43 protein-coding genes and 1 pseudogene are annotated in these 44,819 nt (G+C 75.1%); 28 read left to right on the top strand and 16 right to left on the bottom strand.

The window, feature by feature from the left end:
* The first annotated feature begins 362 nt into the window (after positions 1-362).
* The 5 genes from ACWEO5_RS20545 to ACWEO5_RS20525 all read left to right on the top strand — a co-directional run bounded on the left by ACWEO5_RS20545 (position 363) and on the right by ACWEO5_RS20525 (position 5,185).
* Positions 363-1,769: a family 2B encapsulin nanocompartment shell protein gene (locus tag ACWEO5_RS20545; protein WP_452163732.1), complete on the top strand. Its 1,407-nt coding sequence runs from the start codon at positions 363-365 to the stop codon at positions 1,767-1,769.
* A gap of 261 nt (positions 1,770-2,030) precedes the next feature.
* On the top strand, positions 2,031-2,873 hold the full coding sequence (locus ACWEO5_RS20540) for a hypothetical protein (RefSeq protein WP_452163731.1): 843 nt from the start codon (positions 2,031-2,033) through the stop codon (positions 2,871-2,873).
* Between the two features lie 131 nt (positions 2,874-3,004).
* The gene (locus ACWEO5_RS20535; protein WP_344553459.1) at positions 3,005-3,769 is read left to right on the top strand and encodes a bestrophin-like domain; all 765 of its coding nucleotides are present in this window, start codon (positions 3,005-3,007) and stop codon (positions 3,767-3,769) included.
* 393 nt (positions 3,770-4,162) lie between these two features.
* Positions 4,163-4,675, top strand: coding sequence for a hypothetical protein (locus ACWEO5_RS20530; protein WP_452163730.1), 513 nt, complete (start codon positions 4,163-4,165; stop codon positions 4,673-4,675).
* Positions 4,676-4,741: 66 nt separating this feature from the next.
* Positions 4,742-5,185, top strand: coding sequence for a hypothetical protein (locus tag ACWEO5_RS20525; protein WP_452163729.1), 444 nt, complete (start codon positions 4,742-4,744; stop codon positions 5,183-5,185).
* 113 nt (positions 5,186-5,298) lie between these two features.
* Here the strand turns inward: ACWEO5_RS20525 and ACWEO5_RS20520 are convergent, their stop codons facing one another.
* Positions 5,299-6,051 carry a dienelactone hydrolase family protein gene (locus ACWEO5_RS20520; protein ID WP_452163734.1) on the bottom strand — a complete coding sequence of 251 codons (753 nt, stop codon included), beginning with the start codon at positions 6,049-6,051 and terminating at the stop codon, positions 5,299-5,301.
* A 275-nt stretch (positions 6,052-6,326) separates the two neighbouring features.
* Here ACWEO5_RS20520 and ACWEO5_RS20515 point away from each other — a divergent pair, with 275 nt between their 5' ends.
* Both ACWEO5_RS20515 and ACWEO5_RS20510 read left to right on the top strand, forming a co-directional pair.
* Positions 6,327-6,776 carry a MarR family winged helix-turn-helix transcriptional regulator gene (locus ACWEO5_RS20515; RefSeq protein ID WP_452163728.1) on the top strand — a complete coding sequence of 150 codons (450 nt, stop codon included), beginning with the start codon at positions 6,327-6,329 and terminating at the stop codon, positions 6,774-6,776.
* A gap of 58 nt (positions 6,777-6,834) precedes the next feature.
* Positions 6,835-8,268, top strand: a complete 1,434-nt coding sequence (locus ACWEO5_RS20510) for an MFS transporter (RefSeq protein ID WP_452163727.1) — start codon at positions 6,835-6,837, stop codon at positions 8,266-8,268.
* Between the two features lie 7 nt (positions 8,269-8,275).
* On the opposite strand, the gene ACWEO5_RS20505 is transcribed toward ACWEO5_RS20510, so the two are convergent.
* Entirely contained in the window at positions 8,276-8,707 is a 432-nt protein-coding gene (locus ACWEO5_RS20505; RefSeq protein ID WP_452163726.1) for a nuclear transport factor 2 family protein, read from the bottom strand.
* A gap of 444 nt (positions 8,708-9,151) precedes the next feature.
* Between ACWEO5_RS20505 and ACWEO5_RS20500 the strand changes: the two genes are divergently transcribed.
* The 5 genes from ACWEO5_RS20500 (at position 9,152) to ACWEO5_RS20480 (ending at position 13,011) form a co-directional block, all read left to right on the top strand.
* On the top strand, positions 9,152-9,634 hold the full coding sequence (locus ACWEO5_RS20500) for a hypothetical protein (protein ID WP_452163725.1): 483 nt from the start codon (positions 9,152-9,154) through the stop codon (positions 9,632-9,634).
* Positions 9,635-9,754: 120 nt separating this feature from the next.
* A complete protein-coding gene (locus ACWEO5_RS20495; protein WP_452163724.1) occupies positions 9,755-9,946 on the top strand; it encodes a hypothetical protein in 192 nt (63 codons plus the stop codon).
* Between the two features lie 18 nt (positions 9,947-9,964).
* Positions 9,965-11,212, top strand: coding sequence for a helix-turn-helix domain-containing protein (locus ACWEO5_RS20490; RefSeq protein WP_452163723.1), 1,248 nt, complete (start codon positions 9,965-9,967; stop codon positions 11,210-11,212).
* A 50-nt stretch (positions 11,213-11,262) separates the two neighbouring features.
* A complete protein-coding gene (locus ACWEO5_RS20485) occupies positions 11,263-12,018 on the top strand; it encodes an HAD family hydrolase (protein ID WP_452163722.1) in 756 nt (251 codons plus the stop codon).
* Positions 12,019-12,069: 51 nt separating this feature from the next.
* Positions 12,070-13,011 carry an N-acetyltransferase family protein gene (locus tag ACWEO5_RS20480; protein WP_452163721.1) on the top strand — a complete coding sequence of 314 codons (942 nt, stop codon included), beginning with the start codon at positions 12,070-12,072 and terminating at the stop codon, positions 13,009-13,011.
* Between the two features lie 9 nt (positions 13,012-13,020).
* On the opposite strand, the gene ACWEO5_RS20475 is transcribed toward ACWEO5_RS20480, so the two are convergent.
* From ACWEO5_RS20475 to ACWEO5_RS20465, 3 genes are read right to left on the bottom strand one after another with little or no spacing between them, the layout of a single operon-like run.
* Positions 13,021-13,167, bottom strand: coding sequence for a hypothetical protein (locus ACWEO5_RS20475; protein ID WP_452163720.1), 147 nt, complete (start codon positions 13,165-13,167; stop codon positions 13,021-13,023).
* A gap of 40 nt (positions 13,168-13,207) precedes the next feature.
* The gene (locus ACWEO5_RS20470; RefSeq protein WP_452163719.1) at positions 13,208-13,990 is read right to left on the bottom strand and encodes a phosphotransferase; all 783 of its coding nucleotides are present in this window, start codon (positions 13,988-13,990) and stop codon (positions 13,208-13,210) included.
* A gap of 34 nt (positions 13,991-14,024) precedes the next feature.
* Positions 14,025-15,050 (bottom strand): 2-dehydropantoate 2-reductase, encoded by a 1,026-nt coding sequence (locus ACWEO5_RS20465; RefSeq protein WP_452163718.1) that lies wholly within the window; start codon positions 15,048-15,050, stop codon positions 14,025-14,027.
* Between the two features lie 213 nt (positions 15,051-15,263).
* On the opposite strand from ACWEO5_RS20465, the gene ACWEO5_RS20460 reads away from it, so the two are divergent.
* On the top strand, positions 15,264-15,695 hold the full coding sequence (locus tag ACWEO5_RS20460; RefSeq protein WP_452163717.1) for a hypothetical protein: 432 nt from the start codon (positions 15,264-15,266) through the stop codon (positions 15,693-15,695).
* Between the two features lie 21 nt (positions 15,696-15,716).
* On the opposite strand, the gene ACWEO5_RS20455 is transcribed toward ACWEO5_RS20460, so the two are convergent.
* A complete protein-coding gene (locus tag ACWEO5_RS20455) occupies positions 15,717-16,877 on the bottom strand; it encodes a PP2C family protein-serine/threonine phosphatase (protein ID WP_452163716.1) in 1,161 nt (386 codons plus the stop codon).
* Positions 16,878-17,117: 240 nt separating this feature from the next.
* Between ACWEO5_RS20455 and ACWEO5_RS20450 the strand changes: the two genes are divergently transcribed.
* From ACWEO5_RS20450 to ACWEO5_RS20435, 4 genes are all read left to right on the top strand, one after another.
* On the top strand, positions 17,118-18,668 hold the full coding sequence (locus tag ACWEO5_RS20450; protein ID WP_452163715.1) for an APC family permease: 1,551 nt from the start codon (positions 17,118-17,120) through the stop codon (positions 18,666-18,668).
* Entirely contained in the window at positions 18,665-19,039 is a 375-nt protein-coding gene (locus ACWEO5_RS20445) for a cupin domain-containing protein (RefSeq protein ID WP_452163714.1), read from the top strand. Before ACWEO5_RS20450 ends, ACWEO5_RS20445 begins: the two co-directional genes overlap by 4 nt.
* A 75-nt stretch (positions 19,040-19,114) precedes the next feature.
* The gene (locus ACWEO5_RS20440) at positions 19,115-20,506 is read left to right on the top strand and encodes an NAD(P)/FAD-dependent oxidoreductase (RefSeq protein WP_452163713.1); all 1,392 of its coding nucleotides are present in this window, start codon (positions 19,115-19,117) and stop codon (positions 20,504-20,506) included.
* 129 nt (positions 20,507-20,635) lie between these two features.
* Positions 20,636-21,100 (top strand): hypothetical protein, encoded by a 465-nt coding sequence (locus ACWEO5_RS20435; RefSeq protein WP_452163712.1) that lies wholly within the window; start codon positions 20,636-20,638, stop codon positions 21,098-21,100.
* 190 nt (positions 21,101-21,290) lie between these two features.
* Here the strand turns inward: ACWEO5_RS20435 and ACWEO5_RS20430 are convergent, their stop codons facing one another.
* The gene (locus ACWEO5_RS20430; RefSeq protein ID WP_452163711.1) at positions 21,291-21,914 is read right to left on the bottom strand and encodes a DinB family protein; all 624 of its coding nucleotides are present in this window, start codon (positions 21,912-21,914) and stop codon (positions 21,291-21,293) included.
* Positions 21,915-21,982: 68 nt separating this feature from the next.
* Positions 21,983-22,252, bottom strand: a complete 270-nt coding sequence (locus ACWEO5_RS20425; protein WP_452163710.1) for an acylphosphatase — start codon at positions 22,250-22,252, stop codon at positions 21,983-21,985.
* 367 nt (positions 22,253-22,619) lie between these two features.
* Here ACWEO5_RS20425 and ACWEO5_RS20420 point away from each other — a divergent pair, with 367 nt between their 5' ends.
* A complete protein-coding gene (locus ACWEO5_RS20420) occupies positions 22,620-24,488 on the top strand; it encodes an FUSC family protein (protein ID WP_452163709.1) in 1,869 nt (622 codons plus the stop codon).
* A gap of 19 nt (positions 24,489-24,507) precedes the next feature.
* A pseudogene (locus ACWEO5_RS20415) lies at positions 24,508-24,648 on the top strand (carbohydrate-binding protein); the annotation flags it as partial.
* 84 nt (positions 24,649-24,732) lie between these two features.
* Here the strand turns inward: ACWEO5_RS20415 and ACWEO5_RS20410 are convergent.
* Entirely contained in the window at positions 24,733-25,050 is a 318-nt protein-coding gene (locus ACWEO5_RS20410; protein WP_452163735.1) for an aminotransferase class IV, read from the bottom strand.
* 87 nt (positions 25,051-25,137) lie between these two features.
* Here ACWEO5_RS20410 and ACWEO5_RS20405 point away from each other — a divergent pair, with 87 nt between their 5' ends.
* From ACWEO5_RS20405 to ACWEO5_RS20385, 5 genes are all read left to right on the top strand, one after another.
* Entirely contained in the window at positions 25,138-26,163 is a 1,026-nt protein-coding gene (locus tag ACWEO5_RS20405; RefSeq protein ID WP_452163733.1) for a hypothetical protein, read from the top strand.
* Positions 26,164-26,255: 92 nt separating this feature from the next.
* Positions 26,256-27,470, top strand: coding sequence for a hypothetical protein (locus ACWEO5_RS20400; protein WP_452163708.1), 1,215 nt, complete (start codon positions 26,256-26,258; stop codon positions 27,468-27,470).
* Positions 27,454-28,221: a hypothetical protein gene (locus tag ACWEO5_RS20395; protein WP_452163707.1), complete on the top strand. Its 768-nt coding sequence runs from the start codon at positions 27,454-27,456 to the stop codon at positions 28,219-28,221. Before ACWEO5_RS20400 ends, ACWEO5_RS20395 begins: the two co-directional genes overlap by 17 nt.
* 209 nt (positions 28,222-28,430) lie before the next feature.
* Positions 28,431-29,639: an MFS transporter gene (locus ACWEO5_RS20390; protein WP_452163706.1), complete on the top strand. Its 1,209-nt coding sequence runs from the start codon at positions 28,431-28,433 to the stop codon at positions 29,637-29,639.
* A gap of 108 nt (positions 29,640-29,747) precedes the next feature.
* Positions 29,748-30,731: an LLM class flavin-dependent oxidoreductase gene (locus ACWEO5_RS20385; RefSeq protein WP_452163705.1), complete on the top strand. Its 984-nt coding sequence runs from the start codon at positions 29,748-29,750 to the stop codon at positions 30,729-30,731.
* Between the two features lie 36 nt (positions 30,732-30,767).
* On the opposite strand, the gene ACWEO5_RS20380 is transcribed toward ACWEO5_RS20385, so the two are convergent.
* Positions 30,768-31,850 (bottom strand): phytanoyl-CoA dioxygenase family protein, encoded by a 1,083-nt coding sequence (locus ACWEO5_RS20380; protein WP_452163704.1) that lies wholly within the window; start codon positions 31,848-31,850, stop codon positions 30,768-30,770.
* 417 nt (positions 31,851-32,267) lie between these two features.
* Entirely contained in the window at positions 32,268-34,682 is a 2,415-nt protein-coding gene (locus ACWEO5_RS20375; protein WP_452163703.1) for an ATP-binding protein, read from the bottom strand.
* Positions 34,683-34,958: 276 nt separating this feature from the next.
* Here ACWEO5_RS20375 and ACWEO5_RS20370 point away from each other — a divergent pair, with 276 nt between their 5' ends.
* Complete coding sequence (locus ACWEO5_RS20370) at positions 34,959-35,096, top strand: hypothetical protein (protein ID WP_452163702.1); 138 nt, start codon at positions 34,959-34,961, stop codon at positions 35,094-35,096.
* Here ACWEO5_RS20370 and ACWEO5_RS20365 read toward each other — a convergent pair.
* The gene (locus ACWEO5_RS20365; RefSeq protein ID WP_452163701.1) at positions 35,062-37,365 is read right to left on the bottom strand and encodes an FdhF/YdeP family oxidoreductase; all 2,304 of its coding nucleotides are present in this window, start codon (positions 37,363-37,365) and stop codon (positions 35,062-35,064) included. The two genes, ACWEO5_RS20370 and ACWEO5_RS20365, sit on opposite strands and share 35 nt — an antisense overlap.
* Before the next feature lie 253 nt (positions 37,366-37,618).
* Positions 37,619-38,197 (bottom strand): TetR/AcrR family transcriptional regulator, encoded by a 579-nt coding sequence (locus ACWEO5_RS20360; protein WP_452163700.1) that lies wholly within the window; start codon positions 38,195-38,197, stop codon positions 37,619-37,621.
* Positions 38,198-38,294: 97 nt separating this feature from the next.
* Here ACWEO5_RS20360 and ACWEO5_RS20355 point away from each other — a divergent pair, with 97 nt between their 5' ends.
* The 3 genes from ACWEO5_RS20355 to ACWEO5_RS20345 all read left to right on the top strand — a co-directional run bounded on the left by ACWEO5_RS20355 (position 38,295) and on the right by ACWEO5_RS20345 (position 40,370).
* The gene (locus ACWEO5_RS20355) at positions 38,295-38,681 is read left to right on the top strand and encodes a nuclear transport factor 2 family protein (protein ID WP_452163698.1); all 387 of its coding nucleotides are present in this window, start codon (positions 38,295-38,297) and stop codon (positions 38,679-38,681) included.
* On the top strand, positions 38,678-39,712 hold the full coding sequence (locus ACWEO5_RS20350) for a zinc-dependent alcohol dehydrogenase family protein (RefSeq protein WP_452163697.1): 1,035 nt from the start codon (positions 38,678-38,680) through the stop codon (positions 39,710-39,712). The genes ACWEO5_RS20355 and ACWEO5_RS20350 overlap by 4 nt, the downstream gene beginning before the upstream one ends.
* Positions 39,713-39,869: 157 nt before the next feature.
* Entirely contained in the window at positions 39,870-40,370 is a 501-nt protein-coding gene (locus ACWEO5_RS20345; RefSeq protein ID WP_452163696.1) for a peptidylprolyl isomerase, read from the top strand.
* 75 nt (positions 40,371-40,445) lie between these two features.
* On the opposite strand, the gene ACWEO5_RS20340 is transcribed toward ACWEO5_RS20345, so the two are convergent.
* The 3 genes from ACWEO5_RS20340 to ACWEO5_RS20330 are packed head-to-tail and all read right to left on the bottom strand — an operon-like array spanning position 40,446 to position 44,748.
* Positions 40,446-42,926: a glycoside hydrolase family 3 C-terminal domain-containing protein gene (locus tag ACWEO5_RS20340; RefSeq protein WP_452163695.1), complete on the bottom strand. Its 2,481-nt coding sequence runs from the start codon at positions 42,924-42,926 to the stop codon at positions 40,446-40,448.
* Positions 42,923-43,789 carry a carbohydrate ABC transporter permease gene (locus ACWEO5_RS20335; RefSeq protein ID WP_452163694.1) on the bottom strand — a complete coding sequence of 289 codons (867 nt, stop codon included), beginning with the start codon at positions 43,787-43,789 and terminating at the stop codon, positions 42,923-42,925. Before ACWEO5_RS20335 ends, ACWEO5_RS20340 begins: the two co-directional genes overlap by 4 nt.
* Complete coding sequence (locus ACWEO5_RS20330) at positions 43,786-44,748, bottom strand: carbohydrate ABC transporter permease (RefSeq protein ID WP_344558415.1); 963 nt, start codon at positions 44,746-44,748, stop codon at positions 43,786-43,788. The genes ACWEO5_RS20335 and ACWEO5_RS20330 overlap by 4 nt, the downstream gene beginning before the upstream one ends.
* Positions 44,749-44,819 lie beyond the last annotated feature (71 nt).

Genomic DNA, 44,819 nt, shown 5'->3' with positions numbered 1-44,819 from the left:
TCCCGAACGCCCCCGCCCGCCGGGGGCGTTCGGGAGCTCGGGCCCCGGAGCGGCGGCGGCGCAGGCCACCATGGGTCCGGGGGCGGAAACGGCGTCTGACACGGTGTCAGCGCCGCCAATCCTCCACGGGCCAAGGTTCACCTAATCGGGTGCACGCGGGGGCGCACGGGCGATCCGGGGGCCGGAACGATCTAGTGTTCCGGAGGCGGCGGGCGAGCGCGGCGACCAGTGCCTTCCGGCTCCCGTCGACGCTTTCCCCTTCCTTTACCAATTGCCCCACCGGTACCCCAGCAACACCCCCATAAGCTCACGGATCTGACGGACCGTCAGGTTTCGTGCGAGACGAAGGAGAGCCCGGCCCGATGTCCGTGGACAGCAGCCCGGAGACTCAGCAGGCGCAGCGCCAGCAGACCAGCCTCACCACCGCAGCGGCCCGCAACCTGGCCACCACGACCAAGTCCGCGCCGCAGATGCAGGAGATCACCTCCCGCTGGCTGCTGCGGATGCTCCCGTGGACCCAGACCTCCGGCGGCACCTACCGGGTCAACCGCCGACTGACCTACACGGTCGGCGACGGCCGGATCGAGTTCATCCAGACCGGCGGCGACGTCCGGGTCATCCCGCAGGAGCTCGGCGAACTCGCCCTGCTGCGCGGCTACGAGGACGAGGAGGTGCTGACCGCCCTCGCCGGCCGCTGCCAGCAGCGCGACTTCCGGGCCGGCGAGGTGCTGGTCGAGCGCGGCACCGCGTCCGACAAGATCCACCTGGTCGCGCACGGCAAGATCAACCAGGTCTCCACCGGCAAGTACGGCGACGACGCCGTGGTCGGCGTCCTCGGCGACGGCGACCGCTTCGGCGAGAACGCCCTGCTGGACGCCGACGCCACCTGGGACTACACCGCCACCGCCAAGACCGCCGGCACCCTGCTGACCCTCAGCCGGGCCGACTTCGAGGCCGTGCTCGCCCAGTCCGACAGCCTGCAGGCCCACATCCGGGACTTCGCCAGCCTCCCGCTGCAGCGCCAGAACGAGCTCGGCGAGGCCGAGATCGCGATGTCGGCCGGCCACGAGGGCGAGCACCTGCTGCCCACCGCGTTCGTCGACTACGAGCTCAAGCCGCGCGAGTACGAGCTCTCCATCGCGCAGACCGTGCTCCGGGTCCACTCCCGGGTCGCGGACCTGTACAACCAGCCGATGAACCAGATCGAGCAGCAGCTCAAGCTCACCGTGGAGGCGCTGCGCGAGCGCCAGGAGTACGAGCTGATCAACAACCGCGAGTTCGGCCTGCTCGCCAACTGCGCCTTCAACCAGCGCATCCAGACCCACTCCGGCCCGGCCACCCCCGACGACCTGGACGAACTGCTCAGCCGCCGCCGCGACTCCGAGTTCTTCCTCGCCCACCCGAAGGCGATCGCCGCCCTCGGCCGGGAGTTCAACGCCCGCGGCCTGTACCCCGACACCGTCGACCTCCAGGGCCACAAGGTCCCGGCCTGGCGCGGCGTCCCGATCCTGCCCTGCAGCAAGATCCCGATCACCCCGGAGAACACCAGCTCCATCCTGGTGCTGCGCACCGGCGAGGACAACCAGGGCGTCATCGGCCTGCACCAGACCGGCATCCCGGACGAGTACCAGCCCAGCCTGTCGGTCCGCTTCATGGGCATCGACGAGAAGGCCGTGATCAACTACCTGGTCACCGCGTACTACTCGGCGGCCATCCTGGTCCCGGACGCGCTCGGCGTGCTGGAGAACGTGGAGATCGCGCACCGCTGACCGGCGGCCGCCGGCTCCTGATCGACACCGCGCAGTGACGGCCCGCCGCCGGCCGTAACCAAACGGCGGCGCACCACGTTGAGGGTGCGTCGGATTGATCATGCCGATCCGTTTCTGCAGCTCGCCCACGGCACTGCGGGCGGAACGGCCCGATCCTCTGACGCGCCCTCGACTGCGCTCCGGCCACCTCGGCCGTGCCCGAAGCGGGGCGCGCACCAGCTCGACGACCGCCCACAGCCACCGGAAGGTAGGACCACGCCCATGCAGCGCAACGGCCGTCCGTCGGCGGACGGCAGAACGGGAGCCCCGGCCTTACCCGCCCGCGCCCTGCCCCCGCAGTGGAGGCGCGGCGCCCGCACCGCCACCGCCCTGACGGGCGTCGCCGTGGTCTGCGCGGTGCTCACCGGCGCCACCCAGGCCGCGTCCGCCGTGCGCGGCGCCGGCGGCGGCCACCGGCTCGACATCTGCGTCAAGGTGCACACCTCGGTCGACGCCCCCGGCGTGCACATCGAGGTGGACGCGGGCGGCGGGGCGAACGTCCCGCTCCGCCCGCAGAGCGGGGCCGGGGGCGGGAGCGACGGCAAGCCGGGCAACGGGCACGAGAGCCACGGGAACGGGAACGGGTACGGGCACGAGCACCACTGCGACCCCAAGCCCAGCCCCAAGCCCAGCCCCACGCCCAAGCCCAGCCCCACGCCGACCCCCGCCCCCACCCCGACGCCGAAGCCGACCCCGACGCCCACCCCCGTCCCGAAGCCGGCGCCCACCCCCACGCCGACCCCGGTGCCCGCACCCCCGGCACCCCCGGCCCCCGCGAAACCCGCGCCCGGCCCGGCCCGGCCCACCCCCAGCGCGGTGCCGCCGCCCGCGCCGGTCCCCAGCCCCGCACCGACGACGCCCGCGCCGAGCCCCCCACCCGCCCGGCCCGCGCCCGCCCCCACCGTCCACCTGCCGCCGCCCCCGGTGCACGTCGAGCCGCCCAAGCGGCACAGCACCCCGACCACCACCCGGATGCTGGTGGTCACCGTCCCCGCCGTGCTCGCCGCCGCCGCGCTGCGCCCGCGCGGGAAGTCCGGAAGCGCCGGGCGCCGCGGCCGTTCCTGATCCCGCCGTTACCGCCCCCGCGGCCGCGATCGCCCCCGCGGGCGTTCCCGAGCCCGCACCGAGGTGGGAGCGGACCGGCGGAGAACCGACAACACCCTTCACCCAACCGACAGTTCAGGAGAGGACCCGTCATGTCCGAATGGCTGGCACTAGCCCTCGCGATGGCCGGGGCGTGCCTGGTCGTCGTCGCGGTCGTGCTGGTGAGGAACCGCAGGGTCGACGAGCACGAGGACACCTCGGAGACGCCCGACGTCATCGAGTACATCACCATGATGATCGGCGTGGTCTACGCGATCGTGCTGGGCCTGGCGATCGCGGGCGTCTGGGAGTCGCGCTCCGCCGCGCAGGACGACGTGCAGCGCGAAGCCCAGGCGCTGCACGAGGTCAGCGCCCGCGCCGAGGTGTTCCCCGCCGATTACCGCGCCGTGGTCGACAAGGACGTCGAGGCGTACGTCTCGTTCGTGGTGGACACCGAGTGGCACTACATGCGCACCGAGGGGGAGATCAGCCCCGAGGGCACCGACCTGCTCGCCAAGCTGCGCACCGACGTCGCCGCGCGGGCGCCGCAGAACGACATCGAGGCGCAGGCGTACCAGGCGATGATGGACAAGATCGCCAGCGCCGACGAGGCCCGCAACTCCCGTGGCGGCAACGTCGGTCCGACCATGCCCGGGGTGGTCTGGTTCGGTCTCGGCGTCGGTGCGGTGATCACCATCGGCATGCTGTTCGCCCTGCAGATCCGCCGCTCGCCGCGCGAACTCGTCCTGGCGGGCACCTTCAGCGCCCTGTTCGGGTTCCTGCTGTTCCTGATCTGGGACTTCGACGACCCCTTCGGGCGCGGCATGTCGGTCACCACCGAGCCGTTCCTCAACCTGTTCCCCTTCCTCGGCGGCTGACCGGTGGTCGATCGGTGGTCGAACCGTGACCGGGTAGGTGCACCAACTGTCCGCTCGGTGAACGGAACTGAGCGGACATGAGGAACATTCGGCGGCGCGCACCGTACCGAAGCGGTTCGCGCACTACTCTGGTGGGAGCCGCCCGCCGCACCGACCGGGGGCCTGGTGCGGGCGGCTGACGGGGAGCCCGCGCGGGCCGCCGCCCCGGGCGGCGGTGGCGCGGGCACGACGGGGGAGAGCACGAAGGGGAAGCACCGCATGGGGGAACACACGGGGGAGGGCACCCGCCGGGGCGCCACCGCACCGCACGCACCACAGACACCGCATGCACCACAGGCACCGCATGCACCGCATGCACCGCATGCACCGCAGACACCGCACGCACCGCACCCGGTGGGGGACGAGTCCGACCCGGCCGAGCGGGGGCGCCGCTTCCTGCTCGCCCGGGTGCCCGCCCCCGGCAGCGTCACCGCCGCCCGCCGGATCACCGACCGGTACGTGGACGGCACCCGGCTGCGGCTGCGCCGGGTCGAGCGGCTCGACACCGGCGAGTGCAGCTACCGGCTCGGCCGGGAGCAGCCCGCCTGCCCGGGCGCACCCGCCGACCTGCAGCTCTCCGAGCAGGAGTACGCCCGCCTGCTGGCCGCGCTGCCCGGCCCCGAGCTGACCAGGACCCGGCTCGGCGTCCCCCCGCTCGGGGTGGACGTCTTCGAGGGTCCGCTGCTCGGACTGGTGCTGGCCGAGGCCGAGTTCGAGAACCCCGAGGATGAAGAAACGTTCGTCCCTCCTCCCGGCTGCGTCGCTGAGCTCACCACGGACGACCAATTCACCGGCGGCCACCTGGCCCGCACCGACCGCGAACACCTCCGCGCCGGCCTCGCCGAGTACGGTGTGGCCCTGCCGTGAGCGCCGCGGCCGAGGCTCGGCACCGAGGCCCGGCACCGAGGCCCGATACCCAGGAGGGCGGACCGGATGGACACCGAGGCACGGGAAGCCTGCGTCAGCGCCCTGGCCACCCTGGCCGACAGCGCCGCCTACCAGGACCGCGCCGACGCCGGACGGGCACTCGCGTCGTTCGCCGAACTCCCGGCGGCGGCGAGGGTGCTGGCCGACCTGCTGGCCGACCCGCAGGACACCTACGTGACCCTGGAGACCGCCCGGGCCCTGCTGCGGCGCGGTGACCGGGCGGCGGTCGCGGTCCTCGTGGAGGCCCTGGCCGACCTGGACGTCCAGCACGAGCAGTACGTCGACGACGCCGTCCGCGAGGTGCTCGGCGTCTTCGAGGAGGACCGCACCCGGGTGTCGCTGCTGGCCGAGGAGGCGGCCGGGGGTCCGGACGCCCGGCCGGCGAAGGGCGCGGCCGTGCTGCGCGGCATGCTGGGCGCGGTGGAAGCGGTCTTCGGGCCCGCCCGCTGACCGCTTCCCGACCGGCGGCCGACCGCTCGGGGCACCTTCCGGCGGGCACTTTCCGGCGGGCACTTTCCGGCGGTCCGGGAACCCGAAGGCCCCGGACCACCGGAAGGGCGGGGCTACTCCGCGGAGTTCTTCAGGTGGCGGGCGAAGAACCCGGCCGCGGCCTCGCCCGCGTACTCGGGAACGCCGGTGTGGCCGCCCATGTTGGCGCTCAGCGACTTCTCCGCCGAGCCGAAGGCGTCGAACAGGTCGAGCGAGGCCCGCCGGTCGTTGCCCTCGTCGTCCCACTGCAGCAGGACGTGCAGCGGGACGGTGACCCGGCGGGCGTCCTCGAAGGTGGCGCGGGGGAGCAGGCTGCCGGCGAACAGGCCGGCGGCCGCGATCCGCGGCTCGACCGCGGCGAGGCGGACGCCGATCGAGATCACCCCGCCCGAGTAGCCGACCGGGCCGCCGATGCCGGGCACCTCCAGCAGGGCGTCCAGCGCGGCCCGCCACTCCGGGACGGCCAGTTCGACCAGCGGGAGGACCAGGGCGTCGATGGTCTCCGGGCCGACCTGCTCGCCCGCCGCCATCGCCCGGCGCAGTTCGGCGCGGCCCTGCTCCAGGGCGGGGACGCGGGGTCGCTCGCCGCTGCCGGGGAGTTCGATGGTGGCCGAGGCGAAGCCGTCCGCGGCGGCCCGGCGGGCCCGGTCCACCAGCCGGGGGCGCATCCGGGCCAGGCCCAGCGGCGGCATGCCGAGCAGGATCAGCGGCACGGGCGCGGACGGGTCGGCGGACGCGGGCGTCCACAGGACGCCGGGGACCTCGCCGAGGGTGAAGTCGCGTTCCAGGACGTCGCCGTCGAGGTGGGACGCGGAGGTGAAGTGCACAGTCATGGCTGTGTGCCTTTCGGGAGTGCTCAGGAACGGCGCTCCCGGACGGATCACTACCGTCCGACCGTGGCCCCAGCGGGGAGCACCCATGTCGTTGCTGCGTTCACGGGTACCACCTCCAAGGTCTCTCGCACGGCCTCCGGAAAAGTAGCAGCGGGCGCGGCGGAACGCCAAACGGCGGGCCCGCCCGGGGCGGTGCGGCGGCTGCGGAGATCGGCCGAAATCTACAGGGAAACTGTACATTCGGCGGTCGGAAACCTAGGGTGGGGAGCATGAGCGAAGACTCCGACCCCGCGCCGTCCGCCCTGCGCGCCTCGCAGCAGGTGCGCTCGGTGATCGGCAAGCTGCGCCGCCGGATCCGGTCCGCCACCGGGACCGGAGACTTCACCCTCACCCAGGCCTCCACCGTGGGGCGGCTGCTGGACAGCGAAGTCGGCCTGACCACCAGCGACCTCGCCGTCGCCGAGAAGATGCGCCACCAGTCGATGGCCACCACCATCGCCGCCCTGGCCGCACAGGGCCTGGTCGAACGCAGCCGCGACCCCGAGGACGGCCGCCGGGTCCTGATCGGGCTCACCCCCGAAGGCCGGCGCCGCGGCGAGGAGGGCCGCCGGGCCCGCGGCGAGTGGCTGGCCGCCGAACTCCAGGCGAAGTGCACCGAGGAGGAGCGGCAGACCGTCATCGCCGCGATGGCCGTCCTCGAACGGATCGTCCAGGAGTGACGGCCCGCCCCCGCCCCGGGGAACCCCCGTACCACGACCACCGAGCGGCAGAAGCGCCATGACCGACCGTACGACCACGACCGCCCCCGGCGAGCAGCTGGACCGGGCACCGGCGCTCGACCGCCGACTCGTCCCCCCGATGGTGCTCGGCTCCGTCCTCAACCCGATCAACTCCACCATCATCGCCGTCGCGCTGGTCCCGATCGGCGCCGCGCTCGGCGCCTCGCCCGCGCAGACCGCCTGGCTGGTCTCCGCGCTGTACCTGGCCACCGCGCTCGGACAGCCCGTGGTGGGACGGCTGATCGACCTGTTCGGCCCGCGCCGGCTCTTCCTCGCCAGCACCAGCCTGGTCGGCGTCGCCGGGATCGTCGGCACCCTCGCGCCCAACCTCGGCACGCTGATCGCCGCCCGGGTCGTCCTCGGCTTCGGCACCTGCGCGGGCTACCCCGCCGCGATGGCCCTGCTGCGCGCCGAGTCCCGGCGCACCGGACAGGACAGCCCCGCCGGGGTGCTCACCCTGCTCGCCGTCGCCAACCAGACCGTCGCCGTGATCGGCCCGCTGCTCGGCGGTCTGCTCACCAGCGCCGGCGGCTGGCGCAGCACCTTCGCGCTGAACATCCCGCTGTCGGTGCTCGCCGTCACCCTCGGCGCGCTGCGCCTGCCCAGGCAGGAACCGCAGGAACGCCCCTCCGAGAGCCCCGACGGCCCCGGCACGCTGCGGCGGATCGACCTGCCCGGCATGGCCCTGTTCGCCGTCCTGCTGCTCTCGCTGCTGCTGTTCCTGATGCACCCGCACGCCGACCGCTGGTACCTGCCGCTGCTCACGCTGGCCGCCGCCGTCGCCTTCACCGTCCGCGAGCGCCGCGCCGAACAGCCGTTCATCGACGTCAAGGTGCTCGGCGGCAACACCCCGCTGCTCCTCACCTACAGCCGCGCGCTGGCCGCGTACGTCGTCTCCTACGCCTTCCTGTACGGCTTCGCCCAGTGGACCGAGGAGGGCTTCGGCCTGTCGCCGCTGCAGGCCGGGCTGGTGCAGGCCCCGACCTTCCTGGTCGGCATCGGCGTCTCGCTGCTGGCCGGGCGGCGCGGCGGCATCCGGGCCACCCTGCTGGTCGGCGGCCTCGGCCAGGTCGCCGCCTGCCTGCTGATGCTCGCGCTCGGCGCGCACAGCCCGCTGTGGGCGCTGGCGGCGCTGGCCGTGGTGTTCGGCGTCCCGCAGGGCGCCAACGGGCTCGCCCTGCAGAACTCCGTCTTCCAGCAGTCCGACCCGGCCCGCACCGGATCCTCCGCCGGGCTGCTGCGCACCTTCGCCTACCTCGGGTCGATGGTCGCCTCCGCGGCGACCGCCGCCGCCTACGGGCCGCACGCGGGCACCGCCGGAATGCACCAACTGGCCTGGATCATGATGGGCGCGGCCGTGCTGTTCCTGCTGCTCACCGCCTTCGACCGGACGCTGCCCGCGCTGCGCACCCCCGCGGCGGCCCGGTCCTGAGCCGGTCTCAGCTGCTGCGGGCGCCGGAGACGGCCGAGCCGTCCATGTAGTCGCGGACGTGCACGATCAGCCCGTCCCGGACCCGCAGCACCAGCAGGCCCGGCACCGCGAAGGCGCCCCGGCCGCCCGCGATCTCGCCGCGCACCACCTGCTCGACCACCAACACCTCCGGGTCGGTCGACACGTGCAGCGCGCTCTCCTCGACCTCGACGGGCCGGACCGGGCTGGCCCCCCACGCCGCCCCGTACCCGGCGCGCACCGCCTCCCGGCCCTCGTAGCGCTCCGGGAAGCCCGGGAAGCGGAACGGGAACTCGTGCACGGCGTCCGGCGCGTACAGGTCGGCGAGGGCGTCCGCGTCCAGGTCGAGCATCGCCCGCCGGTAGCGCGCCAGCACGTCCTGCGGAGTGCGGTCGGACGGGGACGGGACGGCAGCGGACATGGTGAACTCCCGTGACTGGTGGGAAAGTCGGTGTGCCCACGAGCCTACTGCGGTCCGGCGCCGCACCGGACGGGATTCCGGATCCCCGCTGCGGCAGGACGGCGGGCGTGCGACTGCCCGGGACGGCACCACCGCCCAGAACGACACGACTGCCCAGGACGGTGCCGGCCCGCCGACCGCCCATCGACATCCCCCGGGGCCGCCGCCCGGAACGGGGGTCTGTGCCAGGATCGGTGCCCATGGGAAACAGGACGGCGGGGGGCGCTGCGGCTGGCAGCGGTGCGGCGGAGAGCGGGCCCGCCGGGGAGTGGGCCGAACTGATCCTCGCCGAACAGGTGCTGGTGCGCCGCGCGGTGATCGGCCTCCAGTTGGCGAACACCCCGCAGCACCTCAACTCGGTGCTGCGCTGGACGGGTTCGCCCGGCGTCCCGGCCCGGCGCGAGTGTGCCCGAACAGCTGGCCCTGGTACCGGAGTTGGCGGCGGCGACGCTCCGGCTGGTCGGCGCCGGGTGGCTGACGGTGCGCACCGGCCGGACGATGACCGACGCCGCCCCGGTGCTGTCCGGCCCGGAACTGGAACGGGCCGTCGCCGACCCGGCGGTGTGGCGCTCCGGCGGGCCGATGCTCACCGTCCGGGCCACCCCCGGGGGCCTGGCCCGCTGGGAGGCCGTGGCGTACCCGGAGGGCCGACCGGGCCGCCCGCCCCGGGCGGGGTTCACCGAGCCGGAGAAGGCCGTCTGGATCTGCGCCCAGGAGCCCGGCAGCTGGCTGACCGGCCCGTACGGCATCTTTGCCGCCCTCCCCGCCGACCTGGCCGGCCAGGCGCTCCGGGCCCACGTGACGGCCGAGACCGCGCCGCTGCTCCGCTTCGTCCGCGCCGGCCTCACCTGCGTACTGACCCAGTCGCCGGCCACCGGGCTGCGTTGAGGCTCCCTCCGGTGCCGGGGCGTTCGGCACCGGAGGATCCGTCATAGTGCTGCTACGGGAAGCTAAGTGATGCTAAGTTCCGTGCCCAAGGACAGCATCCGGGACGAAGGGTTCGCAGCCGTGCCTCGCCTTGACCTCAACCGTCTGACCGCCACCGCGGCCCAGAACATCCAGACCGCCAACGACGTCCGCCGCGATCCGGCCGTCATCAAGGCGTTCAAGCAGTTCGCGGAGGACGGCACCCAGGCGGTCCGCTCCGGCAACGCGCTGGTGCGCGAGGTCAAGTCGTCCTGGTACCGCCACAGCCGCTGATCCGAAGGACCTGGACGGATGAACGACTTCAGCGCGCAGGCGATGGGCCAGGTGATCCGCGAACACCGCCAGGCCCGGCAGCCTCTGATGACCCAGGTGGAGCTGGCCAGGAAGGCCGAGTACGGGAAGGGCGGCGAGGTCTCGGTCTCCCGGATCGAGAGCGGGTTGATCAGCCCCGGGGCGCACCGTCTGGCCGCCATCGCCCTCGCACTCCGACTGACCCCCGAGCAGCTCCGGCAGGAGGCGGAGGACCGGACCAGGCTCCTGGCCGAGCAGCAGGGCCCGCCGCCGGAGAAGTTCCGCGAGCGGGTCGCGGAGACGAAGCGGCGCTACGCCGAGGTCACCGAGAAGGTGGCCCAGCGGACGAAGATCACCGAGGAGCACGGGGAAGCCTTCAACCGTGCCTACGACGACATCCACGCGGGGTTCTTCCTGAGGTTCGTGGAGCTGGCCGCGAGTATCGGCGGAGCACCCGAACCGGATGGGACGGACGCGGACGAGCCGGGCGAGGGGGAAGTCGCGACCACCCGAGAGGGGCCTGCGGCGATCCGGGTCAGGGCGATCTCCGCCGGGATCGCCGGCGCGGTCCGGGATGCCGCCGGGGGCGCGGTCGGGGCGGCGGCCGGGGCGGCAGTCGGCACTGCCGCGGCCTACACCACCTTCGCCGCCGCCGCGGCCTTCGGGACGGCCTCCACGGGGACGGCGATCACGGCGCTGTACGGGGCCGCCGCGACCAACGCGACACTCGCCGTCCTGGGCGGCGGCACGCTGGCCGCCGGCGGCGCGGGCATGGCGGGCGGGGTCCTCCTGCTGGCGGGCATCGTCGCGGCCCCGGCGGTGGCACTGGCGGCCACCGGCTTCTACGTTCTGAAGAAGCGCCGGACCAAGAAGGAGGAGGAACGGCTGCGCACGGAGATCGAAGCGGCGGAAGCGGTCCTGGGGCAGTCGCAGCGGAACTTCGACACCACGATCGAGGTGCTGGGGCGTGCCACGGCTGTCATGGAGTACATCCAGGTCCACGGCACCCACGCCCTCGAACGGTGGGCGGCGAGCCTGCCCCCGGAGCCCCGGAACTGGGAGTCGCTCGGAGCCCACGGCCAGGAGCGCTACCAGGAGTTCCTGACCGTGGCGGGTTCCTTCCTCGCGGTGAGCACCATCAACGTTCCCGCTCTCCTCACCGCGGAGCCCGCCGCGCTGCGCGAGATGGACCAGGACATCGACCAGATGCTGCGGTACGCGGACCGGACCGTCAGGGCGGTTGTCTGACCGCCGGAAAATCACGCCCGGCGCCGCCGCAGCGGCACTAGGCTGCCGCAATGGTCACCGTGAACGCCGCGAGCACGCCCGGGAAACCCGTTGAACTGGTGGTGTTCGACTGCGACGGGGTGCTGGTCGACATCGAGTGGATCGCCGCGCGGGTCCAGGTCGAGGTCGGCGCGGAACTCGGCTGGCCGCTGGGGGTGGACGAGGTGGTGGAACGGTTCATCGGCCGCACCCCCGCCGCGATCCGGCAGCAGATCGCCGAGCGCCTCGGACCGGTCGCGGCGGCCGAGTGGGAGCGGCGCTTCGAGCAGCGCCACCGCGAGCTGGTGGACGCCGGACTGACGCCCGTGGACGGCATCGTGACGGCGCTGGACGGCCTGGACGCGCTCGGCCTGCCGTACTGCGTCGCCTCCAGCGGCAGCCAGGCCAAGATGCGGCACACCCTGGGCCGCACCGGGCTGTACCGGCGCTTCGCCGGACGGATCTTCAGCGCCGACGAGGTCGCCCGCGGCAAGCCCTTCCCCGACGTCTTCCTGCACGCCGCCGCCGGAACCGGGTACGACCCCGGGGTCTGCGCGGTCGTCGAGGACAGCCCCGCCGGGATGCGCGCCGCCCGGGCCGCCGGGATGCGCCGCCTCGGCTACACCGGCGGCCCCACCGGACGGGCGCTCGCCGGCGGGGAGTTCGGGCACCGCCACTTCGGGAAGGACGGGTACCGGGAAGGAGGCGGGGACGGCGCGCCGGACACCGTGCTGTTCTCCGAGATGCGGCACCTGCCCGCGCTGCTGCGCACGCTCACCGCGGGCTGACCGGACGGCGGCTCCCGCGCCCCGTCCCCACCGTGAGGAAGGACCCCCGCCATGGCCAAGCCCCAGCTGCCCGCCGGGTACACCGCCCGGCCGTTCGACCCGTCCGCCGACCTGCCCGCCGTGCTCGACCTGCTGACCGCCTGCGAGCGGCACCTGCACGGCGACGCGGCGGTGGAGGCGGACGCCGGGGAGTTCGCCGCGGTGCTGGCCCGCCCCGGCTTCGACCCGGCCGCGGACACCCTGCTGGTGCACGGCCCGGACGGCGGCCCGGTCGCCTGGGCGTGGAGCGACCGGCGCTGCGAGTGCCGGGTGCACCCCGCGCACCGGGGGCGCCGGATCGGCACCGCCCTGCTGGGGTGGATGGAGAGCCGGGCCGTCGAACAGGGCGTCGGCAAGCTGGTCCAGGTGGTCGCCGACCTGGACGCGACCGGCCTGGCGATGCTGCGCACCTACGGGTACCGGCCCAAGGGCGCCAGCTGGCTGCTGGAGATCTCCCTCGACGGCCTGCCGGCGGACGGCGAACTGCCGCCCGAACCGCCCGGGGTGACGATCCGTCCGTTCCGGGCCGGTGACGCCCGGGACGAGCACCAGGCGCACCGGGTGGTCGAGGACGCCTTCGCGGACTGGAAGGCCCGCCGGATGGACTTCGCCGAATGGGCCGAACACGCCGTCCACCGCGAGAACTTCGCCCCCGAGCGCTCGCCGCTCGCCGTCTCGGACACCGACGGCCGGGTGGTCGGCGTCGCCCTGGCCCTCGACCAGCCCGGCAGCGGGGACGGCTACGTGGAGAGCCTGGCCGTCGACCGCGACCACCGCCACCGGGGCATCGCCCGCCACCTGCTCCAGCACACCTTCCGGGCCTGCCGGGACGCCGGACTGAGCCACTGCACGCTGTGGACGCACTCCGGGACGGGCGCGCTCGACCTGTACCTCAAGGTCGGCATGACGGTCCGCTACACCAGCGTGGTGCTGGAGAAGAGCCTGCCCGGCTGACGGGCCCGCTCAGCCGGGCCGGTCGAGCAGGTCGAGCAGCCGCAGCGCCTGGCGCTCCCCGGTGCCGGACGGGTTGCGGGCCGCCGTCGAGGCGTCGGCGGTGAGGAACACCAGCCACAGCAGGGCGAACAGGCGGCGGCACTCCAGCAGCCGCAACCGCTCGGCGGGGGAGAGCCCGAACCGGGCTAGTGCCGCGTCAGGCGACCTTCGCCCGTCGCGACGCCCGGCACGCGCTCTCGCCGCACCGGCCGAAAACCCAAGTACATCCAGTACGAGGGCTTCCGGCCGGCACGCCGATAGCACGCACCGGACGCCGCTCCTTCCCGGCAAAGGTCGCCTGACGCGGCACTAGGAAGGCCCCGGCGTCCAGGCCGCCCTCCGCCCAGGCGGAGACGTGCTCGACCGTCTCGGCCAGCTCGTACGGCCGGTCGGAGCGGCCGGAGTCCTCGAAGTCGACCAGGCGGACGTCCGCGCCGTCCCACAGGGCGTTGGCGAGGTTGCCGTCGGCCTGCCCCAGCACCGGCACCGAGGACGACTCGCCCGCGCACAGCCCGTCCTGCGCGCCGTCCAGCCAGCGCAGCCCCGCCGCCAGCGCCCGTTGCGCCGCCGCACCGCGCACCGCCCCGGCCCGGCCCCGGACCGCTGCCGCGGACTCCCCGACGTCCCAGCGCCGCCGGGGCAGCCGCGCCGCCTCCGCCGCCGGGACGGCGCCGTGCAGCCGGTGCAGGGCGCGGGCCAGCGCGGCCAGCCGGTCGTCGGTCAGTTCGGTGCCGCGCAGCACCGTGCCCGGCAGCCGGGACATGGTGACGGCGCCGTCCGCGCGGGCCAGCGGGCGCGGGGCCAGCCCCGGGGCGTGGCGGTCGAGCAGGGTCAGCGCCCGCCACTCCCGCTCCGGGTCGCCGTCGGAGTCCGGGCGGAAGCGCTTGTGCACCGAGTCGGGCCGCAGTTCGACGCCGTGGGTGGTCCACCGCTGCGCCATGTCGAGAAGTCAACTCCGTTCGGCGGTCGGGGAGTCAGGGACCCTCGTCGAGGGCGGCGAGCAGTTCCGGGCCGGACCAGGCGGGCGGCGCGGACGCCTGCTCGGCCGCCCGGACCAGTTCGAGCAGGCGGCGGTTGGCCGGGGCGGGCAGCCCGTGCCGCTCGGCCAGCGCGACCACCTCGCCCTGCAGCTCGCCGACCTCGGTGGGGCGCCCGCGCTGCAGGTCCTCCCACATCGAGGAGCGGGCCCGGGCGTCCACCCGGAGGCTGGCCGCCGCGACCCGGCGGAACACCGCGTCGGGCAGGTCCAGCACCGAGGGCATCCACTGCGGCGGGACGGGCGTCAGCCTGGCCGGGGACAGCCCCGCCGCCGCGAACACCGCCAGCGCCTCGCGCTGGCAGCGGGCCAGCACCAGCCGGTACGGGCGGCTGCCGAGCTGCTCGCGCAGCGGCCGGCCGGAGAGCGCGTTGACGGCGTTGTTCAGGTTCATCAGCAGCTTCGCCGCCTGCACCCGCGGCATGTCCGGGCGCAGCCGCACCGGCAGCCCGGCGGCGGCCGCCGTCTGCGCGAACCGCCGTGCGGCGCCCGCCCGTTCGAGCACCAGCTCCCCGCCGGTGCCCTGGTGGAAGGAGGCCGGGCCGGTGCGCACCACGTTGTAGGGCACCATCCCGGCCAGCACCGTCCGGCCCGGCAGCGCCTCGTGCAGCGCCCGGGCGTTGTGCAGGCCGTTCTGGAAGCTGATCACGGTGCTGCGCCCGTCCAGGTGCGGGTCGAGCAGCCGGGCGGCGGCCGCGGTGTCCGCGGACTTGACGGTCACCAGCACGTAGTCGGCGCCCGCCGCGGCCGCGGCGTCCACCGCGGTGCGCGGCCGGGCGTGCAGCCGCCGGTCGCCCGGGCCGGTCAGGGTCAGGCCCGCCCGGTCCAGCTCGGCCATCGCGGCGGGCCGGCCGATCAGCGTCACGTCGGCGCGGGCGGCCAGCGCCCCGCCCAGCCGACAGCCGATGCTGCCCGCCCCGAACACGGCGATCCGCGGCGGCAGGGTCGAACGGTTCTCGGACACCGGCGGCTCCTTCGACAACGGCGTCAGCGGCACGGCCCCACGGCCGACGGCCCCGAGGTTACCGCCCGGTCGTGCGGGGCCCACCCGCCGGGGCGGACCCGGACGGCCGGCGGGTGACGGGAAGGGGGCGGCACGGGTGCACGCCGGATGACGGTCCGGGGCGGCGGCCCGCCGGGGGTGTGGCGGCCGGCGCGACCGGGCAGGGGGCGGTGCGTGAACGCACTCCTCCAGCTGTGGGAACGCGGCGAGCGCCCCGCCGACGACGGCCTGTACCGGGCGGACGGCCGGGCCTGGTACGTGACGGACGACTACGGCCCCGACGACCTGGCCGGCTTCGCCCTGGCCGAGCCGACCAGCGTCCGGGAACTGCTCGACCCGCAGTGGACCACCAGCGCCGACACCCACCCGGCCGGCCGCCTCGTGCTGCCCGACGGCTCCGGCACCCTGGTGTGCGGCGACGGCTCCCACGGCTCCGAGGGCTTCGTCGCCCGCCTCGGCCCCGACGGCGCACCGGTGTGGCTGCTGACGCTCGCCGACGGCAACCCGTTCGAGGCGATCGCGCTCACCGGCACCCGGGCCCGCTTCACCAACAACTGCGGCCACGGCCTGGTCGTCGACCTGGCCGAGCCGCCGTACGGCCCCTGACCGGACGCTCCCCGGCGCACCTCAATCCGCGGACGGCCCCGACGCCCCCGACGGCCCCGCGGAGCGCTCCGCCGGCGGCTCCAGCCGGGACGCCAGCAGCGCCGCCACGTCGTCGTCGGCGGGCCCGCCCGCGTAGCGCCGCAGGTCCCGGCGCAGGCCCTCCAGCAGCGCGACGTCCGAGTCGCCGCTCCAGCGGGCCAGCCGCTCGGTCAGCGGGTAGAACTCGCCGCGCCGGTCCCGGGTCTCGCTGACGCCGTCGGTGTACAGCAGCACCCGGTCGCCCGGCCCGAACGGGAGGGTCTGCGGGTGGTACTCGCTGGCCACCAGCGCCGACAGGTTCAGCGGCGGCAGCGGCACCTCCGGCTCCACCGGCCGCAGCCCGCCGTCCGGCCGCAGCAGCACCGGCGGCGGGTGCCCGCAGTTGAGCAGGTACGCCTCCGGCCGGTCGTCCGGGATCTCCAGCAGCACGGCGGTGGCGAAGCGCTCCGACGCGTCCAGCGAGGTGGCCCGCTCCGCGTACCGCTGCAGGCCGATCTCCAGCCGGCTCGCCAGCGCGGGCAGGTCCCTCGCGTCGTACGCGGCCTCCCGGAACGAGCCGAGCAGCGCCGCCGCCATCTCCACCGCCGGCAGGCCCTTGCCCTGCACGTCGCCCAGGATGATCCGCACCCCGAACGGCGTGCGCACCGCCTCGTACAGGTCGCCGCCGATCTGCGCCTGCTCCGCCGCCGCGTTGTAGTACAGCGTCAGGCCCACGTCGCCGAGCCGGTCCGGCAGCGGGCGCAGCACCACCTGCTGCGCCGTGCGCGCCACCGAGCGCACCAGCGCCAGGTCGCGCTCGCGGCGCACCCGCATCCCGGCGGTGTACGAGGCGGCCAGGGTGACCGTCACGGTCGCGGCGATCACCGAGGCCGCCGCCGCGCCGACCTCCCGGTCCCGGAGCAGGGCCAGCACCACCTCGGTGGCCACCGCGATCAGACCGATGGCCAGCGTCCCGAACGAGCCCCAGGTCGCCGCGGCGAGGGCGGGCGCGGCCGCCACGAACCGGTCGTAGCGCTGCCCGGCCGGGGTCTCGGCGTCCGCCACCGCGGACAGCGCGATCAGCAGGAAGGGCGACACCCGGACGAGCACGGCGAGCGCCGACCGGCTCCAGCCGGAGGAGGAGTTGTTGTTGATCGTGGGCATGACCCGGTGAACGCTACCCGCGCGGGCCGCCCCGTGGTGGGAGGCGCGAACCGCCCTCCGCGAAACGGTTCTGACCTGGAACGATGCGGACCCCGTGGGTGCACCGGCGGGCCCGGCAGTCTGTCAGAGGCGCAACAAGACATCTGACAGATTGAATGATTGTCGTACGTCAGCGGGACGACAAGACTCGTGCCCCTCAACCGAGTCACATCCGCGCCGACCCCGATTGCCAAGGTGAAAATGACCGCCATCCCCGTGGCCCCGCCGGAGAACCGGTGGGCGACGCCCAAGCGCGTGAGCCTGGTCCCGCTGGTCGCGCTGATCTTCTTCAGCGTCTCCGGCGGCGCCTACGGCATCGAGCCGCTGTTCTCGACCTCCGGCCCCGGGATGGGCATCCTGCTCATCCTGGTCGCCCCGCTGATCTACAGCGTCCCGCACGCCCTGGTCTGCGCCGAGCTGGGCACCGCGATCCCGGTCGAGGGCGGCTACTACCACTGGGTCAAGCGCGGTCTCGGCCGGTTCTGGGCCTTCCAGCAGGGCGTGCTGCAGTGGGTGTGCAGCTTCGTCGACATGGCGCTCTACCCGGTCATGTTCACCTCGTACCTGTCCAGCCTGATCAGCGCCGTCGCCCCCGGCGAGCACGTGTTCTTCGAACTCCACCTGTTCAAGGCCGACATCGCGGTCGACCTGAACTGGGTGATCTGCGTCGGCGTCATCGTGCTCTTCACGCTGCTGAACCTGATGGGCGCGGGCTGGGTCGGCGACTCCTCGGTGGCGTTCGCGGTCATCTGCCTGACCCCGATGCTGATCCTCACCGCCATCGGCGGCTACCACCTGCTCACCGACGGCACCAACCCGGTCTCCTCGATGACCGCCGAACAGGGCCAGTCCACCTGGAACGCCTTCGGCTCCGGCCTGTTCATCGTGATGTGGAACTACTCCGGCTGGGACTCGGTCTCCACCGTGGCCGGCGAGATGGAGAACCCGAGGAAGCACCTGCCCAAGGCGCTGTTCTGGTCCGTGCTGCTGATCGTCGTCGGCTACCTGCTGCCCTCGCTGGCCGCCCTCGCGGTCGGCGCCGGCGGCGAGAACGGCTGGAAGAGCTGGGAGGACGGCTCCTTCTCCGACATCGCCGGCGAACTGGCCGGCCCCTGGCTGCAGTACACCGTCACCATCGGCGGCCTGTTCGCCTCGGTCGCGATGTTCTCCGCGCTGCTCGCCTCCTACTCCCGGCTGCCCTCCTCGCTCTCGCACGACGGCTACCTGCCCAAGTGGGTCTCCAAGGAGAGCAAGCGGTACCGGATGCCGATCGCCTCGATCATCGGCTCCTCCGTCATCTACGCGCTGTTCTGCTTCTCCAGCTTCAGCAACCTGGTGATCTTCGACGTCTTCCTCACCAACATCGGCATCCTGCTGGAGGTCGCCGCGCTGATCGTGCTGCGGATCCGCGAACCCGAACTGGAGCGCCCCTACAAGATCCCCGGCGGCTGGTGGAGCATCGGCCTGATCACCCTCTGCCTGACCGCCGTCAGCGTCTGGGCCGCCATCGAGCAGTACGACGAGGAGGGCACCAAGGCCGTCGTCTACTGCCTGATCGTGGTCGGCGCCGCCCTGCTGCTCTACCCGCTGCTCTCGCTCCGCAAGGCCGCCCGGGCGACCGCCGCCGCCGAACGGGCCGCCGCGCGGCTCGCCGCCGGGGTCGAGGCGTACGGGCTGTCAGAGTGGCAGCCGGACTCGGCACACAGTGACAAGGCCGCCGGCGGCACCGCGGCCGATAGCGTCGAGGCATGATCAACAGCTTCGCCCTGCACGTCCCGGACGCCGAACTGGAGCCCGAGCCGCTCGACCCCGGGCAGATCGTCTCCGGCACGCCCGAGGTCACCGGCAAGGTGGTCCGGGAGTCCGCCGACGGGCGCCGGATCCGCGGGATCTGGCAGATCACCCCCGGCGTCGTCACCGACACCGAGGCGGACGAGATGTTCGTCGTGCTCAGCGGCCGGGCCACCGTCGCGTTCGAGGACGGCCCCGTCCTCGAACTCGGCCCCGGCGACCTCGCGGTGCTCCGCGCGGGCGACCGCACCACCTGGACCGTCCACGAGACGCTCCGCAAGGTCTACGCGATCGACCTCGGCCCGGAGCCGGCCGAGGACGAGGACCGGTAACACCCGAAGCACCCCGCGGCCGGGCCGCACCCCGCGGCCGGGCCGCGCACCCTCCCAAGGCAAGGAACCGAGAGCATGGACCCCGTACACGCACTGCGGGACGCCAAACCCACCCCGTTCTGGCTGGAGGACCCGGGCCGCCCGGCCGCGAACTCCGCCCTCACCGGCGACGTCCGCTGCGACCTGCTGGTCGTCGGCGGCGGCTACAGCGGCCTGTGGACGGCCCTGATCGCCAAGGAACGGGACCCCGGGCGGGACGTGGTCCTGATCGAGGCCAACGAGACCGGCTGGGCCGCCTCCGGCCGCAACGGCGGCTTCTGCGCCGCCAGCCTCACCCACGGCCTCGGCAACGGCCTGGAGCGCTGGCCCGACGAGATGGCCGCGCTCGAACAGCTCGGCGCCCGCAACCTGCAGTCCATCGAGGACGCGGTGACCGGGCACGGGATCGACTGCGACTGGGAGCGCACCGGCGAACTCGACGTCGCCACCGAGCCCCACCAGGTCGAGGAACTCGCCGAACTGCACGAACTCGCCAAGCAGTACGGCGACTACGAGCTCCTGGACGCCGACGCCGTCCGGGCCCAGGTCGCCTCCCCGACCTACCTCGGCGCGCTCTGGGACAAGGACGGCGTGGCGATGCTCCACCCCGCCAAGCTCGCCTGGGGCCTCAAGCAGGCCGCCGAGCGGCTCGGCGTGCGGATCTTCGAGCACACCAAGGCCCTCGACATCGCCGAGTCCGGCCCCGGCATGGCCGTCCGCACCCCTTACGGCCGGATCCTCGCCCGGCAGGTCGCCCTCGGCACCAACGTCTTCCCGTCCCTGGTCAAGCGGATCCGCCCGTACACCGTGCCGGTCTACGACTACGCGCTGATGACCGAACCGCTCAGCGCCGAACAGCTCGCCGCGATCGGCTGGCAGGGCCGGCAGGGCATCGGCGACAGCGCCAACCAGTTCCACTACTACCGGCTGTCCGCCGACAACCGGATCCTGTGGGGCGGCTACGACGCCGTCTACCACTACGGGGCCAAGGTCCGCGCCGAGTACGACCAGCGGCCGCAGACCTACCAGACCCTCGCCGAGCACTTCTTCCAGACCTTCCCGCAACTGGAGGGCCTGCGCTTCACCCACGCCTGGGGCGGCGCCATCGACACCTGCACCCGGTTCTCCGCCTTCTTCGACACCGCGTACCACGGCAAGGTCGCCCTCGCCGCCGGCTACACCGGCCTCGGCGTCGGCGCCACCCGCTTCGGCGCCGAGGTCATGCTCGACCTCCTCGCCGGACAGCGCACCGAGCGCACCGCCCTGGAGATGGTCCGCCGCAAGCCCCTCCCGTTCCCGCCCGAGCCCGTCCGCTGGGCCGGCATCGGCATCACCAAGTGGTCCCTCGACCGCGCCGACCGCAACGCCGGCCGCCGCAACCTCTGGCTCAAGACCATGGACAAGCTCGGCCTCGGCTTCGACAGCTGACCCCCGCCCGCCCCCGCCCCCACGACGGCCGCCCGCACCCCCACGCGCGGGCGGCCGAACCCCCGCGGGCGCCAAGGGAGTCGGCCGGTTCCGCGGTGACCCCGACGGCTTCCCGCGTACAGTCGGGACATGGACTGGGGGACAGCGGTCAGCACGCTGATCGGCGCGGCGATCGGACTCGGGGCGACCTACACCGGTGACGCGGTCCGGGCCCGCCGCGGGCGGCGGGAGCGGTGGTCGGAACAGCGCCGGCAACTGTACGCCGACTACCTGGCCGCACTCTCCCGGGTCGCCGACGACTTCCACGCCATCGCCCGGCACCCCGACCGCACCGACCTCGACGTCCGGGCCTCCGACGCCTGGCGCTCCAGCCTCGTCTACGGGCTGCGCTACCAGATGACCATCGACGCGCCCGAACAGATCGCCGACCTCTCCGACGACTGCTTCCGCAGGCTCCGCGAGGTCCGCGGCGTGGTCGGGGACGGCGCGCGCACCCGCAGCCCCGAGTTCCGCACCGCCGCCCACGCCTACGACTCCGCCCTCACCCGCCTGCGCGCGGCCATGCGGTCCGACCTGGCCGCGAACCGGGCCTGAACCCGCCCCGGGAGAGGGGCGGCACTGCCGGCGGTGGCCGGTGCGTTCCACGCCGACCTGCCGACCTGCCGACCTGCCGACCTGCCGATCTGCCGATCTGCCGACCCAGACCCGCCGCCTCTCCGTGCCCACAGCCTTGACGGCGCGTCACTTCGACCTCCAAGGGGCCCGGCTCGGGCGCGGGCGGCCGTCAGCCGGGCAGTTGCTCGCCCGCTGCGGCGGCCGCCTCGCGGGCGGCGTGTTCGACCTCGCGGTGGTGGGCCGACCACCAGGTGGTGTCGCCCTCGGGGAGGAGGGCGTCGGCCGGGCGCAGGCCCGTGGTGCCGTCGAGCAGTTCGCGGAGCAGGTCGGCGTGGCCCGCGTGCCGGTGGGTCTCGGCGACCACGTGCAGCAGGATCCGGGCCAGCGTCAGTCTGCTGTGCGGGGGCCACGGGACCTCGCCGAGCGCGTCCAGCGGCAGTTCGTCGACGGTGGCGTCCGCGTGCGCCCAGACCCGGCGGTAGCCGTCGAGCAGGGCCGCCCGGCTCTCCTCCGGGCGGGCCCACAGGTCGGCGTTCGGCTCGGCGGCGCCCGCCGCCCACAGGCCGGGGCCGCCCTCGAACGGCCGGTCGAAGGCGGTGCCGAAGTACACCGCCTCCGCACCCGTCAGGTGCTTGACCAGCCCCAGCAGGTTCGTCCCGGTCGGGGTCAGCGGGCGGCGGGCGTCGTACTCCGACAGGCCCTCCAGCTTCCACACCACCGCGTCCCGCGCGTCCTGCAGGTACAGCTTCAGATCCCGCTTGCTCGCGGCGAGTTGCCCGTCCGTCTCCGTCATGCACGGAGTCTGTGTGGTACCCGGGGCGGACGGCAAACGGTTTCCGCGCCCCGGCCCGGGCGGGCCGGTCAGGTGGTGACGGCGAAGACCAGCAGGCCCTCCGGCTGCTCCTCGACCACCTCGACGTGCTCGACCACCGCGCGGGAGGGGCCGTGCCGCGTCCAGGCCACCATCTCGGCCACCGCGGCCGGCTCCCCCTCGAAGACCGCCTCGACCCGCCCGTCCGGCAGGTTGCGCACCCAGCCCGCCACGCCCGCCGCCGCGGCCGCCCGGCGGCAGGAGTCGCGGAAGAAGACGCCCTGCACCGTGCCCGAGACCAGTACCCGCCGCCGGATCACCCGTCGTCCGCCTCTCGCCGTCCTCGCCGTCCTCGTCGCGGCCCGCGGGCCGCCCGTGCTGCCAGCAGGTATACCGCAGCGGGGGAGGCCCGCGGGCGGACGGCGCGCTGGGGCGCGGACGGGCGGGTCGGGCAGGCGCCGGCGCCCCGCACCGCGCCGGCGGAAGCCGCCGGCAGACGTCATCCGCGCGTAACGCGGCCGCAGCGGTCACGACAAGAGCCGCGCCTAGGCTTCCGGAGCGACGGGCGGACACGAGGAGGGGGTTCCCACGGACAGGCGAGGGGCGCGACCGGACTGGCTGACCCACCCGCTGCGCTGGCAGCGCGGACCGGTGCCCTGGGCGGCCACGGTGCGCGGTGCGGCCGGGATGGCCGTTCCGCTGGGCCTCGCGGTCGCCGCCGGACGGCCCGCCGAGGGGGTGCTGGCCGGGCTCGGCGCGATGTTCGCGGGCGTCAACGACCGCCCCGCCGGGCGGCGCACCGGCGCCGTGCAGCAGGCCGTCCCCGCGCTCGCCGGGGCCCTCGGCCTGCTGATCGGCGCCGCCACCGGGTGGTGGGCGGTGCCGCTGCTCGGCGCGGTCGGCGTGCTCTGCGGGGCGATCAGCGTCACCGGGCCGGTCGCCTCCGCCGCCGCCGTCCAGCTGATGGTGCTCACCGTGCTCGGCTGCGGGATGCCCGTCCCGCTGCCCGGCTGGGCCAAGGCCGGCTGCTACCTGGCCGGCGCGGGCTGGCTCCTGCTGCTGCGTCAACTCACCACCCACCCGCGCCCGTTGCACGCCGAACGGCAGGCCGTCGCGGCGGTCTTCGACGCCCTCGCCGACGCCCTCGACGCCACCGGGACCGATCGCGCCGAGAACGCCCGCCGCCGTCTCACCGCCGCCCTCGACCGGGCCGGCGACCAACTGCGCACCGACCACGACCACACCCTCGCCACCCGGCTCGCCGCCGCCTCCGCCCTCAGCGAGGCGGGCGTCGCCCTGCTGCGCGACGCCCGCCCGCTGCCCGCCCGGCTCGCCGCCGGCCCGCGCCGGCTGGCCACCGCCGTCCGCACCGACCGCCTCCCCGGCCCGCTGCCCGTCCCCGCCGCCGAGACCCCCGCGACCGCCGCCTTCGACCGGGCGGTCCTGCGGGCGGCCCTGGCCTTCGCCGAGACCTCGCCCCCGCCGGGCGACCCCGCACACGGACACGGACACGGGCACGGGCACGGGCGCGAGCAGGCGGGGACCGCGGCCGGGTCGCACGGCCTCGGACGCAGGCTGCGGCGGGAGCTGGCCCGCTGGGTGCTGGGCGGCCCGGGCCGGCGGACGGGCGGCCTGACGCCCTGGGGCCGGGCCGGACGGGCGTACGGGGTGCGGGTCGGGGTGTGCGTCTCGGCCAGCGCGGCGCTCGCGCTCGGGCTGCGGACCGGACACTGGTACTGGCTGCCCGTCACCGCCGCGTTCCTGGTCAAGCCCGACCTGGGGCCGCTGTTCTCGCGGGTCGTCAACCGCTTCGCCGGGACGGTGGCCGGCGTCCTGCTGGCCGCCGCGCTCGCGCCGGTGCTGCCCGGCCGGTGGTGGCCGGTCGCCGCGGTGGCCGCGACCGGGGCGCTGATCCCCGTCGCCCAGCGGCACTTCGCCGCGCAGACCGCCGTCATCACCGTCACCGTCCTGGCCTTCGTCACCACCGGCGGCGACCACGGCGCCGCCCCCGGACGGCTCGCCGACACCGCGCTGGCCTGCGCCCTCGTCCTGCTGGTGGGCCACCTCCCCGGCCTCGCCGACACCCGGGCCCGGGTCGGCCAGCGCGCCGCGCACGCCCTGCGGCACACCCAGCGCTACCTCGACCACGTCCTGCTCGCCGAGCACCGGGACGCGCCGGACACCGACGCCGCCCGGCGCGCCGAACTGCGCCGCACCGCCTACCGCACCCTCGCCCAGGCCCGCGCCGCCGCCGAGACCGCCGCCGCCGAACTCCACCCCGGCGGCCCGGTCGGACCCGACTGGCTGCGGCTGACCGTCCACGCCGAACGGCTCGCCGACGCCGCCACCGCGTACGCCGTCGAACGCGACCACGGCGCCCCCGCGCCGGCCGCCCCCGCCGCCCGCACCCTCACCCGCAGCCTGGCCGCGGCGGCCGACGCGCTCGACCGCCCGGGCCCGGCCGGCGCGCCGCCCGCGGCCGAGGCCGTGCTGCCGCCGGAGCTCGACGGGGTGGCGGCGGAGGTGCGGCGGATAGGGGCGCTGGCGGTGGGGTGAGCGGGCTCCGCCGGCCGGGGTGAGCGCGGCGGTCAACCACGCCCGGGCCGCCTGGAGCCCGGCCCGGGTCCACACCGGCGGTGACACCGTCTCCCGGACGGGCCACAACTGGCAGGCCAAGGGGTGGACGCAGGGCGAGCGGCCCGGAGCCGGCGGCGAACGGGGCTCCTGGAAGGACCCCGGCACCCACTGCTGGGCCCGGACCCGGCCGGCCCGGTGCGCGGGCGCCCCCCCCCGGGGCGGGTCAGAGGGCTTCCCGGGGGACACGGGCCCAGGCGGTGGCGAGGAGCCCGGCGAGCTCGGCGCTCCCGGCCGGGAAGGCGAAGCCGTCGACGGCGGCCAGGGGCTGGGCCGGGCAGTGCGAGTTGGTCGCGGCGGCCGCGCGCAGGGCGGGGAGGTCGGCGGCGGTCAGCGGACGGGTGCTGGACGGGACGCCGTCGGCGGGCAGCGCGGCCCGGAGCAGCCGCATGGTGATGCCGGGCAGGACGGGGGCGGCGGGCCAGACCACCCGTTCGCCGTCCCAGAACGCCGCGTTCCAGCCGTTGGTCTGCACGTTCAGCATGCGCGTCATCGTGCCGGCCGAAGCGGGCGCGCGGCCCGTGGCCTCGGACGTTTGATCGGTCGTCGGCGGAGCGCCTATGGTGCGCCGGTGAACGACTTCCCGGCCCTGGACGGCCTGTTGACCGAGTTGGAGCAGGCCGCCGCGGCGGCCGACGGCGCGCGCGCCGAGCAGGCGTTCGGGGCGCTGGTCGGCGGTCTGCAGGCCGCCGACGACGCGCAGTGCCACGCCGTGGCGGGCCGGCTGGCGGCGCTGGTGCCGGCCTACCCACCGGTCTGGCCGCGGGCGATGCCCGCGCTGGCGGCCGGGTTCTGCGTCGAGCGCGGCGCGGACCCGATGGACTGCGCGGGCCCCGTCCTGGCCGGCCTGCGCGAGGAGATCGAGGCGGCCCTGGAGTGCGCGGCCCGATGGCCGGACGGCGCCGGGGAGTTGCCCGCACCGGACCGGGCGGACATCGACGGGCTGATCGGGACGCTCGGCGGCGACCACCGGGCGGTGCGCCTGGCGGTCGCCTGGTGCGGCCTCCGGGAGTGGTTCCCGCCCGCGTTCGCCGTCCTCGGCAGCGCCGCCGTCCGCCGCCGGTACGCGGCCGAACTGCTCCCCGCACTGGGCGAGTTGGACGCGCTGGACCGGCACGGGCTGCGGCCGCTGCACTGCACCGCGGCGCTCCTGGACGAACCGCTGACGGTACTGCACCGGCCCACCGGCACCGGCTACGAGGTGCGAATCAGCGGCATCGGCGACAACTTCCAACTGCACGTCCTGCTCGCGCACGTCCTGATCGGCGGCGGCCACCTGCCCGGCACCGCCCCCGCGCCCGAGGTCGTCCGGCTGGCCACCGACCCGGCCCCCGCCACCGGCCGCTCCGGGGTGATCGCCCGGGGCGCCTTCGAACTGCTCGCCCCGGACGGCCGGAGGATCTGGAACGAGGGCCTGCCCGCGGACGTCCCGGTGGTCGACGGCCGCCGCCTGCTGGTGCTCGACAATCCGGCGTACCAACGGAGTTGGAACGCCGACCGGTACTTCCCCGAGCTGCCCGGCAGCGCCGAACTGCTGCGCGTGCTGCCCGCCGAGGAGGCCCGCGCCCGGTTCGCCACCACCACCCTGGGCGGCTGAGGGCTGAGGGCTGAGGGCTGAAGCGGGTGACGGCGGCCGGGGACGGTCGGGCCGGGCGGGGAATTCCGGAGGACGAGGAGAGCGGGAGAGGCATGGAAGAGCGCACGGAGGCCCGGATCGAGGAGGCGGGCAGCGTCCTGGTCGCACCGCCGGAGCGGTGGGCGGAGGAACCCGTCCGGGAGTTCCTCGGCACCAGGGCCACCCCGGAGCAGTTGGCCGCCGGCGAGGTCGACCCCACCGGCCGGAGCGTCTACCTGTACGGCGCCGGGGCGGGCGTCGAGGAGCACCGACTGCGCGGCGCGGAACGGGTGTTCGTCGTCCGGGAGCAGGACGGAGGGGCGGACGGCGCGCCGTGGCCCGCGGTCGACCCCGGGCGGCTGCCCGCCCGGGTGCACGGCGTCGGGGTGTACTACCGCCGGTTCTTCGACCCGGCGGACGGCCACTTCGCCCGGATCGCCGCCGAGCACGCCTTCCAGTCGCTCACCGAGTCCACCAAGCCCGGCACCGCCCACCGCAGCGGGATCTACCTGACCCCCGTCCGGCAGGACGGCGCCGAACTCCACTTCCGGCTGCTGCGCTGCTCCACCAACCTCTCCGGGCCTACCGAGGGCTTCCGGGCCACCGACACCCGGATCGTCGCGGAGCTCGACCGCGAGGCCGCCGCCGTCCTGCGCGGGCAGGCGCCGCTGAACCACGTCCTCGCGCAGATCTACCACAACACCCCCGCGGCGGAAGGGCGCCGGCAGGCCAAGGCCAGGATCTCCGCCCACGCCGACAAGACCAAGGACATGCCCGCCAACGGCCTCATGGCCTTCTGCACCTTCTACGACCGGCTCGACGGACTGGAACCGCTGCCCGGGGACGCCCACGACCTCGGCGTGCGCGGCGTCAGCGCGCTGACCGGGCTGCGCTTTCGCCTCAAGGAGCGCACCGCGCACACCGACGCGGCCGGACTCCCGCCGGACTTCACCCTCACCCTCCACCCCGGCTCCGTCCTGCTGGTGCCGCTGTCCACCAACCGCCTGTACACCCACGAGATCCGCCCCTCCGCGCTGCCCGCCGAACTGCTCCCGACCCGCCTGGGCTACGTGGTGCGCTGCTCGAACGCCGAGGCCGTCCACCGGGAGGGCCGGACCTTCCTCAAGACCGGGCACGGGCCGGTCGCGCTGGAGGCGCCCACCCAAGGCGGCATGGACGAACTGCGCCGCAGCTACGCCGAGGAGAACCGCAGCACGTCCGTCGTGGACTACGGCGGCCAGCCGCCGTTCAGCATGAACGAGGGGGACTACCGTGCACCCCGGCCCTGAGCTCCCCGACGGGATCCGGTGCCACGACCTGCCCGCCGGGGAGGACCCGTTCGCCGAACTGCTCGACTCGGTCCGCTGGGAGGAGACCGGCCGGGGCCGCCGGACCGCCGTGATCGTCCGGGTCGGCGCGGACGGCGGGGTCCCGCTGGTGCGCACCACCGCCCGGTACGCCGAACCGGCCCAGCGCTTCCGGCCGGTGCACGAGCGGCTGGCCCGGCTGGTCCGGGAGCGCGCGGGGCTCCCGGACGGGCTCGACAACGCGCTCGTCGAGCTCTACACCAACGCCTACACCAGCATGGGCGCCCACAGCGACCTGGCGCTCGACCTGGCCGCGGGCTCCTCGATCGCGCTCTACTCCTGCTACCGGGACCCCGCCGGACCGCCCAGGACGCTGCGGTTCGAACCCAAGGACGGCGTGCCGGGCCGGGACTTCGCCGTCCCGCTGGTCCAGCACGGCCTGGTGGTGCTCCCGCTCGCCGCCAACCGCCGCTTCCGGCACCGGATCCTGCTGGAGCCCGCGGCCCGGGCGGTGGACAACGAGTGGCTCGGCGTGACCTTCCGGACCTCCGCGACCCCCGTCCGGCACCGCGACGGGCACGCCCACCTCCCGGCCGGGGAACTGCGGGCCGCCACCGAGGAGGAGCAGCACGAGTTCCGCCTGCTGCGCCGCCGGGAGAACCGGGAGACCGACTTCGGCTACCCGCCGCTGGCGTACACCGTCAGCCCGAGCGACCTGCTGCCGCCGGTCTGACCCGCTGCCGCCCGGGGGCGCGGTCACCCGGCGGTCACCGGACCGACGGGCGGCCGACACGTGAACGGACCGCGGGGGAGGAGGGCGGGGCCGGTAGGATCGGCTGGCACTGACAACGTTGACACCGTGGTCGACGCCGGGGTCGGCGCCGGGGGCGGCCACGGATCGGTGCACCACCGGAACCACCCGCTGTCGCCTGGAGTACCCGCATGCCACTGGCGCTCGTCGCCCTCGCCGTGACCGCCTTCGCGATCGGCACCACCGAGTTCTCCGCGATGGGACTGCTCCCGCAGATCGCCCACGGCCTGGACCGGACCATCCCGCAGACCGGCTGGCTGATCTCGCTGTACGCGCTGGGCGTGGTGATCGGGGCGCCGCTGCTGACCGCCGTCGCCGCGAAACTGCCCCGCAAGACCGTGCTGATCGGCCTGGCCGGACTGTTCACCTTCGGCAACCTGCTGTGCGCCGTCGCCCCGAACTTCGCCTTCCTCGCCGTCGCCCGGTTCGTCACCGGCCTGCCGCACGGCGCGTTCTTCGGCGCCGGGGCGGTCGCCGCCGCCGAACTGGTCGCCCCGCACCTGCGGGCCCGCGCCCTCTCGGTGATGTTCTCCGGGCTGACGGTCTCGAACATCCTCGGCGTGCCCGCCGCCACCCTGCTCGGCCAGCACCTCGGCTGGCGGGCCGCGATGCTCGTCGTGGTGGCCATCGGCCTGCTCGGCGCCGCCGCCATCGCCCGCTACGTCCCGCACCTGCCCAGCCACCCCGGCGCGGGCCTGCGCAGCGAACTCGCCACCTTCCGCAGCGGACAGCTCTGGCTGGCCCTGGCCACCGTGGTGTTCGGCTGCGCCGGACTGTTCGCCTGCTACACCTACATCACCCCCGCCCTCACCGACGTCGCCGGGTTCGCCAAGGGCTCGGTCACCCTGGTCCTCGCCCTGTTCGGCGTCGGCATGACCCTCGGCAACGTGATCGGCGGCTACGCGGCCGACCGGGCGCTGCGCCCCTCGATCTGCGCGACCTTCCTGGCGATGGCGGGCGCGCTCGGCCTGTTCGCGCTGACCGCGCACAACCGCTGGTCCGCCGCCGCCACCGTGGTGCTGATCGGCCTGGCGGGCTTCGCCACCGTCCCGACCGTGCAGACCCTGGTGATCCAGAAGGCGCGCACCGCCCCCACCCTGGCCTCCGCGACCGTGCAGGGCGCGTTCAACCTGGCCAACGCGATGGGTGCCTGGCTCGGCGGCCTGGCCATCGACGCGGGTTTCGGCCTGACCTCGCCCTCGCTGGTCGGCGCGGGCCTGTCGCTGCTCGGCTTCGCGGTCGCCGCGGTGTCCTGGTCGGTGGACCGGCGCGGGCCGGTGGCCGTCGCCGACCGGCCGGTGCCGTCCGACCGGCCGGAGACGGTGACCGCGGCGGGCTGACGGGAAGTCGGCTCTCGACGCGGGCCGGTTGCAGATGATCTTATGAGCGGGTTCGGGTCCCCGTGCGAGGGGCCCGTCCGGAAGGCCCGCGCCCCGAAGGAGACCCTCATGACCAGCCCCGACACCCGCCCCGGCCGGGTCGGCGTGCTGCTGCCCCGCGACCTGCCCGTGCAGCAGCTCCTCCGGTACGCCCGCCGCGCCGAGGAGCTGGGCTTCGACGAACTGTGGGTGGTCGAGGACCTCGGCTGGCGCGGCGGCATCGCCCAGGCCGCCAGTGTGCTCGCCGCCACCGGGGGGATCACCGTCGGCCTCGGCATCCTGCCCGCCGGGGCCCGCAACGTCTGCTTCGCCGCGATGGAACTCGCCACCCTGGCCCAGCTCCACCCCGGCCGCCTCACCGCGGGCATCGGCCACGGCATGCGCGAGTGGATGGACCAGGCCGGCGGCGCCTGGCCCGCCAGCCCGCTCACCCTGCTGAGCGAGTACACCACCGCGCTGCGCGCCCTGCTGCGCGGCGAACCGGGCCCCGCCGACGGGCGGTACGTGCGCTGCGCCGGCGCCCGGCTCACCGAGACCCCCGAGGTGGTGCCGCCCGTGGTGCTGGGCGTGCGCGGCCCCAGGTCGCAGGCCCTCGCCGGGCAGGTCGCCGACGGCCTGCTGCTGGCCGAACCCGCCGCGCCCGGCTACGTCGCCGCCTCGCTGGAGCGGCTGGGCCGCCCCGGCGCCGAGGTGATCACGTACGACGTCGCCGCCGTCGACCCGGACGGGGACGGGACGGCCGCCGTCGAACGGGTCCGACCCGGGCTGTCCGCGATCGGCGAACCCGACTGGGCGCCGCACCTCGAACCGCTGCCGTTCGCCGCCGAGTTCCGGGCCCGCCGGGCCGCGAGCGCCGACGGCGAGGAGTTCGCCCGGACCATGCCCGCCGAGTGGGTCCGCGCGCTCACCGTCAGCGGTACGCCGGAGCAGGCCCGGGCGGCGATCGCCGCCCGGCACGCGGCCGGTGCGACGTGCGTCGTGCTCACCCCGGTGGGGAGCGACCGGCTGGGTGAGCTGGAGTCGCTGGCGCGGGCCCTGCCCGGCAAGGACTGAGCGACGGGGCCCGGCGCGCCGCCGCCCCCGGACCGGTCAGGCGGACACGGCGCACCGGTCCGCCCAGGAGACGGCCTGCCCGGCCGCGTCGACCGGCTCGTACCAGGAGCTCAGGCCGAGCAGCCTGCTGCCGAGCTCGGTGAGCCGCGCGGTCGGGTAGCGCTTGGACTCGTGCAGCACGGGGTCGCCGACCAGGGTGCGGTTCCAGCGCGGGGTGCGCAGGTGGCGCCAGGAGTCGACGCGGGACTTGCGCAGCCGCTCGTGCTCCTCCAGGGCGGGCATCATCGACAGGTACTGCACGGCGCGCACGCCCCGCTCGGAGCGGTTGCGGGCGACGCCGTGCGCCAGCAGACCGTTCCAGATCAGCAGGTCGCCGGGGTTCAGTTCGGGCCGGACCACCGGCAGTTCGGCGCGGTCGAAGTCCGGGCGGGCCGGGTCGCGGTCGGCGGGCTGGGCGGCCCGCCAGGAGTCGAACCGGCGGAACAGCTCCGGGCTGCACTGGAAGCCGCCGGTGTCCGGCGCGGTCTCGGTGAGCGCGATGATGCCCTGCACCCGCTGCGGCGGCACGCCCAGAGCGGTGTCGACGTCCCAGTGCAGCCGGTCGTCGGCGCCGCGGTCGGCCGGGTCGACCAGCGCCCGGTCGCGGCTGCCGCGGTTGGGCGGGTTGAGGTTGAGCCGGTCCAGGGTCACCCACAGCTCCTCGCAGTCCCAGACGTCCACGAAGGCGTCGTAGACCCGCTGGTCCTGCCGGCTGTCCCAGAGCAGCTGGTGGTGGTACGCCTCGACGAAGCCGTAGACGTGCAGCCGCCGGTCCAGCTCGGAGCGGAAGGGCCGGTCGGCGAACCAGCCGTCCGGGTCCCGCGGGTCGAGGCCCTGGAACTCCCAGGCGAAGTCCAGCATCCGGCGGGCGTGCTCGGCGGGCACCGCCTCGCGGACGACCACGTACCCGTAGGTCTGCCAGTGCGCGAAGTCCTCCGCCGAGAGCACCCGCAGCGGACGGGTCTTGGACAGCTCGCGCAGGGTGTGCTGGGCGAGGTACGACTCGCCGTCGTCGCTGAAGTACGGGCGCTCGCTCGCGGCCCGGTGGAGGTGGGCGCGGCGGGACGGGGCGAACATCATGGGACAGCCCTCCAGGTGGGTGTGCGGGCGGCGGACGGGCGGCCGCGCGCCCCGGCGAGGACACGCGGGCACGCGGACGGACCCGGCGGGGCGCGGGGACGGGGGAGCGGCACGGAGAACGGCGCGGACGCGTTCCGGGCCGGGGGACGGCGGCCGGTCGCGGTCGGCCCCCGCAGCGGGGCCGAGGGGCCGGGGCGACGGGGAAGGACGGCGCGGAGAGTGCGCCGAAGTCGCTCCGATCGCCAGATTGGTTCAGACCATACGCATTGTCAAGTTCCCGACCGGTAACTGTGGTTGGCCGCAGATCGAGCCCGGCCGGGTGGCGGGTCGGTTCCGGCTACGGCCGCGACCGCGGCTACGACTGCGACCGCGACCACGACCGCAGCCACGACCACGGCCCGGGGACGCCGCACCCCGTCACAGCCGGTACCAGTGCCGGCGGGACTGCTCCGGCACCCGCGCCTCCCCCGGGGCCACGGGTTTCGCGGCAGCCGGCGCCAGGACGGCCGGGGCCGGTGCCAGGACGGCCGGCGCCGCCGCCACCGGGGCCGCCGGCTCCGCCCCGGGCAGCGGCAGGACGGGCGGCCGCCCCCCGGCGTCCGCCGGCCCGGCCGGCGCCTCCTGCCGGCCCGGCACCGCCTCCTCCGGACGCCCCAGCGCCACCAGGGCGTGGCCCAACTGCTCCAGGACGCGCTCCCGGGCCCGGCGGTCACCGGAGGCGTCGTGCAGCTCCAGCGCCCGCCGCAGGCAGCCCACCGCCTGCGGCAGCCGCCCCAACGCCCGGTACACGGTGCCCAGGTGGAGCAGCGCCAGGCCCTCGGTGCGCGGGTCGGGGCCGGCGGGGCGCAGCGAGAGCCCCTCCAGTAGGAAGCGCTCCGCGTCCGCCAGCCGCCCCAGCCGCAGCGAGGCGTCCCCCAGGTTGGTCAGGGTCACCCGCTCCACCCAGCGGTGGCCGACCGTCCGGGCCAGCGGCAGGGCCGGCTCCAGCAGCTCCAGGGCCTCCGCCGCCCGCCCCCGGCCCAGGACCAGCTCCGCCAGGTTGTTGCGCGCCGCGCACTCGCTCTCCGGGTCCGCGCCCCCGTCCGCGCAGCGCTCCAGCGCCCGCCGCAGGTGGATCTCCGCCTCCACCGGCCGCCCCGCGTGCAGCTGCGCCGTGCCCAGCAGCGCCAGCGACGCCGTCAGGGCCCGCGGATCGGGGCTGCCGGCCGCCGCCGCCACGGCTATCCGGGCCGCGTTCAGCCACTGCGCCCGGTGGTGCCGCCGGTGGAAGAACGACCACAGCGCGAACGGCAGCTGCCAGGCCGCGGGCGGCCGCCCCGCCTGCGCCGCGTGCCGGATCACCGACAGCAGGTCCGCCAGGTGCGCCTCGCACCAGGCCACCGCCTCCTCGGCCGCCCCGAACACCGGCGGCCGCACCCCCGGCAGCGGCGCCGCCCCCGCCGGACGGGCCCCCGGCTCCAGCAGCCGCCCGGCCGCGTCCGCACCCTGCCGGTACCAGTCGTACAGCCGGTCCAGCGCCGCCGCCCGGTCCCGCGGCGAGTCCCGGCCCTCCGCCAGCTCCCGCCCGTACACCTGCAGCAGCGAGTGGAAGCGGTACCGCTCCGGCGCCTCCAGCTCCAGCAGGTGCACGTCCGCCAGCACGTCCAGCAGCTCGTGCGCGTTGCCCGCGGTGGTGCCCAGCAGCGCCGCCGCGCTCTCCGCGGTCAGCCCCGCCCCCGGGTGCAGCGCCAGCAGCCGGAACGCCCGGGCCGGCTCCGGCGCCAGCGCCCGGTACGACCAGGAGAACACCGTCCGCAGCGCCGAGTCGCCGTCGTCCGCCGCCGCCAGCACGTGCAGCCGGGTGCGGTCCGAACGCAGCTCCTCGTTGACCCGGGCCAGCGTCAGGCCCGGCCGGGACAGCGCCCGTTCGGCCGCCACCAGCAGCGCCAGCGGCAACCGCCCGCAGCGCAGCACCAGTTCGCGGGCCGCCGCCGGGTCCGCGTCCACCCGCTCCGGGCCCAGCGTGCGGCGCAGCAGCTCCACCGCCCGCTCCGGCGGCAGCGGGGCCAGCGTCACCCGGCGCGCCCCGTCCCGCACCACCAGGCCCGCCATCCTGGTCCGGCTGGTCACCAGCACCAGGCAGCCCGGCGCACCCGGCAGCAGCGGACGGACCTGGGCGGGCGCCGCCGCGTTGTCCAGCACCAGCAGCACCCGCCGCTCGGCCAGCAGGGTGCGCAGCAGCGCGCTGCGCTCCGGCACCCGGGGCGGGATCGCCCCCGGGTCGGCGCCCAGCGCCCGCAGGAAACCGTCCAGCACCTCGCCCGGCTCCCGGGGCGCGCCCGAACTGCCGTGCCCCGCCAGGTCGCTGAACAGCACCCCGTCCGGGAACCGGTCGCGCACCCGGTGCGCCCACCGGACCACCAGCGCGGTCTTGCCGATGCCGCCCATCCCGTCCACCACCCACACCCGCGGGCCGCCCTCGCCCCAGCGCGGCCGGGCCGCCGCCAGCGCCCCGTCCAGCTCGGCCAGCGCCTCCTCCCGGCCCGCGAACACCCCGGGCGCCGGGGGCAGTTGCACCGGGACCGCGATCGGCGCGGCCGGGGCGACGGGGCTGCCGGGGCTGCCGGGGGCGGTCGCCGAGGGGGCGGCCGGGGCGGCGTCCGGCGGGCCCAGCAGCTCCGGAGCCACCCCCAGCGCCCGGGCGCAGGCCGCCGCCAGCAGCTCGTGGCCGGGCCGCCGACCGGTCTCCACCCGGCTCAGGTAGCTCTTGCTGTAACTGGTCGCCCGGGCGAGCTCCGCGAGGGAGAGCCCGCGCTCCTCCCGCAGCGCCCGCAGCCGCTCGCCGAACTTCACGGCCCCGGCCCCCACTCTCCTGATCCGCCGTCACTGCCCCCGTGCGGTGCCGCGGGTGTTGCCACCCGTCGCCTGTCAACGGGCAACACCTTGCCGGTGCCCCGTGCGAACCCGAAGGATGGAGGCGGTGCCAGGCCCGCAGCACGCCGCGCGCCAGCCTAGTCCGTCGCCGGGGAAGCGACGGACGGGCCGTCCACCGGAACCGACCAGGCCAGCGGAGTGCGATGCCGGAAAACCCCCGCCCCGAACCCCCCGCCGGCCGAGTACGAGGAGGCGGTGCGCGCCACCTCGTACCAGGCGCACGTGGAACTGCGCGCGCAGGCCGACCGGATCGCCCCCGTCGAGGCGCCCGACGGCTTCCGGCCCCTGCTCGGCCCGCTCAGGGGCCGGCGGCGGCAGCTCCGGCGGCGGTGACCGTCACCTTGAGGTGCTTCATGATCGGCTGGTCGCTCTGCGTGCTGTAGTCGCCGATCGCGCACAGCACGTTCATCTCCGGCATGTAGCCCGCCGCGCAGCCCCGGGGCAGGTCGTACGGGACGGCGAGGTAGCCGTGCAGGGTGCGGGTCGAGCCGTCCCGGGCGGTGGCGGTGACGTCCACCGGGTCGAACTCGGCGAGGTGCCGCTCGCGCATGTCCTGGCGGTTCATGAACACCAGCGTGCGCAGGTTCTTCACGCCCCGGTAGCGGTCGTCGTCCGAGTAGATCGTGGTGTTCCACTGGTCGTGCGAGCGCATCGTGCCCAGCGCCAGCGTCCCCGGCTCGGGCAGTACGTCCGGCAGCGGCGCGGCGGAGAACTCGGCCCGGCCCGACGGCGTCAGGAACACCAGCTCGCGGGCGGGCTGCCGGATCCGGAAGCCCAGCGGCAGGCGCACCCGCCGGTTGAAGTCCTCGAAGCCGTCCAGCACCTTCTCCATGGTGTCGCGGATCCGGTCGTAGTCCTCGACGTACCACTCCCAGGGCGTCCGGCTGCCCGGCAGCGCCGCCCGGGCCAGGCCCGCGATGATCGCCGGCTCGGAGAGCAGCTGCCGGGAGGCCGGCTTCTTCCGCATCCCCACCGACAGGTGCACCATGCTCATCGAGTCCTCCACCGAGGCGGCCTGCACCCCGCCGCGCTGCCGGTCCTGCTCGGTGCGGCCCAGGCAGGGCAGGATCAGCGCCCGCCGCCCGTGCACCAGGTGACTGCGGTTCAGCTTCGTCGACACGTGCACCGTCAGCTCGCAGCGCGACAGCGCCCCGTACGTGTAGGCGGTGTCCGGCGCGGCCAGCGCGAAGTTGCCGCCCATCCCGACGAACACCTTCACCTCGCCGCGGGCCATCGCCCGGATCACCCCGACGGTGTCCAGCCCGTGCGCGCGCGGCGCGTCGATCCCGCAGACCCGCGAGAGCCGGTCCAGGAACTCCGGCGCCGGACGGTGGTCGATCCCGCAGGTCCGGTTGCCCTGCACGTTGGAGTGCCCGCGCACCGGCGACGGGCCGGCGCCCTCCCGGCCCAGGTTGCCGCGCAGCAGCAGCACGTTGACGATCTCCCGGACGGTGTCCACCCCGTGCTCGTGCTGGGTGACGCCCAGGCACCAGGAGAAGATCGACCGGTCCGCCTCCCGGTACACCCGGGCCGCCGCCAGCAACTGCGGCCGGCTCAGGCCGCTCTGCCGCTCCAGCTCCTCCCAGGGCGTCCGCTCCACCAGCTCCCGGTACTCGGCGAACCCGGTGGTGTACCGCTCGACGAACTGCTCGTCCAGCGCCTTCGGGTCGTGCGCCGACTGCTCCAGCACCGCCTTGGCGATGCCCCGCAGCAGCGCCATGTCCCCGCCGATCCGCACCTGCAGGTTCAGGCTGCCGGTGGACGTCGCCCGCCCCAGCGCCATGTTCCCGAACTCGTGCGGCACGATGGTGCGGGTCGCCGCCGCCTCCACCAGCGGGTTGACGTGCACCACCTTCGCCCCGCGCCGGGTCGCGTCGGCCAGCGCGGTCAGCATCCGCGGCGCGTTGGACGCCGCGTTGACGCCCAGGACGAACAGCGCGTCCGCCGCCTCCCAGTCGCGCAGGTCGGCCGTCCCCTTGTTCGTCCCGATCGACGCCGTCAGCGCCCGCCCGGACGCCTCGTGGCACATGTTCGAACAGTCCGGCAGGTTGTTGGTGCCCAGCTCACGGGCCATCAACTGGTACAGGAACGAAGCCTCGTTGCCCAGGCGCCCCGAGGTGTAGAACGCCGCCTCGTTCGGGTCGTCCAGGCCGCGCACCACCTCGCCGAACAGGTCGAAGGCGCGCTGCCAGTCGATCGGGACGTACCGGTCGGTGTCCGGGTCGTAGACCATCGGCTCGGTGAGGCGCCCCCGGTCCTCCAGCGCGAAGTCGCTCCACCCCGACAGCTCGGAGACGGTGTGCGCGGCGAAGAACTCCCGCCCCACCCGCTTGCCCGTCATCTCCCAGGTGACGTGCTTGATCCCGTTCTCGCAGATGTCCAGGTGCAGGCCCTTGTAGTCGTCCGGCCAGGCGCACCCCGGACAGTCGAACCCGCCGTTCTCGTGGTTCATCCGCAACACCGCCCGGGGCCCCTCCACCCACTCCCCGGTCGCGGCCAGCACCTTCGCCACGCTCTTCGCCGCCCCCCACCCGGCCGCCGGGTGCCGGTACGGCTCGAACGACGGCGGCGCCGACGGCTCCGCCCCCACACTCGGTTCCACCTGCGGTTCTTCGGCAGCGGTCACGGCACGCCTCCCGGCTCTCGGGCACTCCACACGGCAACGGAACCCCCATCGTGCCCACCGCCCGCCCGCCCGCGCCCCACCGCCGCGCCGGGCGGGTGGCACCCGGCGCGGCGATGGGCCTCAGCTCAGGTCGTGGTCGCCCAACCGCTCCGTCAACGGCGTGACCGGGCCGAGCGGGGTGCAGACCCGGTCGGTGATCGAACGCATGTGCTTCCCCCGGCGGCGGCCCTCAGCGGGCGCCGGGCGCCTGTCCGACGACCTGCTCGGCGAGTTCGCGGGCGGCTGTCGCCGGGCTGGTCCCGGGGCGGGTCGCGCCGGCGGCGAGTACGCCGTCGACCAGCAGCAGCAACTGGTCGCCGGCGGCGGCGGGCCGGGGGTGGCCGAGGCGGGCGAGTTCGGCGGCGAACAGGGCGGCGACGTGCTCGCGGTACTCGCGGGTGACGGCGTGGCCGGGGTGCTCGGGGTCGGCGAGGGCGAGGTCGGCGGCGAGGTAGCGGCAGCCGCGGAAGTCGTCCTGGGCGATGACCGCGCCGATCCGGTCGAAGACCGCCAGCAGCCGGGCCCGCGGGTCGTCGCCGGCGGCGTCCATGGTCCGCCGGTAGTGGGCTTCGTCCTCGGCGGCGCTGCGCCGCAGCACCTCGGTGATCAGGCCGTCCTTGCCGCCGAAGTGCTCGTACAGCGAGCGGCGGGCGACGCCCGCGCCCTTGAGCAGCGCGTCCACCCCGACGCCCATGCCGTGCCGGTACGTCAACTCCTGGGCGGTGTCGAGGAGGCGCTGGCGGGGGCCGGGTTCGGTGCGGGTGCTCATGGGTTCCAGGGTGCCAGCGGTTGACCGGTAGATCAACCGGTCTATATATTCACGGCCGACAGCGATAGACCGACTGTTCTATCTACGAGGAGCCCCCGTGTCATCCCGCACCACCACGGACGTGATCGACCGCTTCAACCTCGCCTTCGTCCGCCACGACCCCGACCTGCTCGACGACCTGGTCGCCGAGGACTGCGTGATGGAGTCCGTCCGGCCCGCGCCCGACGGCACCCGGGTCACCGGCCGCGCCGACTGCCTCGCCTTCTGGCGCACCCTCGCCGCCGACCGCGCCACCCGCTTCGAACCCGGCGAGGTGGTGGTGACGGGGGAGCGGGCCACCATCCGCTGGCGCTACCACTTCGGCACCGGCCCGCACGGCCACGTCAGCGGCGTCAACCTGATGCGGATCGCCGACGGACTGATCGTCGAAGCCCTCGGCTTCACCAAGTCCGGCGAACTCCCGCTCGCCACGGACGCCGCGTGAACGCCCCCGCGCGGATGCGCAGCTACCACGTCGACAGCGGCGCCGGCCTCGACGGCCTCACCCTGCGCGAGCACCCCGTTCCCGCGCCCGGACCGGGCCAGGTCCTGGTCGCGGTCCGGGCCGTCTCGCCCAGCTACCGCGACCTGCTGATCCTCGACGGCCGGTACGTGCTCCCCGTCCGGCCCGACGTCGTACCCGTCGCGGAAGGCGCGGGCGAGGTCGTCGCGCTCGGGCCCGGCACCGGCACCGTCGCGGTCGGCGACCGGGTGACGGCGTCGCTCTTCCCCAGCTGGCAGGACGGCCCGTTCGGCCCGCAGCACCTACCGCAACTCGGCGGCACGCTGGACGGGCTGCTCACCGAGTACGCGCTGCTCGACGAGCACGCGCTCGTCCCGGTGCCCGCGCACCTCTCGTACGCCGAGGCGGCGACCCTGCCCTGCGTCGCCGTGACCGCGTGGAACGCGCTGACCGGCGACGGCGGCCTGCGCCCCGGCCAGACCGTGGTCACCCAGGGCACGGGCGGGGTGTCGCTGTTCGCCCTGCAACTCGCGCGGGCGCTCGGCGCCCGGGTGGTCGCCACCACCGGCGCGCCGGCCAAGGCCGCGCGGCTGGCCGCGCTCGGGGCGGACCTGGTGGTCGACCGCCGCGCCGAACCGGACTGGCCCGCCGCCGTCCGCGAGGCCACCGGCGGCGCCGGCGCGGACCGGGTGGTCGACGTGGTCGGCCGGCTCGACGAGTCGGTGCGCGCCGTCGCCCTCGGCGGGCACATCGCGATGGTCGGCTTCCGCTCGGAGACCGCCCCGCCGATCGACGCCCGGCGGCTCTTCGCCTCCGGCGCGGTCCTGCGGCCGGTCGCGGTCGGCAGCCGCGCGCAGTTCCGCGCCCTCAACGAGATCGTCGAGCAGCACCGGATCCGCCCGGTGATCGACCGGTCCTTCCCCTTCGACCGGGCCGTGGACGCCTTCCGGCACTACGCCTCCGGCTCGGCCTTCGGCAAGGTGGTGATCGAACTGCCACCCCCGGCGGCCTGAGGCCGCTCCGCCAGCGCGTGCAGATGCCGCCGGTACCCTCCGCCCGGCGCGGTCGCGCGGGGTGGCGGGGCGGGGAGCGCGCCGGGGGCTGCGACAATGGGCGGCGACGATCTTCGCGTCGACGCATCGGACGCAGCAGACAGACAGTGAGGTTGCCTTGTCCAAGGTCAAGCTGAGCACCAATCACGGCGACATCGTGATCCGGCTGGACGCCGAGAAGGCCCCGGCCACGGTCGCGAACTTCCTGCAGTACGTGCAGGACGGCTTCTACAGCGGCACCGTCTTCCACCGGGTCATCGACGACTTCATGGTGCAGGGCGGCGGCATGGAGCCGGGCCTGCGCCGCAAGGAGACCCGCGCCCCGATCCAGAACGAGGCCGACAACGGGCTGAAGAACAACCGGTACACCGTCGCGATGGCCCGCACCGCGGACCCGCACTCGGCCACCGCCCAGTTCTTCATCAACGTCGCGGACAACGCCTTCCTCGACCACACCGCCAAGAGCGGCCCGGGCTGGGGCTACGCCGTGTTCGGCGAGGTCGTCGAGGGCCGGGAGGTGGTGGACGAGATCAAGTCGGTGCCCACCGGCTCCAAGGGCGGCCACGCGGACGTCCCCAAGGAGGACGTGCTGCTGGTCTCCGCCGAGGTCGTGGAGTAGGGACCGCCGCGGAGCGCGCCCGGCCCCGACCCCGGGGGAGCGGGGCCGGGGCCGGGCACGCGGGGCGCGGCGGCCTCAGTCCACCGACAGGGCCGCCGCCAGCGGCAGTTCGCCGCAGTTCGGGCCGGCCCGCAGGACGAAGGTGCCCGGCTCGGTCAGCCAGGCGTGCTCCGCCACCGACCAGTGCTCCAGGGCGCGGCCCGGCAGCACCAGCTCCACCTCGACCTGCTCGCCCGGCCCCGCCTCGGCGGCGCCGAACCCGGCCAGCCAGCGCACCGGACGGTCCAGCTCCGAACCCGGCCGGGACAGGTACAGCTGCACCGTCTCCCGGGAGCGGCGCGGCCCGTCGTTGCGCAGCACCACCCGCACCGTGCGCGAGCCGTCCGCCGCCGGGGCCGAGGGCGCGCCCAGCTCCAGGTAGCTCCACTCGCCCCAGCCCAGCCCGTGCCCGAACCAGTACGCGGGGGTGCGGCCGGCCCGCAGCCAGCCGCGGTGGCCCAGGTGCAGGCCCTCCGCGTACTCCAGCCGCCCGTCCTCCGGGGCGGTCGAGTACACCGGGCAGTCCTCCTCGGCGTCCGGCCAGGTGGTGGGCAGCCGCCCGCCCGGCTCGGCCAGGCCCAGCAGCACCTCGGCCAGCGCGTCGCCGCCCTCCTGACCGGGGAACCAGCAGGTCAGCACCGCGCCGACCCGCTCGCGCCAGGGCAGCAGCACCGGGCTGCCGGTGTTCACCACCACCACCGTGCGCGGGTTCACCGCCGCGACCGCCGCCACCAGCTCGTCCTGGCGGCCCGGCAGCCGCAGGCCGGCCCGGTCGAAGCCCTCGCTCTCGTGCTCGTCCGTGGTGCCGACCACCACCACCGCGACGTCCGCCGCCGCGGCCAGCTCCACCGCGTGCGCGAACTCCCGCTCCAGCTCGGCCTCCGGCTGGTCGGCGGCCAGCACCAGCACCCGCCCGTGCGGCTCCTCCACCGTCCGCCGGGCCAGCAGCTCCACCTCCTGGCCCTCCGCCAGCTCCAGCTCGACCTGCCGGAACGAGGGCGACACGTGCAGGTACGTCGGGTCGTCCGAGAGCGGCTCGACGTACTCCTCCAGCAGCACCTTCCCGTCCGCCTCCAGCCGCAGCGCGCCCAGGCCCACCACGCCCAGGCGCCAGCGGCCCGCGGACGGCGCGGTGAACCGGGTCGCCACCTCGATGGTGCGCACCGGCGCCAGGTCGACCTCCGCGGACGGCTCCAGCACCCGCCCGGTCGAACGGGCCTCGGCGTGCACCACCGAGCCGTCGGCCGCCAGGTAGCGCACCAGCACGCCCGGCGCCGAACCGTCCGGCAGCACGCAGTCCGCGGCCGCCAGCGGCGTCGGGCGCAGGTTGGTGCGCACCCCCGGCGCGTGCACCACCTCCACGGCCGGGTCCAGCGCGGCGCGCAGGCCGTTCAGCGGCGAGACCGGCGCGGCCGGGAACACCGAGGCGCTGCCGCCGCCCTGCACCCGGGCCGTCGCCGCGTTCGGACCGAGCACCGCGACCCGGCGCAGCGCCGCGGTGTCCAGCGGCAGCAGCCGCTGCGGGTTGTGCAGCAGCACGGTGCCCGCGACGGCCGCCGCCCGCAGCGCGCCCCGGGTCACCGGGTCGGTCGGCACCGGCGCCTGCCCGCCCGCGGCCGGCGGGTCGAACGCGCCGACCCGCCCGGCGAGCCGCAGCAGCCGCTCCACCTTGTCGTCCAGCGCCGCCGCCGGCACCCGGCCGGCCCGCACCGCCGCGGCCAGCGCCGCGCCCCAGGCCGGGTTCGGCCCCGGCATCGACAGGTCGCACGCCGCCGCGCCCGGCCCGTCCGCGTCGTGCACCGAACCCCAGTCGGACACCACCAGGCCGTCGAAGCCCCACTCGCCCTTCAACGGCTCGGCCAGCAGCGGGTGTTCGACCATCCACGTCCCGTTGACCCGGTTGTACGCCGACATCACCGCCCACACCCCGGCCCGCACCGCCGCCTCGAACGGCGCCAGGTACACCTCGCGCAGCGTCCGCGCGTCCACCCGGGCGTCCACCGTCAGCCGGTCGGTCTCCGAGTCGTTGGCCACGTAGTGCTTGGCCGTCGCCGCGACCCCGCGCGCCTGCACGCCCGCGATGTACGCCGCCCCGATCCGGGCGGTCAGCAGCGGGTCCTCCGAGAAGCACTCGAAGTTGCGCCCGCCCAGCGGCGAGCGGTGCAGGTTCAGCGTCGGCGCCAGCACCACGTGCACGTTCTTGCGCCGCGCCTCCGCCGCCAGCAGCCCGCCCATCCTGGCCACCAGCCCCTCGTCCCAGGACGCGGCCAGCGCGGTCGCGCACGGCAGCAGCAGCGCCGTGTCCGTCTCGTCCCACCGCTCGCCGCGCACCCCCACCGGCCCGTCCGAACAGACCACCGGGTACATCCCGACGGCCGGCTCCCCACTGGTGCGGAAGGTGTCCCCACCGGAGACCAGCCGGGCCTTCTGCTCCAGGTCGAGCACCCGGTGGTCCGCGGGGGGCGCCGACTTCGGTGCGCTGGAAGTGAGTTGAGGTGACATGGAGAGCTGGGTCATCCCTTCGTGGCTCCTTGCATGATGCCGTCGATGATCTGGCGGCCCATCAGGAGGAATGCGACGAGAACGGGCGCGCTGGCGACCAGGGCGCCGGTGAGGACGAGCGAGTAGTCCTTGATGTAGCCGCTGGCCAGCTCGGAGAGGGTGAGCTGGACGGTGGGGTTCTGCTGGGTCATGACGACCTTGGGCCAGTAGAAGTCGTTCCAGGCGGCCATGAAGGTGAGCATGCCCAGGACGCTCATCGCGGGGCGGGCGGCGGGCAGCACGACGTGCCAGACCAGGCCGCGGGTGGTGCAGCCGTCCATCCGGCCGGCGTCGAGGAGTTCGTCGGGGACGGCGCCGATCAGGTACTGGCGCATGAAGAACAGGCCGAAGGCGTTCGCGGCGGCGGGGACGATCAGCGCCTGGAGGTGGTCGGCCCAGTGGAACCAGTTGGCCATCATGATGTAGAGCGGGATGATGCCCAGCTGGGTGGGGACCATCATGGTGGCGACCACCGAGGCGAGCAGCGGGCCCCGGCCGCGGAAACGCAGCTTGGCGAAGGCGAAGCCGCCCAGGGTGCTGGTCAGGACCACGCTGACGGTGACGGTGGTGGCCACGATCAGCGAGTTGACCATCGCCAGCCGCAGGTCGGTCTGGGCGAACACCTGGGTGATGTTGTGCCAGAGCCGGCCGCCGGGCAGCAGCACCGGGGGCATCCGGTGGATCTCGGTGTTGGAGCGGGAGGCCGCGACCAGCGTCCAGTAGAGCGGGAAGAGCGAGAGCAGCACGGCGACGCCGAGGACGATGTAGACGCCGCGTCCGGCGGTCAGCTGCCGGGTGCTCTTGGCCCGGCGGCGCCGGGGCAGGGCGGGGGTGGTCATTCGGCACCTCGCATCCGGCGCGCGGCCAGGAAGTTGACGACCGCGACCAGCACGATCAGCAGGAACATCGCCCAGGAGATCGCCGCGCCGTAGCCGTACTTGAAGCGGCCCCAGAACTGGTTGTACGAGTACAGGGCCAGGGTCTGGAACTGGTGCTGGGAGCCGCCGGTGGTCGGGTCCTGCTGCTGGCTGAACAGCATCGGCTCGCCGAACAGCTGGAGCGCGCCGATGGTGGAGACGATGACGGTGAACAGGATGGTCGGCCGCAGCATCGGGATGGTGATGGAGCGGAACTGCCGCCAGCGGCTCGCCCCGTCCAGCGCGGCGGCCTCGTACAGCTCGAACGGCACCGACTGCATCGCGGCCAGGTAGAGCAGCGCGTTGTAGCCCGTCCAGCGCCAGGTGACGATCGCGGCGATCGCCGACCAGGAGGAGAGGGTGCCGGCCTGCCAGTCGATGTGGTCGACGCCGAACAGCGACAGGAACCAGTTGACCATGCCGAAGTCGCGGCCGAACAGCTGGACGAAGATCAGCGTGACGGCGGCCACCGAGGTGACGTTGGGCAGCAGGACGCCCAGGCGCATCAGGGTGCGGCCGCGCATCCGGTAGTTGAGCAGGTGGGCCAGGCCGAGCGCGAGCAGCAGCTGCGGGACGGTGGCCAGCACGCCGATGCCCAGGGTGTTCTTGACGGCGTTCCAGAAGAACGGGTCGTCCAGCAGCTTGCGGTAGTTCTCCAGGCCGACCCACTGGCCCTCGCTGCCGGGGCGGTCGGCCCGCCAGGCGGTGAACGAGACGTAGCCGGTGTACAGCATCGGGAACAGGCCGAAGACGCCGAAGACCACGAAGAACGGCGAGAGGTACAGGTAGGGCGAGACGGTGCGGTCGAGCCGGTGCCAGCGGTGGCCGGCGGTGCGGGCGGGGGCGCGGGCGCCGCGGGCGGCGGCGGTCGATGCGGCCAAGGGGAGCTCCCAGGGGCGGGGACGGGGCGGGGCGGGTGGCGCGGTGCCGGGAGATCGGAAGAGCGTCGGGG

It is taken from the genome of Kitasatospora sp. NPDC004272, from assembly GCF_053603035.1.
Note: the sequence above shows the minus strand (reverse complement) of the source record. Positions and strands in the feature narration are given on the sequence as shown.

What these genes read in the sequence shown, in the direction of transcription:
- ACWEO5_RS20545 (WP_452163732.1), top strand. Translation starts at nt 363, where the DNA reads ATGTCCGTGGACAGCAGCCCGGAGACTCAGCAGGCGCAGCGCCAGCAG.
- ACWEO5_RS20540 (WP_452163731.1), top strand. Translation starts at nt 2,031, where the DNA reads ATGCAGCGCAACGGCCGTCCGTCGGCGGACGGCAGAACGGGAGCCCCG.
- ACWEO5_RS20535 (WP_344553459.1), top strand. Translation starts at nt 3,005, where the DNA reads ATGTCCGAATGGCTGGCACTAGCCCTCGCGATGGCCGGGGCGTGCCTG.
- ACWEO5_RS20525 (WP_452163729.1), top strand. Translation starts at nt 4,742, where the DNA reads ATGGACACCGAGGCACGGGAAGCCTGCGTCAGCGCCCTGGCCACCCTG.
- ACWEO5_RS20515 (WP_452163728.1), top strand. Translation starts at nt 6,327, where the DNA reads ATGAGCGAAGACTCCGACCCCGCGCCGTCCGCCCTGCGCGCCTCGCAG.
- ACWEO5_RS20510 (WP_452163727.1), top strand. Translation starts at nt 6,835, where the DNA reads ATGACCGACCGTACGACCACGACCGCCCCCGGCGAGCAGCTGGACCGG.
- ACWEO5_RS20505 (WP_452163726.1), bottom strand. Translation starts at nt 8,707, where the DNA reads ATGTCCGCTGCCGTCCCGTCCCCGTCCGACCGCACTCCGCAGGACGTG.
- ACWEO5_RS20490 (WP_452163723.1), top strand. Translation starts at nt 9,965, where the DNA reads ATGAACGACTTCAGCGCGCAGGCGATGGGCCAGGTGATCCGCGAACAC.
- ACWEO5_RS20485 (WP_452163722.1), top strand. Translation starts at nt 11,263, where the DNA reads ATGGTCACCGTGAACGCCGCGAGCACGCCCGGGAAACCCGTTGAACTG.
- ACWEO5_RS20480 (WP_452163721.1), top strand. Translation starts at nt 12,070, where the DNA reads ATGGCCAAGCCCCAGCTGCCCGCCGGGTACACCGCCCGGCCGTTCGAC.
- ACWEO5_RS20470 (WP_452163719.1), bottom strand. Translation starts at nt 13,990, where the DNA reads ATGGCGCAGCGGTGGACCACCCACGGCGTCGAACTGCGGCCCGACTCG.
- ACWEO5_RS20455 (WP_452163716.1), bottom strand. Translation starts at nt 16,877, where the DNA reads ATGCCCACGATCAACAACAACTCCTCCTCCGGCTGGAGCCGGTCGGCG.
- ACWEO5_RS20450 (WP_452163715.1), top strand. Translation starts at nt 17,118, where the DNA reads ATGACCGCCATCCCCGTGGCCCCGCCGGAGAACCGGTGGGCGACGCCC.
- ACWEO5_RS20445 (WP_452163714.1), top strand. Translation starts at nt 18,665, where the DNA reads ATGATCAACAGCTTCGCCCTGCACGTCCCGGACGCCGAACTGGAGCCC.
- ACWEO5_RS20440 (WP_452163713.1), top strand. Translation starts at nt 19,115, where the DNA reads ATGGACCCCGTACACGCACTGCGGGACGCCAAACCCACCCCGTTCTGG.
- ACWEO5_RS20435 (WP_452163712.1), top strand. Translation starts at nt 20,636, where the DNA reads ATGGACTGGGGGACAGCGGTCAGCACGCTGATCGGCGCGGCGATCGGA.
- ACWEO5_RS20430 (WP_452163711.1), bottom strand. Translation starts at nt 21,914, where the DNA reads ATGACGGAGACGGACGGGCAACTCGCCGCGAGCAAGCGGGATCTGAAG.
- ACWEO5_RS20420 (WP_452163709.1), top strand. Translation starts at nt 22,620, where the DNA reads ATGGCCGTTCCGCTGGGCCTCGCGGTCGCCGCCGGACGGCCCGCCGAG.
- ACWEO5_RS20410 (WP_452163735.1), bottom strand. Translation starts at nt 25,050, where the DNA reads ATGCTGAACGTGCAGACCAACGGCTGGAACGCGGCGTTCTGGGACGGC.
- ACWEO5_RS20400 (WP_452163708.1), top strand. Translation starts at nt 26,256, where the DNA reads ATGGAAGAGCGCACGGAGGCCCGGATCGAGGAGGCGGGCAGCGTCCTG.
- ACWEO5_RS20390 (WP_452163706.1), top strand. Translation starts at nt 28,431, where the DNA reads ATGCCACTGGCGCTCGTCGCCCTCGCCGTGACCGCCTTCGCGATCGGC.
- ACWEO5_RS20385 (WP_452163705.1), top strand. Translation starts at nt 29,748, where the DNA reads ATGACCAGCCCCGACACCCGCCCCGGCCGGGTCGGCGTGCTGCTGCCC.
- ACWEO5_RS20380 (WP_452163704.1), bottom strand. Translation starts at nt 31,850, where the DNA reads ATGATGTTCGCCCCGTCCCGCCGCGCCCACCTCCACCGGGCCGCGAGC.
- ACWEO5_RS20360 (WP_452163700.1), bottom strand. Translation starts at nt 38,197, where the DNA reads ATGAGCACCCGCACCGAACCCGGCCCCCGCCAGCGCCTCCTCGACACC.
- ACWEO5_RS20340 (WP_452163695.1), bottom strand. Translation starts at nt 42,926, where the DNA reads ATGACCCAGCTCTCCATGTCACCTCAACTCACTTCCAGCGCACCGAAG.
- ACWEO5_RS20335 (WP_452163694.1), bottom strand. Translation starts at nt 43,789, where the DNA reads ATGACCACCCCCGCCCTGCCCCGGCGCCGCCGGGCCAAGAGCACCCGG.